The 57671-nt window shown below is 53.8% G+C and carries 47 protein-coding genes and 8 pseudogenes (2 of these 55 cut by a window edge); 23 read left to right on the forward strand and 32 right to left on the reverse strand.

The annotated features are described in order from the left end of the window. The 4 genes in view from HA45_RS13335 to HA45_RS13350 are tightly spaced (at most 1 nt apart) and all read left to right on the forward strand, a layout consistent with a single transcriptional unit that may run on beyond the window. Positions 1 to 1395: the 3' portion of an ABC transporter substrate-binding protein gene (locus HA45_RS13335; protein WP_100703183.1), read on the forward strand. Its footprint begins 195 nt before the window's first position; only the last 1395 of its 1590 coding nucleotides appear in the window; its start codon lies beyond the left edge, outside the window; the stop codon is at positions 1393 to 1395. 1 nt (position 1396) lies between these two features. Next, on the forward strand, positions 1397 to 2335 hold the full coding sequence (locus HA45_RS13340; RefSeq protein ID WP_100703182.1) for an ABC transporter permease: 939 nt from the start codon (positions 1397 to 1399) through the stop codon (positions 2333 to 2335). Next, complete coding sequence (locus HA45_RS13345; protein ID WP_100703181.1) at positions 2328 to 3197, forward strand: ABC transporter permease; 870 nt, start codon at positions 2328 to 2330, stop codon at positions 3195 to 3197. The genes HA45_RS13340 and HA45_RS13345 overlap by 8 nt, the downstream gene beginning before the upstream one ends. Continuing rightward, positions 3194 to 4834 (forward strand): dipeptide ABC transporter ATP-binding protein, encoded by a 1641-nt coding sequence (locus tag HA45_RS13350; protein WP_100703180.1) that lies wholly within the window; start codon positions 3194 to 3196, stop codon positions 4832 to 4834. Before HA45_RS13345 ends, HA45_RS13350 begins: the two co-directional genes overlap by 4 nt. 5 nt (positions 4835 to 4839) lie before the next feature. Here HA45_RS13350 and HA45_RS13355 read toward each other — a convergent pair whose 3' ends face one another. From HA45_RS13355 to HA45_RS13370, 4 genes are all read right to left on the reverse strand, one after another. Beyond that, entirely contained in the window at positions 4840 to 5247 is a 408-nt protein-coding gene (locus HA45_RS13355; protein WP_100703179.1) for a DUF2000 family protein, read from the reverse strand. 34 nt (positions 5248 to 5281) lie between these two features. Next, positions 5282 to 6139 (reverse strand): AraC family transcriptional regulator, encoded by an 858-nt coding sequence (locus tag HA45_RS13360; RefSeq protein ID WP_100703178.1) that lies wholly within the window; start codon positions 6137 to 6139, stop codon positions 5282 to 5284. A 35-nt stretch (positions 6140 to 6174) separates the two neighbouring features. Then, complete coding sequence (locus HA45_RS13365) at positions 6175 to 7461, reverse strand: SLC13 family permease (protein WP_167390584.1); 1287 nt, start codon at positions 7459 to 7461, stop codon at positions 6175 to 6177. A gap of 102 nt (positions 7462 to 7563) precedes the next feature. Beyond that, a complete protein-coding gene (locus tag HA45_RS13370; protein ID WP_100703176.1) occupies positions 7564 to 8463 on the reverse strand; it encodes a LysR substrate-binding domain-containing protein in 900 nt (299 codons plus the stop codon). Between the two features lie 97 nt (positions 8464 to 8560). Between HA45_RS13370 and HA45_RS13375 the strand changes: the two genes are divergently transcribed. Then, complete coding sequence (locus HA45_RS13375) at positions 8561 to 9331, forward strand: 2OG-Fe(II) oxygenase (RefSeq protein ID WP_100703175.1); 771 nt, start codon at positions 8561 to 8563, stop codon at positions 9329 to 9331. Here HA45_RS13375 and HA45_RS13380 read toward each other — a convergent pair. The 8 genes and pseudogenes from HA45_RS13380 to HA45_RS13415 all read right to left on the reverse strand — a co-directional run bounded on the left by HA45_RS13380 (position 9316) and on the right by HA45_RS13415 (position 17695). Beyond that, complete coding sequence (locus HA45_RS13380) at positions 9316 to 10404, reverse strand: DUF2817 domain-containing protein (protein ID WP_100703174.1); 1089 nt, start codon at positions 10402 to 10404, stop codon at positions 9316 to 9318. The two genes, HA45_RS13375 and HA45_RS13380, sit on opposite strands and share 16 nt — an antisense overlap. A gap of 23 nt (positions 10405 to 10427) precedes the next feature. Continuing rightward, positions 10428 to 11197 (reverse strand): annotated as a pseudogene (locus HA45_RS13385) (transporter substrate-binding domain-containing protein). Positions 11198 to 11378: 181 nt separating this feature from the next. Then, a complete protein-coding gene (locus tag HA45_RS13390; protein WP_100703172.1) occupies positions 11379 to 12242 on the reverse strand; it encodes a PfkB family carbohydrate kinase in 864 nt (287 codons plus the stop codon). Between the two features lie 2 nt (positions 12243 to 12244). Beyond that, positions 12245 to 13102 (reverse strand): MurR/RpiR family transcriptional regulator, encoded by an 858-nt coding sequence (locus HA45_RS13395; RefSeq protein ID WP_100703171.1) that lies wholly within the window; start codon positions 13100 to 13102, stop codon positions 12245 to 12247. Further along, positions 13102 to 14073 (reverse strand): ABC transporter permease, encoded by a 972-nt coding sequence (locus tag HA45_RS13400; RefSeq protein WP_100703170.1) that lies wholly within the window; start codon positions 14071 to 14073, stop codon positions 13102 to 13104. The genes HA45_RS13395 and HA45_RS13400 overlap by 1 nt, the downstream gene beginning before the upstream one ends. A 33-nt stretch (positions 14074 to 14106) precedes the next feature. After that, positions 14107 to 15607: pseudogene (locus HA45_RS13405) on the reverse strand (sugar ABC transporter ATP-binding protein). A 16-nt stretch (positions 15608 to 15623) separates the two neighbouring features. Then, positions 15624 to 16664, reverse strand: a complete 1041-nt coding sequence (locus HA45_RS13410) for a sugar ABC transporter substrate-binding protein (RefSeq protein WP_100703168.1) — start codon at positions 16662 to 16664, stop codon at positions 15624 to 15626. A 50-nt stretch (positions 16665 to 16714) separates the two neighbouring features. Beyond that, complete coding sequence (locus HA45_RS13415; protein ID WP_100703167.1) at positions 16715 to 17695, reverse strand: sugar phosphate isomerase/epimerase family protein; 981 nt, start codon at positions 17693 to 17695, stop codon at positions 16715 to 16717. A gap of 277 nt (positions 17696 to 17972) precedes the next feature. Between HA45_RS13415 and HA45_RS13420 the strand changes: the two genes are divergently transcribed. Genes HA45_RS13420 through HA45_RS13430 form a run of 4 tightly spaced genes read left to right on the forward strand, consistent with a single transcriptional unit; the run spans position 17973 to position 20809 of the window. Next, positions 17973 to 18734 carry an alpha/beta hydrolase gene (locus HA45_RS13420; protein ID WP_100703166.1) on the forward strand — a complete coding sequence of 254 codons (762 nt, stop codon included), beginning with the start codon at positions 17973 to 17975 and terminating at the stop codon, positions 18732 to 18734. A 25-nt stretch (positions 18735 to 18759) separates the two neighbouring features. Next, positions 18760 to 19434: a heavy metal response regulator transcription factor gene (locus HA45_RS13425; protein WP_100703165.1), complete on the forward strand. Its 675-nt coding sequence runs from the start codon at positions 18760 to 18762 to the stop codon at positions 19432 to 19434. Then, the gene (locus HA45_RS29065) at positions 19431 to 19709 is read left to right on the forward strand and encodes a hypothetical protein (RefSeq protein ID WP_366557341.1); all 279 of its coding nucleotides are present in this window, start codon (positions 19431 to 19433) and stop codon (positions 19707 to 19709) included. The genes HA45_RS13425 and HA45_RS29065 overlap by 4 nt, the downstream gene beginning before the upstream one ends. Further along, on the forward strand, positions 19652 to 20809 hold the full coding sequence (locus tag HA45_RS13430) for a heavy metal sensor histidine kinase (RefSeq protein WP_366557342.1): 1158 nt from the start codon (positions 19652 to 19654) through the stop codon (positions 20807 to 20809). Before HA45_RS29065 ends, HA45_RS13430 begins: the two co-directional genes overlap by 58 nt. Before the next feature lie 63 nt (positions 20810 to 20872). Here HA45_RS13430 and nfsB read toward each other — a convergent pair. Together nfsB and HA45_RS13440 are read right to left on the reverse strand one after the other, a co-directional pair. Then, positions 20873 to 21525: pseudogene (gene nfsB, locus HA45_RS13435) on the reverse strand (oxygen-insensitive NAD(P)H nitroreductase). Positions 21526 to 21612: 87 nt separating this feature from the next. Next, on the reverse strand, positions 21613 to 22614 hold the full coding sequence (locus HA45_RS13440) for a zinc-binding alcohol dehydrogenase family protein (protein WP_100703162.1): 1002 nt from the start codon (positions 22612 to 22614) through the stop codon (positions 21613 to 21615). 143 nt (positions 22615 to 22757) lie between these two features. Here HA45_RS13440 and HA45_RS13445 point away from each other — a divergent pair, with 143 nt between their 5' ends. The 4 genes and pseudogenes from HA45_RS13445 (at position 22758) to HA45_RS13460 (ending at position 24712) form a co-directional block, all read left to right on the forward strand. Beyond that, a complete protein-coding gene (locus HA45_RS13445) occupies positions 22758 to 23663 on the forward strand; it encodes a LysR family transcriptional regulator (protein WP_100703161.1) in 906 nt (301 codons plus the stop codon). Between the two features lie 140 nt (positions 23664 to 23803). Then, positions 23804 to 23991 (forward strand): annotated as a pseudogene (locus tag HA45_RS13450) (YjfB family protein). A gap of 90 nt (positions 23992 to 24081) precedes the next feature. Beyond that, entirely contained in the window at positions 24082 to 24357 is a 276-nt protein-coding gene (locus tag HA45_RS13455) for a hypothetical protein (protein ID WP_205960967.1), read from the forward strand. Beyond that, positions 24317 to 24712, forward strand: a complete 396-nt coding sequence (locus HA45_RS13460) for a cupin domain-containing protein (RefSeq protein ID WP_100703159.1) — start codon at positions 24317 to 24319, stop codon at positions 24710 to 24712. The genes HA45_RS13455 and HA45_RS13460 overlap by 41 nt, the downstream gene beginning before the upstream one ends. Here HA45_RS13460 and HA45_RS13465 read toward each other — a convergent pair. After that, on the reverse strand, positions 24609 to 25709 hold the full coding sequence (locus tag HA45_RS13465; RefSeq protein WP_100703158.1) for a mechanosensitive ion channel family protein: 1101 nt from the start codon (positions 25707 to 25709) through the stop codon (positions 24609 to 24611). The two genes, HA45_RS13460 and HA45_RS13465, sit on opposite strands and share 104 nt — an antisense overlap. Positions 25710 to 26077: 368 nt before the next feature. Here HA45_RS13465 and HA45_RS13470 point away from each other — a divergent pair, with 368 nt between their 5' ends. After that, positions 26078 to 26761: an ABC transporter substrate-binding protein gene (locus HA45_RS13470; RefSeq protein WP_244563453.1), complete on the forward strand. Its 684-nt coding sequence runs from the start codon at positions 26078 to 26080 to the stop codon at positions 26759 to 26761. 5 nt (positions 26762 to 26766) lie between these two features. Next, positions 26767 to 27033, forward strand: coding sequence for a type 2 periplasmic-binding domain-containing protein (locus HA45_RS28235; RefSeq protein WP_244563454.1), 267 nt, complete (start codon positions 26767 to 26769; stop codon positions 27031 to 27033). Between the two features lie 81 nt (positions 27034 to 27114). Here the strand turns inward: HA45_RS28235 and HA45_RS13475 are convergent, their stop codons facing one another. Genes HA45_RS13475 through HA45_RS13485 form a run of 3 tightly spaced genes read right to left on the reverse strand, consistent with a single transcriptional unit; the run spans position 27115 to position 29294 of the window. Beyond that, positions 27115 to 28098: a saccharopine dehydrogenase family protein gene (locus HA45_RS13475; RefSeq protein WP_100703156.1), complete on the reverse strand. Its 984-nt coding sequence runs from the start codon at positions 28096 to 28098 to the stop codon at positions 27115 to 27117. Positions 28099 to 28134: 36 nt separating this feature from the next. After that, the gene (locus HA45_RS13480; protein ID WP_100703155.1) at positions 28135 to 28536 is read right to left on the reverse strand and encodes a VOC family protein; all 402 of its coding nucleotides are present in this window, start codon (positions 28534 to 28536) and stop codon (positions 28135 to 28137) included. A gap of 14 nt (positions 28537 to 28550) precedes the next feature. After that, positions 28551 to 29294 carry an SDR family NAD(P)-dependent oxidoreductase gene (locus HA45_RS13485; protein WP_100703154.1) on the reverse strand — a complete coding sequence of 248 codons (744 nt, stop codon included), beginning with the start codon at positions 29292 to 29294 and terminating at the stop codon, positions 28551 to 28553. Between the two features lie 138 nt (positions 29295 to 29432). Between HA45_RS13485 and HA45_RS13490 the strand changes: the two genes are divergently transcribed. Further along, on the forward strand, positions 29433 to 30329 hold the full coding sequence (locus HA45_RS13490) for an AraC family transcriptional regulator (protein ID WP_100703153.1): 897 nt from the start codon (positions 29433 to 29435) through the stop codon (positions 30327 to 30329). 101 nt (positions 30330 to 30430) lie between these two features. Here HA45_RS13490 and cspE read toward each other — a convergent pair whose 3' ends face one another. The 8 genes and pseudogenes from cspE to HA45_RS13530 form a co-directional block, all read right to left on the reverse strand. Further along, the gene (gene cspE / locus HA45_RS13495) at positions 30431 to 30643 is read right to left on the reverse strand and encodes a transcription antiterminator/RNA stability regulator CspE (protein ID WP_100703152.1); all 213 of its coding nucleotides are present in this window, start codon (positions 30641 to 30643) and stop codon (positions 30431 to 30433) included. Positions 30644 to 31397: 754 nt separating this feature from the next. Continuing rightward, a complete protein-coding gene (locus HA45_RS13505; RefSeq protein ID WP_244563455.1) occupies positions 31398 to 32246 on the reverse strand; it encodes an ATP-grasp fold amidoligase family protein in 849 nt (282 codons plus the stop codon). A 26-nt stretch (positions 32247 to 32272) separates the two neighbouring features. Beyond that, complete coding sequence (locus HA45_RS13510; RefSeq protein ID WP_244563456.1) at positions 32273 to 33484, reverse strand: oligosaccharide flippase family protein; 1212 nt, start codon at positions 33482 to 33484, stop codon at positions 32273 to 32275. 590 nt (positions 33485 to 34074) lie between these two features. Next, complete coding sequence (locus HA45_RS13515; protein WP_100703149.1) at positions 34075 to 34374, reverse strand: helix-turn-helix domain-containing protein; 300 nt, start codon at positions 34372 to 34374, stop codon at positions 34075 to 34077. Between the two features lie 2 nt (positions 34375 to 34376). Further along, positions 34377 to 34730 carry a type II toxin-antitoxin system RelE/ParE family toxin gene (locus HA45_RS13520; protein WP_100703148.1) on the reverse strand — a complete coding sequence of 118 codons (354 nt, stop codon included), beginning with the start codon at positions 34728 to 34730 and terminating at the stop codon, positions 34377 to 34379. Positions 34731 to 34967: 237 nt separating this feature from the next. Further along, the gene (locus HA45_RS28680) at positions 34968 to 35456 is read right to left on the reverse strand and encodes an SGNH hydrolase domain-containing protein (protein ID WP_280174516.1); all 489 of its coding nucleotides are present in this window, start codon (positions 35454 to 35456) and stop codon (positions 34968 to 34970) included. A gap of 47 nt (positions 35457 to 35503) precedes the next feature. After that, positions 35504 to 36868, reverse strand: a complete 1365-nt coding sequence (locus HA45_RS13525; RefSeq protein ID WP_280174517.1) for an acyltransferase family protein — start codon at positions 36866 to 36868, stop codon at positions 35504 to 35506. A 292-nt stretch (positions 36869 to 37160) separates the two neighbouring features. Continuing rightward, positions 37161 to 38062, reverse strand: a pseudogene (locus tag HA45_RS13530) (lipid kinase). Positions 38063 to 38283: 221 nt separating this feature from the next. On the opposite strand from HA45_RS13530, the gene HA45_RS13535 reads away from it, so the two are divergent. Both HA45_RS13535 and HA45_RS13540 read left to right on the forward strand, forming a co-directional pair. Beyond that, positions 38284 to 39033 (forward strand): YoaK family protein, encoded by a 750-nt coding sequence (locus HA45_RS13535; RefSeq protein ID WP_100703145.1) that lies wholly within the window; start codon positions 38284 to 38286, stop codon positions 39031 to 39033. Between the two features lie 75 nt (positions 39034 to 39108). Next, on the forward strand, positions 39109 to 39738 hold the full coding sequence (locus HA45_RS13540) for a LysE family translocator (protein ID WP_100703144.1): 630 nt from the start codon (positions 39109 to 39111) through the stop codon (positions 39736 to 39738). Positions 39739 to 39780: 42 nt separating this feature from the next. Here the strand turns inward: HA45_RS13540 and HA45_RS13545 are convergent, their stop codons facing one another. After that, on the reverse strand, positions 39781 to 40239 hold the full coding sequence (locus HA45_RS13545; protein ID WP_100703143.1) for a hypothetical protein: 459 nt from the start codon (positions 40237 to 40239) through the stop codon (positions 39781 to 39783). A 191-nt stretch (positions 40240 to 40430) separates the two neighbouring features. Continuing rightward, a pseudogene (locus tag HA45_RS13550) lies at positions 40431 to 42615 on the reverse strand (TonB-dependent siderophore receptor). 276 nt (positions 42616 to 42891) lie between these two features. Between HA45_RS13550 and HA45_RS29070 the strand changes: the two are divergent. The 5 genes and pseudogenes from HA45_RS29070 to entS all read left to right on the forward strand — a co-directional run bounded on the left by HA45_RS29070 (position 42892) and on the right by entS (position 54226). Next, the gene (locus HA45_RS29070) at positions 42892 to 43125 is read left to right on the forward strand and encodes a hypothetical protein (RefSeq protein WP_366557343.1); all 234 of its coding nucleotides are present in this window, start codon (positions 42892 to 42894) and stop codon (positions 43123 to 43125) included. After that, positions 43122 to 44174: an enterochelin esterase gene (gene fes / locus HA45_RS13555; protein ID WP_366557344.1), complete on the forward strand. Its 1053-nt coding sequence runs from the start codon at positions 43122 to 43124 to the stop codon at positions 44172 to 44174. The genes HA45_RS29070 and fes overlap by 4 nt, the downstream gene beginning before the upstream one ends. Before the next feature lie 63 nt (positions 44175 to 44237). Then, the gene (locus HA45_RS13560; protein ID WP_100703140.1) at positions 44238 to 44459 is read left to right on the forward strand and encodes an MbtH family protein; all 222 of its coding nucleotides are present in this window, start codon (positions 44238 to 44240) and stop codon (positions 44457 to 44459) included. Positions 44460 to 44514: 55 nt separating this feature from the next. Then, positions 44515 to 52899, forward strand: a complete 8385-nt coding sequence (locus HA45_RS13565) for a non-ribosomal peptide synthetase (RefSeq protein ID WP_100703139.1) — start codon at positions 44515 to 44517, stop codon at positions 52897 to 52899. Positions 52900 to 52968: 69 nt separating this feature from the next. Then, positions 52969 to 54226: pseudogene (gene entS, locus HA45_RS13570) on the forward strand (enterobactin transporter EntS). Between the two features lie 43 nt (positions 54227 to 54269). On the opposite strand, the pseudogene fepB reads toward entS, so the two are convergent. The 4 genes and pseudogenes from fepB to HA45_RS13595 all read right to left on the reverse strand — a co-directional run. After that, a pseudogene (gene fepB, locus HA45_RS13575) lies at positions 54270 to 55228 on the reverse strand (Fe2+-enterobactin ABC transporter substrate-binding protein). A 313-nt stretch (positions 55229 to 55541) separates the two neighbouring features. Next, positions 55542 to 56477: an ABC transporter substrate-binding protein gene (locus HA45_RS13585; protein WP_100703135.1), complete on the reverse strand. Its 936-nt coding sequence runs from the start codon at positions 56475 to 56477 to the stop codon at positions 55542 to 55544. Beyond that, the gene (locus tag HA45_RS13590; RefSeq protein ID WP_128598957.1) at positions 56474 to 57220 is read right to left on the reverse strand and encodes an ABC transporter permease; all 747 of its coding nucleotides are present in this window, start codon (positions 57218 to 57220) and stop codon (positions 56474 to 56476) included. Before HA45_RS13590 ends, HA45_RS13585 begins: the two co-directional genes overlap by 4 nt. Further along, on the reverse strand, positions 57204 to 57671 hold the 3' portion of the coding sequence (locus tag HA45_RS13595; protein WP_100703133.1) for an ABC transporter ATP-binding protein. 246 nt of this gene lie beyond the right edge of the window; the window shows 468 of its 714 coding nt (coding positions 247-714); its start codon lies beyond the right edge, outside the window; it ends in the stop codon at positions 57204 to 57206. The genes HA45_RS13590 and HA45_RS13595 overlap by 17 nt, the downstream gene beginning before the upstream one ends.

Consider the following 57671-nt stretch of genomic DNA (forward strand, 5'->3'; position numbering starts at 1 on the left):
GATTCTCTGGTTGGGCAGGCTGAAGATAATCGTTTTACTCCCTGGCTGGCGACTGCCTGGGAAATCAATGACGATCATACGCAGTACACTTTCCATCTGCGCAAAGATGTGACGTTCAGCGATAAAACACCGCTGGATGCCGCCGCCGTAAAATATAATCTCGACCGTATTCTCGATCCGAAAACCACCTCCAGCTACAGCAAATCACTGCTGGGCCCGATTAGCGACATCACCACCCCTGATGCCTACACGGTGGTTATTCATTACAAAACACCGTTTGCCTCACTGTTGCAGGGACTCAGTTTGCCCTATTTAGGCATTCAGTCTCCCACCTATCTCAAAAACACGCCAAACACAAGCAACACCGTGGTGGGTTCCGGGCCGTTTATTCTGAAATCCTTTGTGAAGGGGAATGGCAGCCAGCTGACCCGACGCGATGATTACCATTGGCCAGCGGGTTATGCGAAACACACCGGTCCCGCGTGGCTGCAGGCGATAAACTTTAAATACCTGCCGGAATCGTCTGTGCGTTTAGGCGCGCTCACCAGCCATCAGGTGCAGGCTATTGATGCCGTGCCCCCGGCTAATGCACGTTCGCTAAAAAATAATCCACAAATCCAAATCCTCACCAAAGAAAATCCCGGCGTGAACCGTGTCCTGTATCTCAATCAGTCAACCGGTGTTTTCCAGGACGTGAAGGTGCGTCAGGCCTTTTTACACGCGGTTGATGCCGCATCCGCCGTCAAAGTGGCGTTCTTTGGCACCTTAAAACCCGCCAATACAATTCTGGGTCCCCAGACGCTGTATTACGACGCCACTGCAACCACGCGCTTCGATTTGGCGCTCAGCGAGAAATTGCTGGATCAGGCTGGCTGGAAGGTCGCTGAAAACGGGGTGCGCAATAAAGCGGGTAAACCCTTAACCGTTCGCTTCCTCTATGATCCCACCTCTGCCGAGAGCGCCGACCTCACGCTGTTCCAGGCCTTACAGTTTCAGGTTAAAAAAGCCGGTTTTGAACTCAAACTCGATCCCGTGGATACCGGCGTATTTACCGCTCGCAGTGCAGACAATGATTACGATATAGCCTCGAACTTTTACGTGCGCGCGGAACCGGATATCTTGCGCACCGTATTTCACTCCGCCTACATTCCGCCAAAAGGCGGGGATTATGCCCGTGTCACGCAGCTGGACGACAAGCTCACGCAGGCGATTGGTGTAGCGGATGCGCAGCGCAAGCAGCTTTATAGTGAAATCCAGCATCAGATCATCGATCAAGCCTATGCGGTGCCGATTTACGTTCCGGCGTATCAATTCGGCATCAGCAAGCAGTTGCACGGTGTCGGTTGGTCTACCAACGCTAAGCCCACCTTCTACGATGCCTGGCTGAGCCAATAATATGGCGACCGCAATCATCCGCCGCTTTTTCACCCTTATCGCCGTGCTTTGGGGGGCGGCGACCTTGACCTTCATTGCGCTTAAACTGATCCCGGGCGATCCCGTGTTGATCCTCAGCGGCGGTGATAGCGTGGTTGACGATGCCTACCGTGCGGTATTGACCGCTCAGTTTGGCCTGGACAAGCCCGTATGGCTGCAATATCTGCGCTATTGCGGACAGGCGTTAATCGGGCATTTCGGGGACAGCTATCAATACCGCGCGCCCGTCATCCAGGTGATCGGCGCCGCACTTGGCCAAACGTTGCAACTGGCGCTGTGTGCCCTGTTACTGGCGCTTTCACTGGCTATCCTCAATGCACTCGCTACTGCCGGTCGCTGGCATACGCTGCGAGCCTGCTTTGCCACGCTTGAACTCTGTTTACTCAGCACGCCGGTGTATTGGATCGGCATTATTTTGCTAAGCCTGTTCAGCTTTCATCTGCAATGGTTTCCCGTGATGGGCAATGACGGCTGGCAATCGCTGGTTTTGCCCGTTATTGCACTCAGCCTGCCGCTGACCGCCATCTTAAGCCAGGTCTTACGCGATGGGCTGGAGGAGGCGCTCACGCAGCCCTTTGCCCTCACCGTCCGCACACGTGGTGCCAGTGAAACCCTGCTGCGCCTGCGTCATGGGTTGCGCCATTCTGCCTTAGCGATTTCCACCCTAACCGGCACGCTGTTAGCCAACGTACTCAGCGGATCCATTCTGACGGAAACCGTGTTTGGCCGCGTCGGATTAGGGAAAATCACCTTAAACGCCATCGCCAGCCGCGATATGCCGCTGGTGCTGGGTTTAGTGATGCTCTCCGCCCTGTTATTTGTGGTGATTAACCTGCTGGTCGATGCGCTCTATCTGATCATTGATCCTCGCCTGCGCACCCGGAGTGTTCAAGATGAGTAATCCTCCCCTTCTGCTATCGCGCCGTCAGTTCAGATGGCGTTTCACGCACCCGCTACTGTCATTAAAAACGTTATTCCCCGCCGCCGTGATTGTTTTGCTGCTGCTGATCGTAATCGCGCCGCAGTGGTTTGCCCTGCAGGGCCCGGAAGAGATGGATATGGAGGCGGTGCTGCAACCGCCTTCATGGCAGCATTTTTTTGGCACCGACGCGTTAGGCCGTGATGTTTACAGTCGTGTCATTTATGGCTCAGCGCTGTCACTCAGTATTGGCGTGGGAGCAACGCTATTGGGATGTGCAGGCGGCATCGTATTGGGCGTGCTGGCTTCATTAGGGCCACGCAGTGTGCAAAAAGTGGTGGTTCGCGTGCTGGATATCCTGCTCGCGTTTCCCGAACTGTTGCTGGCACTGCTGGTGATTGCGGTGCTCGGTCGCGGCCCGGTGAATACGTTACTGGCGGTTGGGCTATCAAGCATTGCAGGATATGCCCGTTTGCTGCGGTCGCAGATTTTGCAGGTCAAATTGTCCGGTTACGTACAGCAAGCGGTGATCGTCGGAGAACGCCCTTTAACCATTGTGATCCGCCATATCATACCGAACACGCTGCGCCCTCTGTTGATTCTGGTCACGCTGGGTATCGGCCAGTCAGTGCTGCATGCCTCTTCGCTCAGTTTCCTCGGCATGGGCGTTATTCCGCCGATGGCTGAATGGGGCGCGATGCTGGCTGAAGGCAGAGATTATTTTGATATTGCGCCGTGGATGAGCCTGCTGCCGGCCACCGTTGTCGCGCTGTCCGTGATCGCACTGACGCTGTTTGGTCGCCGCTTGCAAGTTCTTTTACTACAGGGAAAATCCTCACGATGAGTTCACAGCCCTTGTTGCAGGTTGAAAAGTTACGCGTGCGTTTCCCCTCGGCTGAAGGAGTGATTGATGCAGTAAAATCCCTCTCTTTCCACGTCAATGCCGGCGAAATTTTGGCGCTGGTGGGTGAATCAGGATCGGGTAAGTCCGCCACTGCACGGGCGCTGGTCGGGCTGGCGGGTGAAAACGCTCAGGTTGATGCGGAGCGGCTGAATCTCACGCACGCCCGGCAGACTATCGATTTACTCACCCTGAACAGCGGTGCATGGCGTAGCGTGCGCGGTAAAGCCGTGGGCTTTGTGTTGCAAGATGCACTGACATCATTGGACCCCTTACGCACGGTCGGTCAGGAAGTGGCTGAAGCGCTGCGCATTCACCACAAGCTGCGCCGAAGCGAGGTGAATCAACGTGTTACCGCGTTATTAACCGACGTGGGTATGGATGATGCGGCAAACCGCATGTTGCAGTACCCGCATGAGCTGTCGGGTGGCTTGCGCCAGCGTGCGCTGATTGCCTCTGCGCTGGCCGCAGGCCCACAACTCCTGATTGCGGATGAACCCACCACCGCATTAGACGTCACCGTACAGCAGCGCATTTTGGCGCTGTTCAGACAACTGGCCGATCAAGGACATGGCATTTTGCTGATCACCCATGACCTCTCGGTGGTGGCTAAAATTGCCGACCGGGTCGTGGTGATGAAGGACGGTGAAAGTGTTGAAACCGGCACCACCTCCGCGTTAATGGCGCATCCACAGCATGTTTATACCCAACGCTTGCTGGCTGCGGTGCCCGGCTCCCATACGCGTGGACAGTGGCTCTCTTCTGCCAACACGTCTCTGGCGCCCAGCATGGCAGCGCAGCCCACCGCTGCGCCCACCCTATTGGAAGCCCGTAATCTCACGCTGGCTTTTCAACGGCCAGACGGTTCGCGCCATCAGGTCTTACGCGATGTCAGCCTAAAACTGCGCAAAGGGGAAACGCTGGGGCTGGTGGGTGAATCGGGCTGCGGTAAAACCACCCTGGGTAAAGTGCTGCTTGCCGTGCAAAAAGTACAACGCGGTGAGGTCAATCTGGCGGGACAAGCCTGGAGCATACTATCGGAGTCACAACGGCGCGGGCTGCGCGCGCGCATTCAAACCATCAGCCAGGATCCTCTCGGCTCCTTTGATCCGCAGTATCAGGTACAGCAGATTATTGAGCAGCCACTGAAGTTGAAATCCAATACGACACAGCACGCTATCCAGGCGCGAGTCAAAGAGCTGATGCGGCTGGTGGGCTTATCAGAAACGCTGTTGCAGCGCCGCCCCAGCGCCTTATCGGGAGGGCAGCGCCAGCGTGTGGCCATCGCTCAGGCTTTGGCCTCCGATCCCGAGATCTTAATCTGTGATGAACCGGTTTCGGCACTGGACGTGACGACGCAGGCACAAGTGTTGGATCTGCTGCGGCATCTACAGCAGCAGTTGGGGTTGTCGATGCTGTTTATTTCGCACGATCCTGGCGTCGTGCAGCATATGAGCCATCAGATTGCCGTGATGAAAGGCGGTGAAATTGTTGAGCTGGCCACCGCGGAGCAGCTGAAGTCTGCTCCGCAGCACCCTTATACGCGCCATTTGATGCTATCGACGGATTGGGGGCGATAAACGGCTTAGCTGTGTAAAGCCAGCCCCTTGATCGCCTTATCGACTGCTTTTTTGGGGCCACGGATCGCAATGCCCACCAGGTTCAGGTTATCGGCATCTTCCGCCCTGAACACTTCGCGATTGGCAGCATCGTGCCCGGTTGCGAACATCGCTTCCACGTAAGGGATAAGGGTTAATTCACGCTCCAGTCCCTGGCGGTGTGCGCGTTGCAATCCCGTGATGTCTCCGGCAAACACCAGCATCGGCTGGCCCGCCATGTTGCCATACTGACGCCCTTTGGCATCGATATACGCTTCACCCATCATTTCTGGCGCGGCGGAAGCGATGCCGGTGGCGAGGAAAGCCACCACATTCAGGCGCTGCCAGGTGGCTAAATCATCACGTACGATCAGGGCGATTTTGGTATCAAACATCTGTGACTGCTCTCCGGTGAGGTCGAAAACCTCATCATCTTAGAGCGGTGGGTGCGGGGTATAGAACGTTTGTGCACTGGCGTTGATAAGCAGCCGGTGTCATGCGATAGGCGCGCTGGAACCAGCGGCCAAGATGGCTTTGGTCGGCGAATCCCACCTGAGCCGCCACCTGCACCGGTTCAACGCCCTGGGCCAGCAATACGCGCGCCTGACGCAATCGCAGGCGCACCAGATAAGCATGCGGTGACTGACCGAACGCCTGTTTAAACTGACGCGTCAATTTGAAGCGATCGATGCCCGACAAACGTCCTAGCTCATCCAGACCAATATCCTGCGCCATGAAATCGTGCAGGTAATCGCGTATCAGCTGCATTTGTCTCATCGCTTCGCCCTGCTGGGCGCTGGGTTTGGTTTCAATATGGCGCGAGAGCATCGTCATCAGATGATCGAGGCTTTGATCGCGCGCCAGACGCCCTTCGCTGTGATGGACGCTGAACCAGGCTTGCTGGATGGCACTGGCCAGCAGTGCATCATCGTTCAGCGTATGGCGAAACGCGCCTTCAATGTTGGAGACATCGCCCAAACCGCGACGTTGCATCATCCTTGCCACCCAATGTTGCGGCAGATAGAGCATGGTGTAAGTGAAACCTTCTGCGTTAGGCGCGTGGCCATCATGCACCGCGCCCGGCTCAATCAAAATCGCGCGGCCCGGCGTGCTGGTATGCAATGCACGATGACAGTTAAAACGCTGTAAGCCCTGCTGCGTCACACCCACCAATAACTCATCGTGATCGTGCGGATCGTACGCGTGCCCGCGAAAGTGCGCGTTGACGCTTTCGATACCGGTTTCATCGTCGCGTCGAAAATCGACCCAATCGTTATTGGCGGTCATGGTGATGATCTCAGGGCTCGTGTTTTAGCGAAAAGTCAGGCGTAGCCTAGCAGGCTAAACCATGCATAATCCAGCGGCAACAGCAGCAGCACGCTGAAAACAAACACCAGCACGCACAGCTTTAAACCCGCTTTGGCAGGAACGTTGCCCAGCCCCATCGCCACGACGATCGGCGAAGCCTGATAAGGTAACAACGGAGTGGCATAGGCGAAGACTTGCAGCATCACCACACTGATCAAAGAGAACCCAGAGGCGCTTGCCAACTCTTGTGCCATCGGCGTGACCATCGCCGGTACGCCATTGGCGGTGAGCACAAAGTTGAGCAGCGAGACCAGCGCATTGAGCACCGCAAAATTTGCGAACGAAGCATGATCGTGCAACGGCAACACGCTGAGCAGCAAATTGGCGATCAGACGTCCGAGCCCGGACTCCACGACCACCGTGGCGACGCCAAGAATGCCGGCGATATAGATACAGGTGCGGAAATTGACGCCGCTGGCAAAGTCATCGCCCGTAAGAAAGCCGATGCGCGGAAGTAAGCACAGGCAGGCCGCCGCCAGTCCCACCCACGCAGCGGGCAAACCGTGCAAGCTGTCCGTCATCCACAGCAATAAGGTTATCGCGAGTAACCCAATCAGCCGCCATTCACTGCGGCTTAACGGCTCAAGTCGATCGCGATGGCGCACCGGCTGTGGCCTGGCGCGAAACAGCAACAAGATGCAGGCGGCGAGTAATATTCCTTTGCCTATCCCCACCACCGGCAGATGCAGCAGCCACCATGGCAGCCATTGCAGATGGATCTGATAAGCACTTTCGGCCGCACCGCTCAGCACCAGATTGGGCACGTTAGCGGGTAAAATGCTGGCGGAGAGTTGAAAGGTGCCAAAGCCCACCGCCAGGGCGAGGCCAATGCTGCCCTGACTACCGGCCTTAATTCCGGCACGTTCGCCGAGTGCCAGCACCACCGGCATCAGCAGCGCGATACGTCCCATATTTGAAGGCATCACCAGCGCAAGGAGATAGGTCAGCACCAGTGTGCCCGCGATCATCCGCGTCCAACTCTGGCTTAGCGGCACCACCAGCCAGTTTGCCCAGCGTTGCGCGAGACCCACTTTACGGATCGCCGCGCCAAGCACAAAACCACTCAACACCAGCCAGAATGCCGAGGAGGCAAATCCGCTGAAAATAGTGCTGGCGGGGGCGATATTCAACAGCGTGGCGGCGGCAAAAAACAGCAGCGCGGTCAGGTATTCCGGCAAGCGGCCAATGGCCCAGAGCAAAATGGTGATACCCACCACGCATGTGGTAAGCCAGAAATGCATTTCTGAAGTCACTGACTGAACTCCTTGTCTTCAATCCGTCGCGCAAAGCGGATAAGCATAGAGCAATCCCTGCGGCACAACGCTGCCTAAGTTAACATTTTGTTAACTTGCCAACTGTCCCAGCCAGTTAATTAACGCTTCGCTGCCCGGCTGGCTGCGTGAACGTTGTGGCCAGGCGAGGAAATAGGGTTTACTCAGCGGCAGGCTTAACCCATCAACCATAACCAAATCGCCTCGTGCCAGCTCAGCAGCAATCAGCGTTTTCTGCCCCAGCAGCAAGCCCGCGCCCGCCACCGCCGCATCGATGGCCAGCGAGGTGAGATTGAAGCTCAAGGCCGGTTGCGGTGCAGGTTCCGCTATGCCTTTGGCCTGAAACCAGCTGCGCCAGTCGGGTAGAAAGCGCCCTTCGTTGCCCCAGTCGAGATGAATCAGCGGGGCCTGTTGCAATACCGTTGCCATCGAATAGCGCTGCAGCAGCGCCGGGCTGGCGACAGGCACCACTTCATCCAGAAACAGACGCTGTTTATCCAGCTGTGGATAGCGATCTTCGCCGAAGCAGATGACAAAATCGGCGGGCGTGGCATTAAAATCCACCTGCGCGTGGGTGCCATGCAGCGACAGGTCAATATCAGGACAGTCCGCGCGCCATTGCGCAATGTTCGGCAGCAGCCACTTTGAAGCCAACGCAGGCAGTGAATAGAGGGTTAGTTTTGGCATCGACGCAACGTGACGCAGGTTCTGCTGACCCAGATGCAAGATATCAAAAGCTTCGGTGACATAACGCAGATACTCTTTGCCGGTGTCCGTTAACATCACGCCACTTTGCGTGCGCACAAACAGCGCGCTACCTAGCTGCTCCTCAAGCTGCCGGATTTGCTGACTGACCGCTGCGGGCGTTAAGGCCAGCTGCGCCGCCGCTTTTGCCAGACTGCCCAGCTCCGCCGCGACCTTGAATGACTGGATAACGCTGATTTTCGGTAAACGCGGTGATTGAGGGGGCATTAAGGTTTCCTTAGCAGGTCATTAAATTTTTATCGTTACGCACTAACATATCAGTCAGTTACTGTGATGACACACCTGTAAAATGAGAACTGTTGCTATGTCTGCATTGATTCGTTTCGATCTGCATCCGCTGGCCGACGCCGACTGGCGACGTGATTGCCGTGAACAGCTCAACCAGGACGGCGCGCTGGTGCTACGTCAATTTTTGCAACCGGCGGCATTGCAAAGCATCATTGCCGAAGGCGATGCGCAGCGCCATCTGGCCTATCACACGCTCAGCAAACATAATGTCTATCTGATGAAAAAAGATGAGGCCTTCAGCACTGACCATCCACGCAATCGCGATGTGATCAGCACCAAAGGCTGCATTACCGATGATGTGATTGCCGCTGAATCGCCGCTGCGTCAGCTTTATAACGATGAATTGTTCAAAAGCTTCCTGTGTGATGTGCTGGGTGAAACGGCACTTTATCCGTATGCCGATCCGCTCTCCTCCATCAACCTGCATTACGCGCCCGCAGGACAGGAACTCGGCTGGCACTTTGATAACTCCTCCTTCGCGATCACTCTGCTGTTACAGAAACCGCGTGCCGGTGCGGTATTCCAGTATGTGAAGGATTTGCGCGATGCGGATGCGGGAGAGATGAACTTCGATGGCGTTGCGGCGGTGCTGGATCAGCGCCAACCGGTGGACGCGTTGGCGATTGATGCAGGGGATCTGGTGCTGTTCCGTGGCCGCAACTCAATGCATCGCGTTACCCCGACCGAAGGCGACATCACCCGCATGCTGGCGGTGCTGGCCTACAATACACAACCGGGGATCGCGTTATCAGAAACGGCGCGCATGACGTTTTACGGTCGGTTGTGATTGATGTTCAGTAACCCATTCCATCCCCGCACAAAAATCTGCTGGGTACGAAATGCCACCAGATCGCGCCAGTCGCGATCTGCCGGCCAGAAGCCTTCGACCAGTTGCTGTTTGATGACGCGTCCCTCTTCACTGGACGGTTCGCCCTGCAGATGCAGCCAATGATCGTCCCGCACGCGTTGATGCATCTCTTCCCCGCGATAGGTGCCGCACTCCACCACCAGCGGCAATATCTGCGTATGCGGTAATGACGTTAGCAGGAACTGTGAAAGATACCCTGTTGCCGTGGCGGTCACGCCAGTTTCACTGTCTCGGCCTGCGCCCGTAAACAACAGCGTCAGCCATTCACCGTACAGCGTTTTCCCCCACTGATGCGCCTTAACCTGCTGCTCGGCAATCGACAGCAGCATGGGATGACCCCACGCGCCGGCACCGGTGTGCAAATCGAAACTCAGAATGGTTTCCGCCTGCGACAAATGGTTGGCGATGATGGTTTGCAGCGTGCGATACGACCAGCTGGGCTGGGCACCGCCATAAAAGAAGCCGTCTGGATAATCATACTGACCGGCCTCCACCACGCGTTTCATCGCCTGCCAGCCAGCACCCTTGAAGGTGTCTGAGAGCAGACCATCGGCGCTGGCACGCTCGCCATGGTAAATACCGTGCCACGCGCGGTATGCCGTGTTGGCTGGCACCGCCTGGGTGAAATCAATGAAGTTGCGGTTCAGGTCGATGTTGTCTTCATTGACGCGCCGCAAATGTGCTGCACCCCATGGATTGATCAGATGCAGCAAAACAATCGCGGTGTCTGCGGGCAAGGTTGACAGTGTGAATCGATTAAGCCAGTCAATCTGGCTATCCGAACCGTAATAACCTTCCACGCCATGCGTGCCAGAGATGATCATCATCAGCTTACTGGCGCTGGGATCGCCGATCACGGCGACATCGGTAAAGAGTTTCTCACCCAGCGGGCCCGGTAATGGATGTTCGTAAGCGGTGGCCACACCGTTTTGTCGCTCAACCGCCGCCAGAAAGCGCGCGCGTTGAGAAGGGTAATGCGGCAGTGCGGACATGGTGTTTCCCGTGATCATGGTGCTTAAGGATAGACTTTGAATTTAAAATATTTTTCGCCAGCTGGTCGTAGGTTCCGTTGCTATGCAACTCAGCCAGCGCATCATTGATCAGCTTCAGATGCACTTCATCGCCTTTGCGCAAGCCGATCCCTACGCCGTTGCCCAACAGTTCTTTATCCACCAGCGTGGCTTTAATCACGTAATCTTTGCCTTCAGGCGTGTTCAGGAAGCCCTGATCCGCTGACACCGCATTCGCCAGCGAGCCATCTAACCGCCCCGCAACCAAATCCGGATATATCTCCATTTGATTCGGATATGACACCACATTCACGCCCTGCGGCGCCCATTTGGCTTTGGCATAGGTTTCCTGAATGGTGCCTTGCGCGACGCCGATATTTTTACCGTGCAGCGTGCTGATATCTTCGGTCAGGCTGCTGTTTTTCGGCGTTAACAGCGCGCTGGGGGTGATGTACAGCATGTTGCTGAAATCCACTTGCTCGCGGCGCTTCTCTGTCATCGACATCGCCGAGAGGATGGCATCAAATTTTTTCGCCTGCAGCGCCGGAATGCTGCCATCAAACCCTATTTGTACCCACTGACACTTCACTTTCGCCTGGGCGCAAATGGCGTTGCCGAGGTCGATATCAAATCCTTTCAGCGAGCCATCGCTGGCTTTGGATTCGAACGGTGGGAAGGTAGGATCGACGCCAAAACGCAGCGTCTGTTCAGCAAAGGAGAGATGGCTAAAGGCGCCAAGCGAAAGTAATAAGGCGAAGGACAAACTCTTTTTCATTGTTATCTCCAGCAGGCAGGTTAATTCGCAACGGCATGCAGAGTTAATAACATGAGGGAAACATTACCACCACTAAAAAAATGGAATTGATGCAGAGGGAATTCTTATTAAACAGAAGGAGTTAAGCGATTTTATCCCCGGCAGTAAAAGAATCTTAATACCGGGGAAGATCCGCGCGCGTTTAAGCGGTGGCTGGACGAGAAACGTGCTCCGCCGCCGCCTGATTAGCTCTCCCTGCCGCCTCAGACAATGAGGCGCCAGAAACCAATACCTGACTCAAAACACCGACAAAACAGTCGCCTGCGCCATGGGTACTGATCAGTTTCACCGCAATGGCGGGCAAACTGTGCACCGGTTCATCCGCCTGACACACTGCCAGCCCGTGTTCGCCCGCCGTCACAATCACCTGCGCAAAATCTTGCGCCAGCTTTTGTGCCGCCAGACCCGCAGAGGCCAAATCAGTCACCTCGATGTGGCACATATCCCGCGCTTCAACCGCATTCACGATCAGCAAATCAATACAGGCGGCTAACGCCGGTTCAATTTCTCGCGCGGGTGCGGCATTAATACAGACCGCAATTCCCCTCTGCCTGGCCTGCTGCGCCAGTTGCAAATTCACCCTCGCCGGCACTTCATTTTGCAACACCAGCAAGCCCGCGCCATGCCACAGTTCTTCAGGTAATGCGGAGACATCTATATGCAAGTTGGCATTGGACACCACAACCGCACCATAATCGCCTTCCGCATCGCTGATCGCCACACTCATTCCCGAGGCGACATCCGGCAGAACCGCGACCGCATCGGTGTTCACGCCTGCCTTTCGCAGCGCATCAAGCAGGAATTCACCCTGCGCATCGGCGCCTACCGCGCCAATAAACCGCACCGTGGCACCTGCGCGCGCCGCCGCCACCGCCTGGTTGCCGCCTTTGCCGCCAAATTTATAACTACAGCCGTTCCCCATCACGGTTTCGCCCTTTTCCGGGCGATGATGGGCCGCCAGCATAATGTCGTAATGCAGGCTACCGGCGACGATAATATTGTTCATGACTAAAAGTCCCGCAGATCCTGAACCGCACGCTGGGTTTTCATCAAATTCTTTTCCGCCAGCTTTAAATCTTTTTTGGCAATAGCAACAAACAACGCATCGAGAATATTCAATTGCGCGATACGTGCCGCGGCATTCTCCCCAAGCAGATGCGATCCCTGAGAGGTTGATGTCAGTACCACATGCGCATTACGCGCAATAGGCGACTCGGCGTAATTGGTAATAGCAATAATCTTTGCACCATTGCGTGCAGCTAATTTAATTGGATCGTTTACCGCGCGTGTCGCACCAGAATGGCTGATGGCAATCACTACGTCATCATCAGATAACACTGCTGCTGACATCAGCATAATATGTGCATCATCATACGCCGTAGACTTAATACCGATCTTTAACAGCTTATGCGATAAGTCTCGCGCGACTGTCGCGGACCCTCCCACAGCATAAAGATCGATATGACGCGCTTTAAATAAAATATCAGCAGCACGATTAAATTCAGAAACATCCAGAATCGAAAGTGACTCTTCAATGGCCTGAATCGAGGTTCTGAATACTTTCGCCAGCAACTGTTCCGACGAATCATCTGGCTCAATTTCCGCATGTAACCCAGCCACTTCAGATTGATTGTAATAAATCAGTCCGGTTCGAAAATTACGGAAGCCGGTAAAATTGAGCTTCTTGGTGATTTTCACAATCATCGCCTGTGAGACATTATTTTCTTCAGCAATCTCTTGCAGTGAAGTTTGTTCATTAATGTCTGGCCTGGCAATAATGGCCTCGGCAACACGCCGCTCTAACGGTGTCAGTTGCGGTAATCGCATGCGAATTTGAGCGCCAATGGCTCGCGGATCTTGCTTCATTACCTGCCTCTTGTCGCCCGGTCAATCAACATCGCTATGATAATGATTAGCCCCGTGGCAAGCAATTGATAAAAGGCTTGAATATTCAGTAGAGTCAATCCATTACGCAACACGCCCAAGATGATCGCGCCGATAAGGGTGCCGACAATACTGCCTTTACCGCCCATCAGTGATGCGCCACCAATCGCCGCTGCAGCAATCGCATCTAACTCCCACAAATTACCGATGGTGGGCTCGGCAGCCCCTAAGCGTCCAATCAGAATTAATGATGCTAAAGAAGCCAGAGTGCCGGAAATAATAAACACGGTCATTTTCGTGCGTTTCACTGGCACACCGGCAACACGTGCGGCTTCTTCATTGCCGCCCACCGCCAAAATATATTCGCCCAGCGGGGTTTTATTCATTACCAGCCAAAGCACCAGCGCCACCACAGCAACAATGACGATAGGCGTGGGAATGCCGATAACCGTGCTGTTAATAATGCTGCGAAACTCCATGGGGATACCAAATACCGGATTGCCGCCGGTGTAAATCAGCGCAATGGCACGGAACAGAGACAGGCCACCCAGCGTCACAATGAACGGCTGCAGACCGGCATACGCCACTAATGCCCCGCTGAACACGCCACATAAAGCACCGATGCCTAAGGTCGCCAGAATCGCGACGGGGACCGGAACCCCCGCCACCATCATCGTTGCGCCTAGCACGGCAGAGAGTGCCGCCGTGGGTCCGACGGATAAATCAATGCCGCCCGAGACGATAACCAATGTCATCCCCAAGGCAATCAAGGCATTGATGGATGATTGTTGTAAAATATTAAGCAGATTCGGAACTGTGAAAAATACCGGTGACAAGAACGAGAATGTCACCACGATGATCAATAACCCGATTAACGTTCCTGCATCACGTAAATTTAATTTAAACTTTGCCGTCGGCGCTGCCGCAGGCTGTATATTTGTTTGCGTCATCATAGTTTTGCCTATATAAAAAGTGCTGATTGAGATCTAGACGGCTTCTTTAATGTCGTTAATGGCAAAGCGTGCAATGTTCTCTTCGGTAATGTCATCACCTTTTAACTCGCGGGTGATTTTTCCCTCACGCATCACTAATACTCTGTCGGACACGCGTAATATCTCCGTCATTTCCGACGAAACCACCACAATCGCTTTGCCTTGCTGGGCCAGCTTTTCGATTAAATTATAGATTTCTGATTTGGCCCCAATGTCAATTCCCCGGGTGGGCTCATCAAATAAAAACACCTCTGCATCCGCAGCAACCCAGCGACCGATAATGACTTTCTGCTGATTGCCGCCACTTAACGTGCCGATGGTTTTTTCAATATCTAACGGACGCAGTTTTAAATCTGACATGACCTCTTGCGCCACGGCATTCAGTTTTCCCTTACGAATAATGCCTGCCAGAGTGAAGTTACGCATTGAAGGCAATGCCATGTTCACTTTTACGGCACGGGCCTTAATGATGCCCTCTTTTTTACGATCTTCAGGGACCAAACCAATTCCGGCGCGGATCGCTGCGCTGACATTATGATTGCGCACCGCCTGGCCATTCACACGCACTTCCCCGGCGCTGCGTTTGTCGATTCCCGCAATCAGTTTAAGCAACTCAGTGCGTCCTGCACCCACCAGCCCGGCAATACCCAGTACTTCGCCGGCGCATACGCTGAAGCTTGCGGGTTTAATCTCGTGACCTCGCGCGACGTTTTTGACCTGTAATACTTCGCGATCGGTTGCCCACGACTGGTGCGCCAGTTTTTCAATTTTGCGCCCCACCATTTTCGCCACAATACTTTCTTCGGTTTCATCACAGATATTGACGACGTCCACCTGGCGCCCATCGCGCATGATGGTGGCGCGATCGCATACCTGGAAGATCTCATTCATTTTGTGCGACACGTAAATCAGTGAAACGCCAGTGGATTTCAAATCACTGATTAACTCAGCCAGCCGTTCAAACTCGCGCGGGGTAAGGCTTGATGTTGGCTCATCCATGGCGATGATTTTGGCCTCATCCAGCAAGGCACGAGCGATTTCCACGATCTGCTGCTGCGATACCATAAGATTCTTGATCGGTTCAGCGGGATCAATGCTGGGATCAAGCTGCTTGAGGATGTGGGTGGCCCGCGCCAGCTGTGCACGTTTATCTACAAACAGGCCGTTTAAGGTCGTCAGCGGGCGGCCCAAAACATGTTCTGGGCAACGGAGAGTTCAGGAACATGCTGCAACTCCTGGTGAATCATCGCGATGCCCGCATGTCGCGCGCTCAGCGGGTTTTCATCTGAACCCGATCGCCATTGACATGGATATCGCCACTGTCTGCCGGACGAACGCCGGACAGAATATTCAGCAACGTTGATTTGCCCGCGCCGTTTTCACCAATCAGCGCGTGCACTTCACCCGGCCGCACCATAAAGTCCACATCCTGCAGCGCTACCGCGCTGCCGTAGGTTTTATTGATGCCACGCATCATTAAGCGATACTGTTCCATACGCTCTCCGCCTGTTTTACTGCTGTGCCAGCAACTGGCGTAATTTGTCGTTGTCTTTGGTTGAAAACGCGTCGGCATTCTCTTTGGTGATCAGCGCTTGTGGCGTTGCGATAACGCGTGACAGTTTCTGTCCATTCACCAAACGCAGCATCACTTCCATTGCCACTTCACCCGTCAGCACCGGGAAGCTGTCCACCGTTCCGGTTAATTCACCTCGTTTAATAGAAGCATAGGCATCTGAGATGCCGTCGGTGCCAAACACAGCGGTCTGTTTATCTTTATTCTGGGAACGCACTGCCTCCACGACACCTAACGCCATCGTGTCGTTGTTGGCATAGAATCCAATCAGATCGGGATGTTGCTGGAGAATGGTGGATGCCGCGTTAAACGCCTGCTCGCGGCTCCAGTTAGCCGGCACGCTGGCTACGATGTTGAACTTGCCGTTGGCCTGCAACGTCTCTTTGAATCCGGCGGTACGCTGCCCGGCGGCATAAACCCCTGGCTGGCCCTCAATCACGGCCACTTTACCGCCTTGTGGATAGTGCTGAATAAACCACTTCGCCACGCGTGCACCGTTGTCTTTCTGCACGTTACCCACGTAATACTGCGCGCTTGGCACGACCGCATCGTTGACGTTGATGACCGGGATACCTTTGCTGCTGGCGCTCTCTAACGCCGGCTCAAGGTTGATATCGGTCTGAGGTGAAACCAGCAAACCATTAAAGCCTTGGGCAATTAAGGTTTCAGCAATCGACAACTGACCTAATTGGTCGTCTTCATTGGCTGCAGCCTGATAGGCCACGGTAAAACCGTATTTCTTCGCGACGTTTTGATAGCCTTCGCCCAGTGAACGCCAGTATTCATTGGTCAGAGTTTTCGATACGCCGCCGATCTTTAATTTACTGTCCACTTTCGGCAACGGACCGTATTTGCTTTCAAGCTGAGTCCAGTCAGTACGATCGGGTTCTGAATCGGATTTCAACGGGGATAACGTGGCGGCATGCACGCTGGAGCACAACAATGCTGAGGTCAGTACAGAGAGTAAGAGCTTTTTCATGTTGATAGCCTTTTTATCGTTTTAAATAATATGCAGGGTGACTGAATAACTTATTGGGCAAGTAAGATGTCGTTAACGATTTGCTGAGATGCCACCGCATCCTGACGACTGATTGCCTCTTCCAGAGCGGAATTATTATTGAGTTTTTCACTGAGCTTCAGCAGGCGCTTCACTGTCGCAATATTGATTTCGGCTTCGCGGATAGGATCTAAACCGCTCGCATCCGGGAAAGTATCGAAGTAATAAGCACCGTTGTAGCCATCACGTTGCATCTGCCACAGGAATTCCAGGGTTGCGCGCGGGTTAACTGAACCGACCATCAGGCCATCATCACGTTTGCCCCAGCCATCATTCAGGTCCAGCCCAAGCAGTCGGGAACGGCGTGCGACCATGGCAGCGGCAAATGCCGGGACTTCATTGGCAAACAGGACGTGGGCAAAATCCAGCGTGATGCCCAAATTCGCGCAGCCCGCTTCTTCCACCGCCAGCAGGCAAGTGGTGGCATTGGGGAAAATACTGTATGCGCGCGGTTCGTTGGGTTTGTATTCGATACTGACATCCACATCTGGTGCATATTCCGCCACTTCTCGTACCGCACTCACGGCATCTTCCCACATCTTTTTATAGTCGGCCTGGAAGCAATAATCGAAGCCGTCCTGCCCCATCCATAACGTCATCAGGCGTGAACCAAATTCACGACCCGCATCAATTCCGCGTTTGGTGAGTTCAATCGCTTCACGACGCACTTTGGCATCTGGATGAGTAAAAGCACCGATTTTGAACTGCGGGGCATCCCAACGCATCTGCATGCCGTTTACCGCCAGGCCTGCATCTGCAATGGTTTGACGCAGTGTATTGATGTCGCTGGTGATGTGCTGCGGATAATTCAGATCGAGATGAGTCAGCCCTTCAACCTTCCCAGCTCGGGCAATCATTTGTGCTACGGAAGGTTTTCCCTGGAGATCTGGCCAGTATAAATGCGCCCCGGAGGCAAAAGAGTTCAGGCGTGTCGCAAACTTTAATTCTGACATGAGGAAGGATCCTTCAAAGACGAGTTGTAATGTACTTTCCTTCTTCACGATTATTTGTGAAGTTATGGAATAGATTACACAAGCCCGAATGTTTAGCAATAAAGCGCGGACAGCATCTGTTCAATTTGCGAGGCCGTTCACGAATTCCTGCCTCAGATTTGCCGGGTCAACAGCAGCAACTGGCCCAATGTCATTCTTTTGTCATGACTCGCTCACCCTGCTGTCAGCGCCGTTTCCTTATCCTGTGCCCGAACCCTTCTTACTTTGGAGCACGAACATGAAACTGAAAAAACTGACCCTGGCAGCCAGCATGCTGATGACCCTCGCCGGTGGCGCAGCACAAGCTGAAGCGCAGCCGATTAAGAACATCGTATTAGTTCACGGCGCCTTTGTTGGCGGTGCGGGCTGGCGTCCGGTATACGACCGCCTGACGCACGATGGCTACAAAGTGACGCTGGTGCAGGAACCGTTGACCGGTTTCCCGGAAGATGTCACTGCGACGCGACGTATCATTGACCAGCAAAATGGCCCGGTGATTTTGGTCGGTCACAGCTATGGCGGCGCGATCATCAGCGAAGCGGGGAATGACGATAAAGTGGCCGGACTGGTCTATATCGCCGCGCACGCACTGGATAACGGCGAAACCGAAGCCAGCAACGGCAAAAAATTCCCAAATAGCGCACATCCGTTTGCCAAATCTGCTGATGGGTATCTCACCATCGCGCCTGAAAATTATCACAGTGATTTCGCCGCAGATTTGCCGGCCGCTCAGGCGGATTTTGAAGCGCACGCGCAGATGCCAACCAACGCCGCCGTGTTCACCGCCAACATCCCGGACCCGGCTTGGAAAACCAAGCCTAGCTGGTACATGGTGGCGAAAGCTGACAAAATCATTAACCCGGATTTAGAGCGCATGTACGCGAAACGCGCCCATAGTCATACGGTGGAAATCGCCGGTGCCAGCCATTCGGTGTACCAATCGCATCCGCGTGAGGTCACTAACCTGATTGAACAGGCCGCCCAGCACGCGCAGCCTTAACCCTCTGTCCCGCCCGGAGATTCGCATGAAAATTTTGGTGATTGAAGACGAAGCCAAAGCGCGCGACTACATGCGCAAAGGATTGACGGAAGCGGGATTTATCGTTGATGTGGCGGAAAATGGTCAGGATGGCGTGTTCTTTGCGCAAGAGCACCATTACGACCTGATTCTTCTCGACGTAATGATGCCCGGCATGAGCGGCTGGGAGGTGATGGCCGCGCTGGATAAACAGACTCACACGCCGGTGATCTTCCTGACCGCCAAAGGCACTCTGGAGGATCGCATCAAAGGGCTGGAGCTTGGCGCTGATGATTATCTGGTGAAGCCCTTTTCATTTGCAGAACTGTTGGCGCGCGTCCGCACACAATTGCGACGCGGCGGTCAGCAGAAGTTGCCTGATGTGTTGATGCTGGCCGATTTGCAACTTGATATCCTCAAACGTCGGGTTGAACGCGGCGGGCAGCGCATCGATCTCACGAATAAGGAGTTCAATCTGCTGCATCTTTTCCTGCTGCATCCCGGTGAAGTGCTGACGCGGACCGTTATTGCCTCTCGCGTGTGGGACATGAACTTCGACAGCGACACCAATGTGGTGGATGTGGCGGTGAAACGCCTGCGACTGAAAATCGATGGTCCGTTCGCACAACCGCTGATTCATACAGTGCACGGCGTGGGTTATCGCTGCGAAGCCGAAACATGAAGAAACGCGCGCTCGCTACCCGTTTGTCGCTACTGCTGAGTGCCACGGTGATTGTCATTTTTGCTCTCAGCGGCTTTGCGCTCTATCAATCGCTGGCAAAGCAGATTGGTCTGCGTGATGACGCGGCATTACTGACGCGTATCGATCAGATCCGTACTCTGCTGCGCGATGAAGACGCCATCACATTGATTCAGCAAAACCGCGCTTGTTCGCGAATATGCTGGGCAACACTGAATCCCTGCTGGTCCTGCGTTTTCCAGGCCAACCTCCGCTGATCGTGGTTAACCCGGGCGCGCGTTCCATGCCCGAGATCACCCCCATTCCGGCCGATAAGCCGTTGGCGCTCTCCTCGGTACATCATCAGTTAGCGACAGACGGCACGTCGTTTATTTCCGCGGCTGCCCTGGCGCCGACGCGCGATGGCAATGGCGAAATTGAGATCATCACCGGCCGCCTGATGAGCGACCGCACGCAAACGCTCAATAGCTATCGTGACCAGATCATCCTTTCGACCGCTCTCGCCGCGTTGCTGGTGGCGGCCATCAGTGCCTGGCTGGTGCGACGCGGTTTATCGCCTCTGCATCGTCTGGCAACGAAAACGGATGCCATCGATATACGGCATTTATCACAGCGCATTCAGCTTAACGATGCGCCTGCCGAACTGCTGCCGGTGGTTGCCGCCTTTAACCAGATGCTAAGCCGCCTGGAACAGGGATATCAGCAGCTAAGCCAGGTTTCAGCGGATATGGCGCACGACCTGCGCACGCCGATTGGCAACTTGATCGGTCAGACTGAAGTCGCACTTAGCCAACCCCGAAGCGTGGGGGAATATCAGGCGCTGCTGGGTTCCAACTATGAAGAGCTGGAACGGCTGGCAAAGATGATCGATAACATGCTGTTTCTGGCCAAAGCGGAAGATGCCAGCCAGGTGATGGATTGGCAGCTTATCGATTTGAAGCAGCTCGGCGTGAAGCTGCAGGATTACTTTGACGGCATGGCGGAAGAGCAAGCCATGCGCTTAGCCATGAATATGCAGGGAACGGTGCGGGCCGATCCGCTGCTGCTGCAACGCGCGCTGGCCAATTTAATCGCCAATGCGTTGCGCTATGGGGAGCGCGATTCAACCATTCGGGTATTCAGTGAAATACAGGAAGGCAGCACGGTGCTGATGGTTGAAAATCGCGGCGAGCCGTTAAGCGCAGCACATCAGGCACGCATTTTTGATCGCTTCTGGCGCGCCGAATCATCCCGCCATCAGGGCAGCAGCGGTTTAGGCCTTTCAATTGTGCGCAGTATTATGCGGCTGCATGGGGGGAGCTGTGAAGTGAGCAGCAGCAACGGCGCGAATCGGTTTAGTTTGCTGTTTCCGCATTAAGGGCGGCCTGATGGCCGCGCCTTACACTCAAGAGCGGGTGTAACACTCCCTGCTCTTTTGCTTTTAAATAAAGGTAAAGATCTCTTCACGTGGCAGACGTGATTTCGGTAACGCGGCGTTGAAATCCTCATCACTGCGGTAGCCCAGCGACACCAACACCACGCTGGTTAACCCTTTCTCACGCAGGCCCAATGCCTGATCCAGTGCGCGCGAATCAAATCCTTCCATTGGCGTGGCATCAATCCCTAACATCGCTGCACCCAACAACAGGCCACCGAGCGCCAGGTAAACCTGTTTCTCCATCCACTGTGGGATATCACGCTGTTCATAGCGGTGCATATCCACATAACCCCGGCGGCTCTTATCCTGCCCGGCTTTGCCTTCGGGTTTGGCGAAACGGCCATCCTGCTCTTCCTGCGCCAGCACGTTTTGCAGATGCGCGTCATCAAGATCGGTACGCATGCACAGGGCGATAACATGGGAAGCATTCAACACTTTAGGCCGTTATACACGAACGCGCCGGTGGTGGATTGAGCGATCTGCTCACGGCCTGCGGGGGTCGATGCCACCACGAAATGCCACGGCTGCGAGTTTACAGAAGACGGGCTATTACGCAGCACGTTCAGCAGCGTTTCGATCTCTTCCTGCGGCAAACTTTTACCGCTGGCGAAGGCTTTCACCGTGTGGCGGCGTGCCACTGCATCATTGAGTGTCATGGGGTTCTCATGAATTGATTAATGACGAATTGCCAATACCTTACCCGCCGTGCTGACGTCGCGGTTAACGAATTGTGTTTCAACACATTAAAAGCCGCTGAGCACGATCTTGCCGCGTGCGCGACCGCTCTCGATCAGCGCATGCGCTTTGCGCAGATTGGCCGCGTTGATGGTGCCATGATGTTCACCCGCGGTGGTTTGCAGGGTGTTGTCATCAATCAGTTGGCTCACGCGCTGCAAAATATCATGCTGCCGCTGCATATCGGCTGTCTGGAACAGGGAACGGGTAAACATCAGCTCCCAGTGCAGTGAAATGGCTTTGCGTTTTAACGGCACTACATCAAGGGATTCTGGATCATCAATCAGTGCCAGCTTGCCCTGCGGCGCCAGAACATCAATCAGTTGCGCGTAATAGCTGTCGGTGTGGGTTAATGAAGCGACATAGCGCACCTCTGGATGACCTATCGCCGCCAGCTGCTCTCCCAGAGGCTGGTGGTGATTCACCACATGATGCGCGCCGAGTGAACGCACCCAATCCGTGGTTTCCGGCCGCGATGCGGTGCCGATCACCGTGAGATGCGTCAGCTTGCGCGCCAGTTGGGTCAGTATCGATCCTACGCCGCCGCCTGCGCCGATAATCAGCAGCGCGGCATTGTCATCAGCCTGCACTTCGAGGCGATCAAACAACAGTTCCCACGCGGTGAGTGACGTCAGCGGTAATGCAGCCGCGTCGGCATTATTTAGCGTACGGGGTTTATGCCCGGCAATACGCTCATCCACCAGCCCATATTCGGCATAACTGCCAGCGCGCGTGATATCGCCGGCGTAAAATACCTCATCACCCGGCTGGAACAGCGTCACCTGATCGCCAATCGCTTCCACCACACCCACCGCATCCCAACCGAGAATGCGCGGCTTATCGGTTGGCGCGCCATTACGTACTTTGGTATCCACCGGATTCACCGCGATGGCGTGAATTTTTACCAGCAGGTCGCGCGCGCCCGGTTGCGGTTTGGCGACCTCCATCTCATACAGGGCATTTTCATCGGAAATCGGTAAACCGTTTTGGCTATAAACAATGGCTTTCATCCAGCAGTTCCTCACATCATCAGTGTGTTAAGTCGGTTAAACCCAGCATAGCGGTGAGTGCACTGTAGAAAAATGCCGATTGCACAGCAGCACTTTCACTCTTAGAGTGAAAATCCCTGGGTGCTTTGGCGATGAGAAAGAAAATGATCCGACTAGAAGATGTCACCCTGTTCGTGCGTTCTGCTGCGTTGGGCAGTTTTTCGCGTGCGGCACGTGAGGTGAATTTACTGCCAGGACAAGTGAGCGCCGCGATTCAACGTCTGGAGCGTGAGTTGGATCGCCGCCTGTTTGCACGATCCACGCGCAGCCTGCGCTTAACCGCAGAAGGAGAGCAATATCTCCCCTATGCGCAGGAGATGCTGGCCTTAATGCAAGCCGGTGCCGATAGCCTGCAAAGTCATGAAGATGCGTTAAGCGGTGAGCTTAAAATCGCCATGCCTTCTGACATTGGCCGCAATATTCTGCTGCCGCTGATCACCGATTTTTGTCATGAACATCCGGCCTTATCGGTGCGTTTATCGTTATCCGATCAAATCAGCGATGTGTTTCGTGACCCGGTGGATATCGCCATTCGCTACGGCAAACTGGAAGACAGCAGTTACGTGGCCTTGCCGCTGGCAGAAGATAACCGCCGCATCATGGTGGCTTCCCCAGCGTATCTTGACCAGAACGGACGCCCGCAAAAGCTGGAGGATGTCGCCCAACATCACTGTTTGCCGTTTGTAATGGGCGGCCACGTTTACGACAAATGGACATTTCCTCAGGAAGGCATGCGGCGACAGATCACCGTGAAAAGCCGGCTGCTGTGCGATGACGCGGAAGTTGCACGCCGCTGGGCGATAAAGGGCATGGGCATCGCGTATAAATCGTGGATTGATGTGTGTGAGGATATTCAACAACGTCGTCTGGAACGCGTGCTGCCTGATATTCCCGGCGAGAGCACGCCACTGCATTTAATCTGTCCGCATCGCAAACAGTTCTCGCCGGCGATTCGGGCGCTGCATGGCGTGCTGCGTGCGCATCTGCGGGCGATGACTGCGCAACTTTGACGCGCGGATTGACTGTCAGCACACAGCATGTGCTATTGCCTCTTCTGTGTTTCATTTAGGTTTTGCTGATCAGTGCCGATAGTCGTATTAGGCTTCTCAAGCCTGTTTCGCCCACTTGTCATATTCACAAGGAGAGCATAATGGATGTATCACAAATTACTTCACTGGCAACCGGCCTCGCTAATATGGATCTCAGCAGCAAGGTGAGCACGCTGGTACTGAAAAGACACTCGATAATCAGCAATCAATGGCAGCCGGCATTCTTGATTCCATCCCACAGTTGCCTGCTAACCCAGCAGTCGGTCGCAACATTAATACCACCGCGTAAACGTTGCACTCCCTGAACGCCATGGTTAGCATGTATTTTTAGCCACTCTCTTCGTTAGAGAGTGGTTGTCACGCTAAACAGGGACGGAATGTGACAATTTTCTTACCGCTCGTTTACCTCATGACCGGTTGGCTATTAGGCAAAACCGCATGGGATTTTAAATCGGCCGCATCATGGATTTTGACGCGCATCGCTATTCCCATCGTCATCATATTTAATCTCTCTACCCGCTTTGACAGCATGAGTACCATTATTGTCGCCACAGCGATCAGCATGATTGCGCTGCTGGTGGTCGGTCGATATGAACAGGTTAAGGAGTGTGGTGATGATTGCAAAAGAAAATGCCGAACATTATGTCTGGGGTGAAGCATGCGATGGTTGGTATTTGGTGAATCGCCATGACATGCTGGTTATTCATGAAAAAATGCCTCCTGGTACCGCCGAGACACGACATTTTCATTCCGTTTCAAGACAGTTTTTCTTTGTTCTCAAAGGTGTTCTTACTATGGAATTGGAAGGTGAAGTGAATCACCTTAGTGCGCATCAAGGGTTGGAGATTCCCCCTGGCTCTGCGCATCAAGCCAGAAATGATGGGGAATCTTCGGTTGAGTTTATTGTTATTTCTCACCCGACAACGCGAGGTGATCGTTCTGATCTTTCACACCCTCAGTCAGCGTTGCCCGCACATGAGGCAGGCTCTGCGGATAATTTTGCTGAATAAACTCAATCATTTTTTCCCGCACGTAGCAGCGTAAATCCCAGGCGGTGGGTGAATTCTGTGCGGTCATCAGCATGCGGATAGTCATGGTTTTGTCCGTCGCATCGGTGACCTGCAGTACTTGCGTCTGTTGATCCCAGAGCTTAGTTTCGCTAAGTACTTTTTCAAAATGCTGGCGCAGAGGTTCTAATGGCATCGAGTAATCCAGATAAAGAAATACTGAGCCTAGAATTTGTGCATTATTCCGCGTCCAGTTTTGGAAGGCATTTTCTGTAAAATAGGTAATAGGCAGAACCAACCGACGAAGATCCCAAATACGCACCACAACATAGGTCAGGTTTATCTCCTCAATCCATCCCCACTCATTTTCAACCACCACGGCATCATCAATTTTAATCGGTTGCGTGAACGCTATCTGAATGCCAGCAAACAGATTGACCAGCGACTTCTGAAGGGCAAAGCCAATGATAATACCGGCAACCCCGGCACCGGCCAGAATAGTCGTACCGAATTTCCTAACGCCGGGGAAGCTGAGCAATATCAGAGAAAGGCAGAATAAAACCAACAGAACAATAGCGACCTTCTTTACATAGATTATTTGCGTTCGAATCTTCCTTGCGCGAAGATTATTTGAAAGATTGATATCATAACGGATGAAAAGCATATCCTGCGCAACGTTAGTCAGCCTGATTAAAACAGAGCACAATGATAAAATAATAAATACATTAAGCGTGGTGGTGATAAAGGAGAGAGAGTCTGGATGAACATTGACGTAACCGGCCCCTACATTGATTAACAGCAAGGGGAAGAATAGAAATAATGATCCACGAAGATGCTTTTCGAGTGATTTGAAAAGCTTCCTGTCACGATTCTGCCAATAGCGGATGAATCTGAGAAGTAAAAAGCGCGCCAGAAAACCCGCTATTAATGACAGGGTAACAAGCAGCACGGCAGGCACCCATGATGGCGCATTAGATAACTCACTAAATATCAACGGCATTATTTCCCCTTTTACCCCGCCGACAAACCACAATCGTCAGGTGAATGAACAGCCCCAGTAACCGTTGTCTTCCCGATTATCTGGGTGATAAGCAACAACAACCCATAGTTAAATATCTAATTAATAATGTTTATTAGCACACGTGAAGTATAGACAACGTTTAACGGGTTCCGCCAATCAGTTTGGACACAGCTGCACCCGCCTGGTCGGCGATTTGGGCACGACCTGATGTATAAGAACGTCTTAACCTGCCGTTACCGTACCGTTTTGATAGACATAAATGCGCAAAGCTTATGCAATCTTGCGGTTTTGATTGCCTCGTCGTCGGCTTTATTCTGTTAAAATAATGACACCTTTAGGGATTTCATATGGGCAAAACCACCAAAACAATAATCGCTTCGCTGATATTAACCGCCCTTTTTTCCAGTGCCGCTAATGCCGAAGAGACACTTCGCATCGGCTACCAAAAATCCTCCACGTTGTTAACGCTGATTAAACAGCGTGGCGATCTGGACAAAGCCTTATCTGAGCAAGGTATTAAAGTTAGCTGGCATGAGTTCACCAGCGGTTTGCCGCTGTTAGAAGCGCTTAATTTAAACAACGTCGATCTTTCTGCCGATGTTGCCGACACCGTTCCGGTATTTGCTCAAGCCGCTGGGGCGGACCTTACCTATTACGCACGCGAGACGCCTTCGCCAGACGCACAGGCCATTCTGGTTCCCGCTAATTCCAGCATCAAAACGCTGCAGGATTTAAAAGGTAAAAAGATTGCCGTTACCAAAGCGGCGGGCAGCCATTACCTGCTTATCGCCGCATTGCAAAAAGCGGGACTGAAATTCAGTGATGTGACACCCGCCTGGCTGACGCCCGCCGATGGCCGTGCCGCGCTGGAACACGGCAGCGTCGATGCATGGGTTACCTGGGAACCCTTTGTTACCAGCTCGAAAGTTGAGCAGCACACCCGCGTGCTGACCAGCGGTAAAGGACTCGCCAGCTATCAGCGCTACTATCTGGTCTCGACGCCGTATGCGAAAAACATCCTGACGTTTTAGGCATTGTGTACAACACGCTGGATCAGGAAGCGAAGTGGCTGAAAGCACACCCAAATGATGCGGCTAAAATTCTCTCGCCGTTGTGGGGGAATTTGCCACTTTCAACCGTGGAACAAGCGAATCAGCAACGCAGCTACCAGATCGAGCCGGTGAAGAAAAGCGATCTGGCTGAACAACAGAAGATCGCTGATGCGTTTTATCAGGCAAAGTTGTTACCTAAAGCCATTGATGCGCAGGATGTCGGGACATGGCAGCCGGGAGTCAGGCAATAGAACTTCAGCTGTCAGGGGAGCACATAAACCGCTCACCAAATGTTTTGACCAGCCTGAGCCTTTACGGCTCAGGCCTGTTATTTAAACCTCTATAATCGTGGTATCCGCTATGGTTTCCGCGAATCCCTTACCCAATAATTCGGCAGGTGTCTGGAAACCTGGACGCGCAAGACCGTCCAGTACTCTTCGTGCGGCCTCAGCTGCTGCCAGAGCAGTGAAGCTGTATCCGTTGACGGTATCAAGCAGCATTCGCACCGTTTTGCCCTCCCTGCTCACCAATTCCACGGCAGCCTGATAACGATGCCTTTCACGCTCCTCTGTCGAAGGTCCATCGGGTAACGCAGATAAATCTCCCTGGGGGAAACCCACGCCACTCACATGTACAAACGTGGCAATATCTGGAATGCCGGTGGCTCTCCAAATGGTAATAAGGTCCGGCAGTGTGACCGGGAAACAGTCGCGTAGGCCTTCGCCAAAATTAAAGGTTCTCAATTCGTTGGGCTCCTGTTTTACCAATTGCCCATTGAGTCGTATTAGACATTCCAGCGAGAGATTCTGCGTCGCGCTCACCGCTGAGCCGCGTGACATCGATCCGGCTACGTTGAGAGCCAATGAAATGCTGCGCGGATCTTTTACTCGATCGCAGGCACGTAATGCGAGGCAGCCCAACATGGCTACCGTTCCACCGCATCCTGGAAGCAGCATAACACCGGCCGCCGTCGCTTCCTTTTCATAGATTTCAGCCAGCCTGTAGCTGTCATGTTCGGCGGCGACATCGAGGTAATGTAACTGATTGCGTATGGCTGCTTTTATCAAAGCGTCGGCCGTATGCATAAAAGGCCCCGCGCAGTTCAGCAACACCGCAACATCGGTCAACGCCTTATCAATAGTATGCGGATCATCCAGAGCGAAGGTACGGAAAGGTAAGTTCAGCGCATTGGCCATAGCGGTCAGTTTTTCTTCATTACGTCCGGCAATAATGAGCGGAACACCTGCATCTACTGCATGTTGAACAATCATGCGGCCGGTGTAACCCGTTGCGCCATAAATCATCACATATTTCATAGGGATCCAGCGTGTTCGTACGCACTCGTCTTAGCGTTAATCATTGTGTTGCCAGCTTTTATAAACAAATTCAAGGCGGTAACCGTCGGGGTCTTTGACCTGTGCGGCATAGTAGCGAGGGTCATAATGCAGTTGCGCACCGGGAGGCTGGATTTCGCTAGCCCCCGCAGCGAGGGCTTCAGCATAAGCCGCGTTGACCATGATTTCCGACTCCGCGCTGAAACCTACGTGAATAGCATCAGGGCAAACGGTCCCTTGTCTGAGCCAGAAAAATATCCGGCCATTTGCACCGAACCCTTTCAAGTCAGGGTGTCCGGATGGCCCCTGTTCACCGTCATAATCATGGCGATTAACAATGCCGAGAAGAGGCAAAACCCGCTCATAAAAGGCAATCGAGCGTTCAATATCACTGACAGAAACAAAGATATGGTCGAGCATGCTGTACTCCTCCGTTAAACGTTATAGCCGCCCGCAACCTCGATCGATTGCGCATTGATCCAGCCACCCTCATCCGTTAACAGGGAGGCAATCACGCGTGCCACTTCATGGGGCTCACCTACCCGTCCGAGTGCCGTTTGTGAAGCGAGCAGCGTTTCAAACTCATCATTGAGTCCCCCACCAAGTTGGGTGCGGATAGGTCCCGGTGAAACCGCATTCACCCTAATGCCGCGCTCGCCAAACTCCTTTGCCATATAACGAGTCAGGACTTCAAGACCGCCTTTGAACGCGGCGTAGGGTGCGACGCCGGCGGTAGCTACACGCGTGGTGGCGCTGGTTAAATTCACAATACTTGAGTCTCGGCGCAGCAAAGGCAGCAGCTTCTGAGTGAGAAAGAAGGGCCCCTTAAGATGCACGTTCATCAGGCTATCAAATTGTGCTTCCGTTACGGTTTCAAGCGGATTGAAAAGTCCGTAACCGGCATTATTAACGAGACCATCAAGCCCTGCCGCATTCCACTGCCTCTTCATTTCTTGTTCAAGCGCCAGTCTGAACCCCTCAAAACTACCGGCATCTCCTACATCCAGTTTCATTGCTATCGCTTTACCGCCCTCACCTTCGATGCAATCAACAATAGCCTGGGCTGATTCAGCCTGGCTGTGCCACGTTAAAATGACGCCGAACCCTCGTCGCGCACACTCCATTGCGGTACTGGCCCCTATTCCCCGACTGCCGCCGGTAATCAGAACGTGTTTCATCATGGCTCCTGTGAATGAAAGATTACCCTACACAGGCTACGCATCAAGATGAGTGCTGGCTTATGCGATCCTCTTTGATTGTTGCCCAATTCTGCTTTTATCTTGTTGTGAGTGATAGAGGCGTGTTATCAATCGCGGATGGAAAATACATTACGTGAACTTAGAGAGTTAGCTTCCGGCGCCGGAAATCAGCGAACAGAGACCGGGATCCCCCGAGTCGCCATGGTGCAGGGAGAAATCCCTGAACACAGGCTTTCCGCGGTATATGAGCCGATGATTAACCTCATCCTGACTGGCTCAAAAAGCATGACGGTAGGCGGCACGACCTGGCATTACAACCCTGCAACCTACTTTGTGATGTCAGTGGATTTGCCCGCAGTGGGTAATGTGTATCCCGATGAGGTCACACATGCCCCTTATCTTGCTGTTAGCCTTACACCGAAACCGGAAATTATTGCCGATCTGCTCGACAGTATGCCCAAAGCTGCCGCCGATTCTCTTTATCATTCAGGATTTTCAGTTGCACCAGTGACGCAGGAATTACTGGACGCATGGCTGAGGATGCTTAGCTTGATCAGAAAGCCGGATGAAATTGCCGCTCTGGCACCCGCCTATGAAAGGGAGATACTGTTTCGAGTATTGCAGGGACCGTTGGGTTGGATGTTGCGAGATATTGCAACGCCTGACACGCATCTGGCGCGGATCTATACGGTGGTTAACTGGATTAAGCAGAATTACATGCATCCGATACGCGTCGAAAAACTGGCCGAAATGGCTGCGCTGAGCGTATCTGCCTTTCATCGCCACTTCCGTGCCATCACGGCCTTAAGCCCCGTGCAGTATCAAAAACAAATTCGTTTGATGCAGGCGCGGCAAAAGCTCGTCACCTCGGGCGAAACCATTATGGCGATTGCGTTATCGGTGGGTTATCAGAGCCATACTCAGTTCAGCCGAGAGTACGCGAGACAGTTTGGAATACCACCGTCGGCGGATATCAAACATCTCGTTCGCCACAGTTCGACATTAAAGCAATAAAAAAACCCGCACTTGGCGGGTTTTAATTATTATCAGAAAGCTTAGCAGTTCAGACGCTTGTCTTCATCGCTATTGTTAGCATCAATGATAATGAGTGCAGCTTACAGCGGTGTAACGTTACCGGCTGCAGGGCCTTTAGCGCCATTTTCAATGGTGAAGGAAACTTGTTGGCCTTCATCAAGGGATTTGTAGCTGTCACTCTGAATAGCAGAAAAGTGGACAAACACATCTTTGCTGCCGTCGTTTGGCGTGATAAAGCCAAAACCTTTGTCAGAGTTAAACCATTTTACTAAACCAGTCATTTTGTTAGACATAGATATTTCCTTAATTGATGAGCCACTAATAGCGGCGAAGATGGCCTGTAATGAGAGAGTAACTTATTTGGCACTTAGGAGGAGGCTCATGAAGAAGGATATCTGTGGATAACACTTGAACTGAGGACTGCTTTACTAAAACTGCTTTCATAAGGTCTGTATTCCAAACCGATGGCGTCATTAAGACATAGCGGTATTTAATTAGCAATGCATTTATTTTATTTTTAATCATTTAAACATACAGTTGGCGTAGGACTGTCAGTTTACGATTAGCGAATTTCTGTTCAATGACTGTCAGAATCATAGGACTTCACTCCCATTAAGGTAGTTCCCTTATCCTTAGAGGGTAATCTGTTCAGGTCTCCTGGCTTTAAGCTCATTTTGAGCCAGCATCATGTCTGAGTGGTGCTCGAGGGTTCAGTTGGTGATCGCACTATCTGATGAAGAATCGTTATGATGTTGCGCTCTTGCAACGACAAGATGGCTGGTTAGTTAGTCGGGTAACCGTGGATAATGTATGGCGTACAGGCGACCCTTCCGTGCTCGCGGGCATCTAAGAGTGACCAGATTAGTGCCATTCCCCGGCCCTAAAACTGAGTCAATCCATTAGCATCTCAGTATAAATGGAAGGTGGCGAGTTTTTCATCTCGCCATCATTTATTGTGGCGCACTATCTCGCCCCATGCGGCCGGTGTTTTGTTGCAATTCAAACACCGGCCCTGTTGTGACGAGAAAAACATTCATCACCGTCAATTTATAATTTCAGCTGACTGCCTAAAACCACATCGGCTTCCTGCAAAGTGACATCCAGTCCCGCTGAAGGCGTAAAGGTCAATTCACCAAAAATGACGTTGCCATTCAGAAGATAGAAATCAGCACGGACAAACTTGAAGTCCGAGGCCAATTTAATCGCATATTCCTTCATTTTGATGAAACCATCAGGCATCTCTGGGTAATTATTCCCCTTGATCAGTTCAATGGTATCTTCGAAAGGAAGAGGCTTCCAGTTCATATCAAAATAATAGAACTTAGGCGTACCGCTTTCCCTGCCCAGACAAACCATGACCGCATAAGGCTTGCCATTGAAGCAGTAGAATTTGTAATCTTCAGGAAAACCACCCCGTTCATTCTCGATGTACTTTTCGCATAAAATCTTTCTTTCGATTTTCTTATACTGCGGTTCAATGAAATGGGAGGAAAAATCCTGTCTTAACCACTCGCTGAGCTGCTTGTTAGTTTTTTCAACGTTTAATGATGATTTATTATCGCATATGATGTTATAACCCGCACCATGATTGCATTTAAGCGCAAACTTCTCAGGCAAGGTTTTATAATCAATATCTTGTGGGTTGTCGTAAACACCATAGAGTTCGTTGAGGATCTCACTGCATCCTTTGGATATGACATACTCCCGGACCTTGTACTTATCAGCGCATAATGTGTAAATATCATCATTCAATACATTGAACTTAAGCCATTGTATTTTTTCATTAAAATTAGTCGGATTAGTTAAGTTTAACTTCTTCTTAAACTTAATATAATAGTGAGCTTTAGCACAAAAAACAGGGGAAATGCTCGCGCTCATTTTTAATGCAGATTTCACTGTGTGTTTTATCATTTTCATTAAAATTATCTCGGTTTGAAAATGTTAAGGTGCATTTTGATGATTGTTCTATTTCTGAAAAAGTAGTTAAGTAATGTACAAGACAAGACCTCTACGATCAGAAAACAATATGCAGCGCCATTGATCCCAAAGGCATGAATCATTACCCAGGATAATGGTATTGTTAATATGCAGCATAAGAACATCTTTTTAGCCAGATAATCGTATCCAGATTCTTTTATTATGTATCGGTAGCAAATTGTTCCCAGCAAGGAAAACATTGTACCGATGATGATTATGGGAATTAATTTAACTGCGTCCTTGTATTTTTCGCCATAAAGTAAATGTATAAACCAATCGCCGAAGAGATAAAACCCGCCTAAGGCTACCAGTGAAAAAAGGATGACTAGTCGATTAATTTTAATCAGCAGTTCATCAATGGTTAATTGGTTTTTTTCACTGTATATCTTAGAGAAGAAACTGGTTATCAATGCCAAAACAATGAATGACCAGGCTCCCCCTATGGTTAACGAAACGCTGTAAACGCCTAAGGTTGAGTAAGACAAAACTTTTGCCAAAAATATGCCAGATATCTGCGTATATATATCCGTTGATAAACTGGATAAAATCAAAGCCCCACCGGTATACAACATGTGCCGGTTGTATATGCCTCCTCCCTTACTGCCCATCTTTATTGTTGTGGTGTATTTAAAGTAAATGAGACGCATAAGGTAAGGCACGAGAGGGATTATAATAATGGGCAGCATAAAGTAGTACACTGGCATTTTAAAATATGAAATATAAAACCTAATCAGCAAAGCCAATGAAAGGCCAATGACATTGGTTATCGTGTTTATTTTAGACTTTAGCTGAGTGTTGTTGTAGATGGAAAAGAAGTCCATCACGATGTAATACGTAGCAATGCAGTTAGCCACGCCGAATAAAAATACAATGGGATCTGTGTACAAATACAAATAAATCAACACTGCACTGGATGACAACAGGAATAGTATCCGCCGTTGGTTTTGCGTATGCATTGCCAGTGCGATGCCGGATTTTGTGTTTTCGCTCATGCGTTTGAATAAAATATTTTGAGCGCCAAACCAGGATAACGTTTGTACAAATATAAATAACGAGGTCGAGATACTGATCTTCCCAAAGTTATCAGGCCCAATATACTTTGCCATCAGGGAATTAATATAGATCAACCCAATAATGTTGACTGCCTTTTCCAGCATAATCCATATTGCGTTTGAGTACATATCACATCTCACATATACAGAGTTTGTCGATATCGTTAAAATTGTTAATCAATCCATTTCATTAAGCCAAATGACGTCCTTATGCATGTCGCGTGTATATATTTGTAAGTTTATCATGAGGAGTGGCATCCCTTCAGATTCATTTATGAGCATAAGTATTAGTTATATTTGGTCGTTACTTTGACCGTTTGGATAAAAATAGTGAAGGGTTTTTTATTAATTCAGATTAATAGCAACATCCGTGGAATATTGATTCCACTTATTAATGACGTTTTAAAGCGTGGCGTGATGATATGATGGGAACTAAGGGCGTTAAATCTCAGTAAAGCTTTTAGGATAGGCAATATATTGCAGTAAAATTTGGCACTAAAAATCAGCACAGCTTTTTATATGGTTTTTGAGTATTAGATATAAGGAAAATGAAATATTAATGACATTTTCGATATTAGCGGCAGTGAAAGCGAAGCGTTAGAAATCTATTAGTTTGCTTAAGCCAACTGGGCAGCATTGGTGAATTCCTTTTACTACACTAACGAGGCCCAAACGCCCACATTCTGTTAAATACCTTAAAGTGTAAAATCAACATGTACGCCACCTGGCATATTGACGCCTATTGTCAACTGACCACCCAGCGCCTCTACATAACGCTTCAGCGTTGCAATTTTAAGGTCCTCGCCGCGCGCTTCAATAGCAGCAACTGAAGGCTGCGCGATCCCCATTGCTTCTGCTTGTTGTTTTTGGGTTTTAGCCAGTGATTCTCGCAACTTATACAGTTGTGAATCCAAACGCATCGCAGCAACTTTCTCATTTACCTGCTTCACTTCTTCCGGCGTTAAGCCCGACATCAAATCGTCTAACGTTTTCATATTTAGCCCTTTTTAAGCTGAGTTAAATGTTTCTGAAACTCTTTTTCAGCTTTACGGATCATCGTCTTGTAGAACTTTCTCTCATCCATCCCCTCTTTATTTCCAGCGCAAAGCACTATAGCTTTACGCTTTGGGTCAAAGACGAAGAATGATCTAATTGACCTGCCATTGCTTTGTGTCCTTAGCTCTTTCATATTCGTTATCCTTGAGCCGTAGACCGTGTCGACATAGGGCCGCCCCAGATGGGGGCCAGTTTGTTTAAGCAGATTTAAAGCAGCCAGAACATCAAGTTGCATCGCCCTATCTTGTTCATTAAGCCATGTGGCAAAAGAATCTGTAGTCTCAACATTCCACACAATACATCCCTATAGATTATAGTCTATACAAGGAGGTATATATTACAATCTATAATTATATCGTCATCACGCCTTAACTCTTAATGGTTAACTTCCTGAGCCTGCTCCAGAAAATCATCACCCGATTACGGCATGTTTCAACATGGTGAGAAGCTGCTCTCAATTCTCCCCTCAAAGTGTGGCTGGGGTATATCACCCCAATATCATGAATGCTAATAAGCCATATTTTAGCCAGTGCTAAATGCTATCAATCGTCTTCCACATACCCGCAAACACGTCGCTGAGGTTTTTATTTCCCACTTCAGAAAGATGATTATCGTCGCGATACAGCGGCACATTGTCTTTCGCGCCATAGCAGAAGTGGCTGTCACATAGCCCCTGTGCGGCATCGAGCAAAGTGACATTGGATGACATGGCGGCAATGCTGTTGAGCATCGTCAGCGTATCCTGATGACGAGCTTGATAGTCAGCGCGCGTTTGCTGGACGGCCAGCGCTTTGCCGCGCATGGCATCACGCGACATACGATAAATAACGTCGTAACCAAATTCCGGCACCGGCGTCATGATAAATACCCGGCGATGGCTGGCGAGCTGTTTGACTGCCGCGCCAAAATGCTGTTGATAGGCAGCGATTGAACTGCCGTCCTGCTTGAAACTGTAATTGGGCGTACTGCTACCGCTGCCGTAATCGCCGTGCAGATAGAATGACAAACGATTGATAATCAACACCGATGCTTGAGGGTATTTGCGTTCTATATCAGTTATCGCATTCTTCACAAAAGGCCGCAATCAGGACTGGCGCTGCGTTGGATATCCGGCACGGATGGACATCCTGACTGCGCGATAAACACCACGGAATCGCCCTGATTTGCACTCCCTAGAATGGAAGACAACATCGCGGCGGCGTGGCTATCGCCCAACACCACCAGATTGACTGGACTGGCGTGACCAAAAACGCACTGCGGTGAAGTCGTTCCACTGAACACGAAGCAGTTTTCACCGAGAACAAAGCGTTCCTGTGAATACTGTTTGATGGTGGCAACCACCTGCGGTGCGCGGGAGGGAAAACCCGCTTTGGTCACAATCAGCACACCCACCAGCAGCACCAGTGCCGATTGTCCCAGCGTCACATAGGTTTTCCCGCTCAGCCAGCCCTGCTTGTTTTCTACCAGAACATAGGACGCCCAACCCGCTGCGAGCGACAGCACAATCAGCGATAGCTGGCTAACGAGGGTAATCGGCCAATCGGCCAGATGCCAAAATACCCACAGCGGCCAGTGCCACAGGTAGATTGAATACGACGTTTTGCCGATGTGCTGCACCATTCGGTTAGCCATCCACGGGCTATCCTGCACGTCGGCATGGATGATCAGCGCTGTCAGCATCACGGGGATCAGCGTCATCATGCCCGGCCACGCGGTACTTTCATCGAACCACAGCGCACAGAGAATCAGCCCTAAGATGCCCAGCGGCGGAACCCAACGTTGGCCACTCATGGCTGTTTTAGGGGCCAAATACACCCACCCACCCGCCAGCATCTCCCAGGCACGTGTGGGTAACAGGTAATAAGTTGCCGTGAGATGAAAGTCGGTGGCCACCATCACCAACACCAACCCGAATGACAGCAGCGCAGCGATCCCCATCGCCCAGGCAAATTGCTGACGCAAGAAACGCGCCGTGAACATCAACGCCAGCGGTAACAGCAAATAGAATTGCCACTCGACGCTGAGAGACCAGGTATGCAGCAGCCATTTATAAACGGAACCCGTGTCAAAATAGCCACCCTGCTTAAAATAAACCACATTAGAAATAAAGCTGAGACTGGATATGGCATGCTCTGCCATTCTTTGATATTCATCCGGCGGCATCAGGAAATAACCGACCAGCATTAATATGGCACACAGCACCATTAATGGCGGAATAATCCGTCGGCACCGCGCTGCATAAAACGCCAGTAGCGAAAAATTACGCTTCTTGATACGCGAAAGAATAATGCCGGTCATCAGATATCCTGAGATGACAAAAAACACATCCACGCCAAGAAAGCCGCCGCTGACGCTGGAAAAACCGAAGTGGAACAGGATAACCAACATCACTGCATAGGCCCGGAGCCCATTAATGTCAGTGCGAAAATTCATGGTGAGCGTTCCACGTAAAGGAATATACGTGACAATGTAAAGATTGGAATAAGACCAATCAACATACGTAAATATTATAATGCTGTACTTAATTCATGCACTTTGGACCTGTCCACTGCGCTATTTATCCTGGTTTCTCTAAGAAGGCACGCGAGTTTTCATCGTGTTAACAACGGTTCATCGGCCGATAAAAGGGTAAATGCGGATTTCAAATATTTAAAGTCTGAATAAGAGATTCAGACTAATTGCAAGAGGCGGCTTAGCGCGGCTGATGTCTGTTTCGATGCGGTGCTCAATCGTTATGCGGTGCCAGGACCGTGATGGCTCCGTCAATTAAGCGATAGTGTGCTGGCGTACGACCAATGATTTCTCCATCGGCATTAATGTCATGCGGACGGCGTGTATGCAGGCTAAATTCAGTCCCGCTTAAGGTACGTACACTGCCCCAGCGCCCATGCGTACCGCGACGCAAGGAAGGAAACAGCGCCAGAATTTGCCACCAGTGGCGCACTTCAAGGCTGTAAGCATCCAACCGACCATCATCTGGCGCGGCATCTTTCTCGATGGTCATCCCGCCGCCATAAAAGCGCCCGTTGCCCACCGAAAACTGCACCGTTTTTATCGCTTCCTGTTGGCCATCATGATGCAGCATGGCACTGAACGGTCGACTTTGGCGCAGCAGGCGCAGTGCGGCGAGTGCATAACCCGCCGTACCCCACTTTTCTTTGCGGCAGCCGTGAGGTTTCGCGCCAGGCTGGCGGAGAAACCAACGCTAGAGACATTTAAAAACAGGTGGCCATTAACCTCACCCAAATCGATGCGACGCGTATGACCCGCCACAATGATGTTGATCGCAGCATCCAGATTGAAGGGAATCGCCAGCGTGCGGGCAAAATCATTGGCCGTGCCGAGTGGCAAGATGCCAAGCGGCAAATGGCACTGCATTAACCCCTGCGCGGCCGCATTCAGCGTGCCGTCACCACCGCCCACAATCACCATATCCACCTCATGCTGATGCGCCAGTATCAATTCACTGTAACTGCGAGCGTCATCGTCATGCGGGACGATGAGCGTAAAGCCCTCGGATGCCAGCTGTTGATAGGCCTGTTGCGCCCATTGTGCGCCACGTCGCGCACGACGATTGACCAGCAACAGCGCACGTCGCTGCCCTGGTTGAGCACCACGTAATGTCATGATGAGGTTTTCCCTGAAAGCTTAATGGCAACGGGAAAAAGTAAACAGAGAAAGTCTATCTGGCAATCTTCCTTAGATATCTTTACACCCATAATAAGATTCATCTATATCTGAAAGTTATTAAGATCCTCTTAAGATATTTGTGCTTCACTTAATGATTGGCGAACACCAGATTTGACGCATTGCGTTATCACAATACTCTCAATGAGCAAGGGTGAATTATGCTGATAAAACTGAAGCGAACCAGAACACACGTTGAAGATCGTAATCTCGCCCTGTGCCTGGCTACGTCGGCGGGCTTGTTAAACGCCATGGCCTTAGCCGCATTTGGCTTTTTTCCCTCTCACATGTCCGGCAACATTGCACAAATATCCAGTGATTTGAATGATCTGGACATCCGCAATCTTAAGATCTTTATTGCCATGATCGGGGCGTTTGTCACGGGTGCGGTAGTGGCGCGGATATCGGTCGTACTTGGCGTGATTAACGGACTGCGCACCATTTTCAGCTGCATTCTCCTGGCTGAAGGGGCACTGTTAATTTTGACCTCGTTGTTCGAAATCTATTATTTCTCCTCGAATAACAACGGTGAAATATTGTTATTGTTAGCCTTTTTAATGGGCGTGCATAACTCTACCTCGACGCAACTTTCCAACGGTCGCGTACGTTCAACCCATATTACCGGCACGCTAACAGATGCAGGAATCTCTATTGGTTCGGTGTTCGTCGCATTATTACGCCGCGATCCGTCGAAAAATATTCGTGCCTTTAAGCAACAGCTCAATACCCATCTGGTGACGATTTTCTCCTTCCTCACCGGCGGCATTGTTGGCTTGCTGATCTTTAACGCGCTGGGCTTTGGCTCGTTGATTGGTCCCGGATTAATTCTGGTGGTGATTGCCTCGCTTTCGATCATCTTCACCCTCTATAAAGTGAAGAGCCGCAGCTACGCCAAAGCGGTGCCCTCTTAATGCATTATTCTGCATGGAAATTCTGCGATGCGGGCGTTATAACAGGAGCAGGACAATCCCATCGCAGAGGACAACATGGCGCTTTCACACGAACTGATTCTGATCTACACCACCTATTTTGTTGCCACCGCCAGCCCAGGCCCAAGCAATATGGCGATTATGGGCACGGCGATGAAAAAGGGGCGCGGTGCTGCCCTGGCGCTAGCCAGTGGAGTGATTAGCGGTTCGATGATGTGGGCGTTTCTGGCCGCCTGCGGCGTGTTAACCGTACTGGCGACTTTTGCGCAACTGTTGATTGTGTTGAAAATTGGCGGCGGGTTGTATCTGTTGTGGCTGGCGTTCAAAGCGGGTAAATCCGCTTTACGCCGTCCGGATGCCAACGAATTCATGGCCAGCGGCGACAAGGTCGCATTTGCTAAGCTATTCCGTCAGGGCATTTTGATGCACGTTGGCAACCCTAAGGCGATCCTGACGTGGGTGGCGATCATGTCGGTGGCACTGAAACCGGATGCCGCAGCATCCACCTTGCCCATGATCATCGCCGGTTGTGCCACGATCTGCGTGCTGGTGTTTTGCGGCTACGCGGTGCTGTTCTCTACGGCGATGATGGCGGCATTTTATCGCCGCATTCGCCGCGGGCTGGATGCGCTGCTGGCCTGCTGTTTTGCTGTTGCGGGGTTGAAGCTGGTATTCAGTCGCCATTAACGATAAGCGGTGCTGGCCTGAAGTCAGCACCGCCTACAAGAATCAGGAGTTGTTAGGTGCAGCAGCCTGCGATTCACTGAAAGTAGGTTTCTGGCGCGTCACAGAATAGACCACATTTTTTGGGCCTTTAGTGTCGGTGGTGATATCAACTGATGCAATGGTCACCTTGCCAAAACCAAACAGCGTTTGCACGTAGCCGCCGATCTGGTGTTTCCCCTCAGCAACACGAATCTCTTTGTTCTCACCCTTCTGCAGCAGGCCCGCATCCTGGCCATCGACCGTCAGATAGACGGAAGAACCGTCGTCGGTGCGCGTGATCATATGTGAAACGTTGATCACTGTGGGGCCGCTCTCAAACTGGGAAGGGATGTTGTTATTCTCGATCGGGGCAGCGGCTGGCGCTTCAGCTTGCGCGGTAGCGCTGCTGTCTGCGGCATGGCGTGCGCAGCCGGTGAGCATTAATGCGGCCGTCAGAGCGGCTAGAGTGAAACGCGAAAACATCGTGACGAAAGACCTTTTTCTAAAAGTGATGACGTCATTTTAGCGTGCCTCGCGGAGTGATGACAGTCACAGAAATCCAGTATTTTCCGAAAACCTGCCGCGAAATGTTTCTTCTGATGAATTGCAGCACGGAATGCAAACGTGAAGATGCGCTAAAAGGGCGTCCTGAGAGACGCCCCGACTTTTTAGGGTTACCAGCTGTAGCTAACAGACGCCACAATCGAACGACCGCTGCCGTAGAAACAGGCGCTGGTGTTGCTGCACGAAGCAACGTAATGCTTGTCAGCCACGTTGTTCACGTTCAACTGCAGCGTGGTGCCGCGCAATGAATTCGCTGCTTCTCCGAGTTCATACTTCGCCATCACGTCATACAACGTGTAGTGCGGCACCTTATCCTGACCGATGGAGTCCGCCCATGCGGTGCCGGTGTAACGCACGCCGCTGCCGAGTGTCAGACCGCTCAATGCACCGTCGAGGAAGCTGTAGCTACCCCAAGCTGATGCGGCATGACGTGGAATGCTGGAAGGGGTTTTCCCCACCTGCGCAGCGGTGTTGCTCTCCTTGGTTTCAGCATCGGTAAAGGTATAAGCCGCCATCACTTTGATTTCCGGCGTGATCTGCGCATGCGCTTCGGTTTCGATGCCTTTGGACTTCACCTTACCGATCTGCTCGTTGTAGCCCAGCTCACTGTTGTAAGAGGTGATGTTTTCTGCGTGATATCAAACGCGGACACCGTGAACACCGCATCCCAACCTACAGGCTGATACTTAATACCGATTTCCGTCTGCTCGCCGGTGGTCGGCGCGAACGGATCGCTGCCAGGTGCGCCAGTGCTCAGGTTCGGCTCGAACGAGGTGCTGTAACTCACATACGGCGACAGCCATTATCGAAGGCGTACAACAGGCCCGCACGACCGGTGAATTTGCTGTCATTCTGCTGCGTGGTGGTGTTCTCAATGCGATCCTGCGTGCGCACTTCTGCCCAATCCTGACGCCCGGACAACAGCAGGTTCCACTTATTCCACTCCAGCTGATCCTGCAAATACACGCCAACCTGATCGAGCTTTTTGCGCGTGCTGGTGTTTAACGCCAGATCGCTCTCGTTGATCGAGATGCTGGTCGGGTTCGCCCAATCGAGAATGTACTGGTCACCACTGTCGCGCCACAGTTTGTTATCGACATCGCTCCATTTGTAATCCAGCCCACCCAACACGGTATGCTCAACGTTGCCCGTATCGAAAGTGGCTTTAACCTGGTTATCAATGCCCAGTTCTTTGGACTTGATTTTGTCATGCTGCGGACGACGATTGATCGAGTGATCGTTATCTGCATCAAAGGTGTACACCAGATATTTGTACGACTCATCCATGTTGCTGTAACGCATATTCTGCGTGAAGCTGATGTTGTCGTTGAAGTTGTGCTCGAAGATATAGCCAACTGAAGTCTGCTCACGCTTGGCTTCGTTAAAGCTCGGATCGCTGACGTTGAAATCGTAAGGAATATACCCCGCGCTGGTGTTAAACAGCGTGCCGTTGGCCGGCAGGAAGTTACGGTATCCGGCTTTTGGCTCGTTCTGATACATGGTCAGCAAGGTGAAGCTGGTGTCCGCGTTGGGCAGCCACGTCAGCGCTGGAGCAATCGCCATGCGCTGCTGTTTGTTATCTTTTACGAACTCATGTTTGGTGCTGGCTACGCCGTTCAGGCGATAAAACAGCGTGTTGTCATCATTCAGTTTGCCGCCGAAATCAAACGCCGCTTCGCCCAGGTGTTGATTACCGGTGCTGAGCTGCACTTTATTGATGCTCTGCGCCGTAGGACGTTTGCTGGTCATCGCGATTAATCCACCGGGGTTGACCTGCCCGTACAACACCGAAGCAGGACCGTGAATCATCTCCACGCGTTCCAGTAACCAGGGATCGATCTGCCCTGCCGCGCCCGCCTGGCCGGATAAGCCGTAGCTCAGTCCATCGAGGAATTTTGGCGCATAGCGGAATCCGCGCGCGATGATTTCATCGTTACGGTTCGAGTTGCCGCGATAGTTGGTCAATACACCGCTGGTGTAGCTCAGCGCATCGGCAACCGACGCCGCGGCCTGGTCGTCCATCTGTTGACGCGTAATCACCGAAATCGATTGCGGCGTTTTACGCAGTGGCGTTGACGTTTTGGTTCCAGCGGCGCTCTCTTTCGCCACATAGCCTTGCAGAGGCGATGTCACGCTTTCACGCGTATCCGCATTAACGGTAATGGTCTCTTCAGCCGCAACGCTGAAGGCGGCCGGTGCCACCAGCAGAATTGAGGCCAGTGACAAGTGAAGACGGGAGAATCTGAACGGAAGTGCCACAGCAGGTATTGCTGAATTTTTTGCTTTAACGGACATAGTTGCCATCTCTATTTCAAACTGCCTTGTCGATGAAATAATCCGTCCATCTCCCTTCACCCAGCGGCGAAAGCTGTAACGGATTGAAATATAACTTCCTCTCGCAAAACGCGGCCCTGAATTCCCCTTGAACACCACTCTCAGAATAATCATCTGAAAAATAGGGGATTTATCCGGCGCAAAAATAATATTGCAAATGTAAATCGTTATCAATAGCATTTGCATTACGTTTATTAATGTAAAGTCTTTGAAGAAAATGTGGAGAGAGATTGCAGAATGTTTCTCAGTGACGCAGAACAAATGACGCAAATCTGGTTGCCCTCTGGAACAGTTGCCCAGTGGTTGCAGCAGCACGATCTGGGCAGCCATCGCTGGTGGGAACAGCTTCATACCGCGGGTACACCGGTGATTGAGCATGAGGCGGAGGGTGAAACGCGCATGCATTTCTTCTGGCGCGACCCTGAGGGTCGTTCCGAGTTATCTGCTACTAAAAAGTCTATATCGATATAAATGGCGTCACCGACCATCACAGTCAGGCCCCTGAATCCCTCACACGCGTGGGCGACAGCGATGTCTGGCATTGGTCGACCTCGATTGAATCCGACTGGCGCGGCAGCTATAGCCTGATTCCGGTAACGGATGACCATTTACCGCCACTGTTCTGTGGCAGTGATGAGACCTGCCGGGTGCTGCAACGCAAATGGTGGATATCGCTGATGCCGCTGGCGATCCCCGACATGCTGAACCCGTCACCTCCGTTTCTGAGCAGCCGCCGCTTTGCGCTGAGCAATGCGCATATGCCCAACGCACCGGATCAATCCGCCTGGCAACAGCTGGATGCCGGTTTAGCCGACACCTGGCCGGATGGGCTGCAAACTTTGCAGTGGCACAGCGAACTGCTCAACGTCACGCGCAACGTCTGGCTTTACACCACCGGAAAAACCGCGCAGCCGGAGCAGCGTCCGCTGGCGATTCTGCTGGATGGGCAAAACTGGGTGTACGGACAACCTATTTTTAGCGCCCTCGATCAGAGCACCGCAGCAGGTGAACTGCCGCCCGCCTGCTGGTTATTTATCGACGTGATCGATAGCCAGCATCGTGAGGTTGAGCTGCCCTGCAACGAAACTTTCTGGCTGGCGGTGCAACAGGAATTGTTACCGCTGGTGCGTCAGCATGCGGTGTTTAGTCACGAGGGCAGCCGCACGTTGGTGGCCGGCCAAAGCTACGGTGGCCTCGCCGCGCTGTATGCCGGGCTGCACTGGCCACAGCGTTTTGGCCGCATCCTCACGCAATCCGGCTCGTTCTGGTGGCCGCACCTGCAATACATCCGCGATTACACCAACCGTGAACAGCACGCTCCGGGTCTGCTGTTGCAGCGTTTGCAGGACAACGCCCTGCCCGTCGGCAAGCTGAAGATTTTCCAGGAAGTCGGCGATCGCGAGCAGGACATGCTGTTCGTTAATCAACAAATACGTCCCGCGCTGCAAGCCGCCGGCCATGAACTGTTTTCCGCTGCTACGCCGGAGGGCATGACGCGCTGTGCTGGCGCGGCGGCTTGATCGACGGCTGCCGCTGGCTGCTGGCCGATTTTCTCTCTGACCCAACCTCAAAAGGTAACCACCATGTCTGAACAACAAAATCCGTTTGATAACGACGCGCTCGATTTTCTGGTGCTGATCAACACACGGCAGCAGTACAGCCTGTGGCCCGCATTTGCTCAGGTGCCTGCGGGCTGGCAAAACGTGGCGGGACCACTGCCGCGTGCCGCAGCGATTGAATACATCGAAACACACTGGCAGGACATGCGACCAGCGACGCAACAGACGTCGTCCAGCGCACATTAATTTTTCGCTTTTTTAACTTTTCCTTTTTTCGATTTTTTTAGACGGGAACATTCCTTTGGCATCGTTAATCACGCATTCACCTGCGTATCCTTTGGTGGCGGCTCAGCCCGGCATCTGGATCGCGGACGCTATTGCGCAGCAGCGCAATCAATTTACCGTGGCGCACTACAGCGTGCTGCACGGCGACATTAACCGCGCTGCGTTGGACAGCGCCATCCGCCAGACCATGGCAGAAGCCGATACGGTGCAGGCACGCTTTGGCCTTGATGATAACGGTGAACCCGCGCAGTGGTTTGGTACGCAGGCGCTGGTGCTGCCGGAGTGGCATGACTTCAGCCAGCGCGCAGACGCCAGCGGTCAGGCACACAAACTTATGCAGGCCGATCTGCGCGCTGAACTGGCCGCTGATGGCGACAAACCCTTGTATCGCCACGTGTTAATGCGCGTGAGTGATGGCAGCTGGTGGTGGTATCAGCGCTATCACCATCTGCTGGTCGATGGCTTTAGTTTCGAGGCGCTGGCACAGCGCGTGGCGGCAATCTATGCCGATCTGTGTCGTGGCGAGCAACCCTCACCTTCACCCTTCACGCCGTTTAGCGAAGTGATTGAGGAGTACCAGCAGTGGCATGCATCCCCGGCCTTTACCCGTTCCGCCAGCCACTGGCAGACCTATGCGGCTGAACTGCCTGAAACCTTATCGCTCTCCTGTGAAAGCGTACCGGATGCCGACGATCGCCCAATCAGCTGCCACGTAGCGCTCCCCGAGTTGGCGGCGTTGCGCCAGCACGCTGCATTCCATGATTGCAGCGAAGGCGATATCGTCAGTGCCCTGCTGCTGGCTTATCTGGCGCGTATGAGCGACAGCCCGCGCTTGTCGATTGGCTTCCCGTTTATGCGCCGCATGGGCTCGGCGGCGCTGACGGCGTTGGGGCCGGTGGTTAACGTGCTGCCGCTGATTTTTGACATCTCACAGCAGACCGATCTCGTCACGCTGGTGCAGCAGGTACAGGCGGAAATCCGTAAAGCCCGCCGTCATCAGCGCTACGAAGCCGAACAACTGCGTCGCGATCTGGGTTTGGTCGGCAGCAGCCAACAGCTCTACGGGCCCGTGATTAACGTCAAGGTCTACCATGATGATCTGCAATTCGATGGCATTCCGGCGGCAACCCACACCTTAGCCATGGGCCCGGTAGACGATATCGAGTTTGAAGTGGGCTTCCGCGATGGCGCATTGCAGTTAACACTGGTGGCTAACCCTGCGCGCCATGACGCACACATGTTACAGCGTCACGCCGATCGCATTCGTCACCTGCTCGCGCAGTTCACTGCACAACCCGAGGCTACTCTGGATACGCTGGCGATCATTGCTCCGGACGAGCAGGCGGATTTACAGCGCTGGTCAACTGGACCGGAATTCACCCCGCCAGCGGGCGCGACCACTATCGTGGATATGCTGCTGCAACGCACGGCACAAAGCGCAGACCTGACTGCGGTGGTCTGCGGCACACAGTCGCTGACCTATCGCCAACTGGCCGATCGCGCCATGCAACTGGCACATATGCTGATTGCGCGTGGCTTGCGAGCGGACGACGTGGTGGCGATTGGGATTCCGCGCTCGGTTGATTCGCTGGTCGCCATTTTTGGCGTGCTGGCCAGCGGCGCGGCCTATATGCCGCTGGATCTCGACTATCCGCGCGAACGTCTGGCACTGATGTGTGACGATGCGCAACCCGCGCTATTGCTGACTCATTCAACGACGCTGGCACAGATGCCAACACTGTCTGCGCTGTGTATCGATCAGTTGGAGAGCGAACTGGCGGCACAACCGGCCAGCGTACCGAACGCCTCACTGTGCGGCGACGATCTTGCCTACATGATTTACACCTCCGGCTCCACCGGCCGACCGAAAGGCGTGATGAGCACGCATCAGGGACTGCTGAATCTGTTCCTGTCTCATCGCGAGCATCTGTTTGGACCGGCGATTGACCGCTTCCACGCCAGCAGCCCGCGCCGCATGCGTGCCGGTCATACGGCGTCGTTCTCGTTCGACTCCTCCTGGGAACCGCTGTTCTGCATGCTGATGGGCTGCGAGCTGAATATCTTCGACGAAGAGCTGCGCCGAGATGCCTGGGGTTTGATTCAGCAGATGAACGCGGTGCCGGTCGATCTGCTGGACATCACGCCGTCATTTTTCTCTCAAATGATCGACAGCGGATTACTGGAGGCGGAAAACCATCGCCCTGCGTTTGTCATGATTGGCGGTGAAGCCGCCACGCCGACGCTGTGGAAACTGATGCAGCAACAGCAGCAGATGGAAATCCACAACTATTACGGCCCGTCTGAGTACACCATCGATACTCTTGGTGCCAGCGTGCTGGCTTCCCCACAGCCGGTGATTGGCCGTCCGGTGGGCAACAGCCAGGTTTATCTGCTCGACAGCCAACTGCGCCCGCTCCCAATTGGCTGCACCGGTGAACTCTATATTTCAGGAACAGGCATCGCGCGCGGCTATCTGCGCCGCCCGGATCTGACGGCCGCCCGCTTTGTCGCTAACCCCTTCCGCGATGGCGAGGTGATGTATCGCAGCGGCGATGTAATGCGCTGGCGTCAGGATGGTCAGCTGGCGTTTATCGGACGCGTTGATCACCAGATCAAAGTGCGCGGTTTCCGCGTCGAGCTGGGTGAAATTGAAAACGCGCTGGTGGCGCTGCCCGAAGTCAGTACCGCAGTGGTGATCGCCGAAGTGATGGGTGCCACTCACCGTCTGATTGGCTACTGCTCGGTACAGGATGATGCCCTGCGCGCCGATCCGCAGATCAGCGCCCGCTTACTGGCGCAGCTCGGCACACAGTTGCCCGACTACATGCTGCCCGCAGTGCTGATGGTGCTGGATGATCTGCCGCTGAATGTGAATGGCAAAATCGACCGCCAGGCGCTGCCGAAACCGCAGCAGGCTCAGCAAATGCAAAGCCGTGCTGCGCGCACCCCGCAGGAAACGTTGATTTGTCAGGCGATGGCGAGCCTGCTCGGACTGGAGAGCGTCGGCGCGGAGGATGACTTCTTCTCACTCGGTGGTGACAGCATCTCGGCGATGGGCCTCAGCACCGCCGCGCGTCGCGCCGGATATCTGCTGCGCCCGCGTGATATTTTCGCTGAACGCACCGCCGCGCGCATGGCGCAAGATCTCGCCCCGCTGGCACAACACAGCCCGCAATCTCGCGTGTCACAACAGGGCGCGATTGGCGGTCTGCCGATTCTGCACGGGTTCCATGCGCAGGCGGGCATCAACGCGCGCTTCGCTCACGGCGTGCTGCTGTCGGTGCCACCAGAGCTGCAACTTTCGCATCTGGAACAATTGGTTGAACAGCTCGCCAACGCGCATCCGGCGCTCGATGCCTTCACGCGTGATACGCAGTTAGTGGTGGGCGAAGCGCTGCCTGCACGTCCTGCGCGCTGCCGTGTTATTGAAGTGCAAGAGCGTGACCAGGCCGCCGAGTTGGCCTTCCGTGACGATGCAGCACGCCTCGATCCGGCAGCCGGATCGTTGCTACAGGCCACCCTGCTTCAGCAGCAGGGCGCGAGCTGCGGACTGGTCTTAACGCTGCACCATCTGGTGGTGGATGGCGTGTCATGGCGCGTGTTGCTGGATGAACTGCAACAGGCCGGTGATGCACTGCTAAGCGGTGCGCCCATCACCTTGCCCGCCGAAGAGACCTCGCTGCACGACTGGTCCGCTACGCTGCTGGCCAACCTGGCGTCACGCGCCAGCGAAATGCCGTTCTGGCAACGCATGCTGGAACAGCCGCTGCCTGCGCTGGGTGAACGTGCATTAACCGGCAGCGAGCGTGCCTTGCATCAGCGCACCGTGCTGGATGCAGCCACCAGCTCTGCCTTGCTGAACATTCTGCCACAGCAGTTCCGCGCTACCAGCGAAGAGTTACTGCTTACCCTGCTCTCGCTGGCACTGCGCAGCATGAACGGCAGCTTGCTACAACGCGTGACGCTGGAGTCCCATGGTCGTGCCGAATTGCACGATCATCAGGATCTGGCGCGCACCGTAGGCTGGCTGACGGCGGAGTTTCCTGTGCTGGTCACTTTGCCAGACACGGTAGGCCTGAATGACAGCGTGCGCGCGGTGAAATCCGCGCTGCGTGCCGTGCCGGATCGCGGTATCGGTTACGGCCAACTGCGCTGGCTGGATGCCCACCGCAGCATCACCCTGGCGAAACTGGCCGCCGACCATGCGCCACAGGTGCTGTTTAACTATCTTGGCCGCTTTACCCAATCCAACGGTCACTGGTCGCCCCAGCGCACGGCGCAGCAGTTCCGCGACACTTTTGCGGTGATTCAGGACGATGCCATGCCGTTACAGCATGCACTGGAACTCAACGTGTTTGTGGATGACCAGCAACTGGCGCTGAACTGGAGCTGGGCGGAGGGCGTTTTGCATGCCGATCAGATTCAGCAACTGCATCAGGCAATGGTTTTGGGTGCACAGCAACTTTGTCAGTTCGCGGAGCAGCAGCCACAGCAGGCCGCCAACACGCGGGTGGCAGCGGAGATCAATCTTGAAGGTGTTGATGATGCCGTGCTGCAACAGCTGCGCGCGCGCCACGGCGCCTTCAGCCATGTACTGCCGCTGCTGCCATTGCAGAAAGGATTACTGTTCCACGCACAGACCAGCGGCGCGCGGGGTAGCTATAACTCACTGACGCGTTTGACCCTGAGCGGTGATGTGTCGGCAGCATCGGTGCAGCAGGCGCTGAATCATGTGTTGCAGCGTCATCCGCAGCTGGCTGCGCGTTTTGACAGCGAACTCAGTCTGCAACCCTTGCAGTTGCTGCCGGAAGGCGATCTGCATTGGCCACTGCAGGTACTGGCAGTCGAGGATATGGAAGCCGCTGAACAACAGGCGCTGTCACAGGATCTGTTCCAGCAAACGGTGATGTTGCAGGCCACGCTGATCCCGCATCGCGATGAAGCGTACTGGACGCTGCTGCTCAATGCGCATCATCTGGTGGTGGATGGCTGGTCAACACCGGTGATTCTTAATGATTTGCTCGGCGCGCTGCGTCAGCAGCCATTGACCGCCCAGCGCACTCATTATGCCGACATCGTGCGCCAGCTCAGTCAGCGTGATGTGCATCAGGCACGCCAGCAGTGGCAGGAATGCCTGCGCGAGGTACGACCGACGCTGCTCTATCCCAACGCCGCCGACAGCACCGTTGAGGAAAAACGCATCACGCTGGATGCCGCACTGGAACGCGAACTGTATGCGCTGTGCCGCGCACGCGGTTTGACCCTCAACACCGTAATGCAAGGCCTGTGGGGCATGATGCTGTCGATTGCCAGCGGCCAGCAGGACGTGGTGTTTGGCGCACCGGTTTCCGGGCGTTTCGGTCAGATTGAGGGCATCGATCAACATGTCGGTCTGTTCAGTAATACGCTACCGGTGCGCGTGCGTTTTGACACTCAGCGCCCGTTGCTGGAACAGTTAGCAGAACATCAAAATCAGCAGATCCAGCTTATTGAACAGGATTGCCTCGGGCTGGCAGAAATCCAACAGCTGGCCGGAGCGGGCACCCTGTTCGATACCCTGCTGGTGGTGGAGAACTATCCTGACAATCAGACCTTACTCGACGCCAACGCGCAGGTGCGCTGCGAAGCGATCCACAACCGTGGCTATACCCATTATCCGTTGACGCTGCTGGTGCTGCCAGGTGAACAGTTGACGCTGTTAATGGAATACCGCGCCTGCGTCACCGATGCCGATCGTCTGGCTGAACGCCTATTGCTGCTGTTACAGCAACTGGTGACCACACCGGATCTGCCGTTAACGCAGTGGCGTTTACAAACTCTTGCCGAGCAATCGCTGCTGGAGTGGGTGAATAACACCGGTGTGCAGCTGGAGAATGAAACGCTGCAACAGGCCATCGCCCAGCAGGCCGCGCGCACACCGGATGCGCTTGCGCTGTGCGATATTGAGCATCAGCTTAGCTACCGCGAAATGCAGCACCAGGCTACGCTGCTGGCCGATCGACTGATTGAAGCGGGCGTGATGCCAGGCGATATCGTTGCCGTTGCCTTGCCGCGCTCAGTTCGTCTGAGCATTGCGCTCACCGCCATCTTGCAGGCGGGCGCGGCCTGGTTGCCGCTGGATATTGGCTATCCCGATGAGCGTCTGGCGTACATGGTCGATGATGCACGTCCGTGGGTAGTGATCACCGAGTCAACGCTGGAAAGCCGTTTTGCAAGCTTTGGCACCCTGATGATGTTCGATCGCCTTGCCAGTGAGCAGGCGGTGGCGCGTCATACCTTGCCCAAACCCGATCCACAGCGTCCGGCTTATGTGCTATACACCTCAGGATCGACCGGCAAGCCAAAAGGCGTGGTGGTCAATCAGCGCGCCATCGTTAACCGCTTACGCTGGATGCAGGCCAGCTATCCACTGCGCAGCGACGATGTGGTGTTGCAGAAAACGCCGTGCAGCTTTGATGTTTCGGTATGGGAGTTTTTCTGGCCATTGATGACCGGTGCACAGCTGATGATGGCGCCGCCGGATGCTCATCGCGATCCGCAGACGCTATGGCAGTTGATAGACGATTATCAGGTCACGACACTGCACTTCGTTCCGTCAATGCTGGCCGCCTTTGTCGGGCATATTAGTGCGCATACCGATCGCGCCTGTGCCACGCTGCGCCGTGTATTTTGCAGCGGTGAGGCGCTGGCCTGCGATCTGGCGCGCAGCTATCAGCAGGTGATCGCGGCACCGCTGCATAACCTGTACGGCCCGACCGAAGCAGCTGTGGATGTCACCTGGCAACCCGCCAGCGGCAACGCGCTCGACGGGTTGAATGGCCCTGGCGTGCCGATTGGCCGCCCGGTGTGGAATACCCAACTGCATATCCTCGATAACCTGCTGCGCCCGGTGCCGGTTGGCGTGCCGGGCGATCTCTATCTCAGCGGCATCCAGCTGGCGGATGGCTATCTGCATCGCGCCGATCTTACCGCGCAACGCTTTATTGCCGCCCCGTTTGCCGATGGCGAACGCATGTATCGTACCGGTGACATTGCCTGCTGGCGCGAGGATGGCGCCGTGGAGTATTTAGGCCGCAGCGACGATCAGCTGAAAATGCGCGGACAGCGTATTGAACCGGGTGAAATTGAGCAGGCGCTGGTGGCATTGCCGGGTGTGGCGCAGGCGGTCGTGGCCGCGCGCAACCTGACACAGCAGGCAACGGCGGGCGTCGATAACCGTCAGCTACTCGGCTGGCTGGTAGCACAACCGGGCGTGGTACTGGATATCGAGCAAATTAAACAGCAGTTGAGCACCCGCCTGCCAGCCCATATGCAACCGGTGAGCTATCTGCTGCTTGACGATTTGCCCCTCAGCGCCAACGGCAAACTGGATCGTAAAGCACTGCCGATGCCACAACGCAGCGCGCAGCCGGGCCGTATGCCGGAAACCCCTCATGAACGGGTGCTGGCAGAGCTGTTCCAGCAGTTGCTCGGTTGTGAACAGGTGTATGCCGACGATGATTTCTTTGCGCTGGGCGGTCATTCACTGCTGGCGATGCGACTGGCGGCAGAATTGCGCCGTCATGTGCCGCAGCCGGTAAGTGTCGGACAGATCATCGCCGCACGCAGTGTGGAGAAACTGGCGGCGCTGTTGTCAGGCGATGCCAGCGACAGCAGCGGCAACGGGGAACGGCTACCACTGCGTGCCGGTCAGGGCCCGACACTGTTCTGCATCCATCCGGCATCGGGTTTCGCCTGGCAGTACAGCGCACTGCTGCACTATCTCGACGGTGATTTCCCGATTATGGGGCTGCAATCGCCGCGTCCTGCGGGCGTCATCGCGACCTGTGCCAGTGTCGAAGCGATGTGCGATCGCCATCTGGCCGCGATTCGCGAGCAGCAGCCGCACGGGCCTTACTTCCTGCTGGGCTACTCGCTGGGCGGCACGCTGGCACAAGGCATTGCGGCACGTCTGCAGGCCAGTGGCGAAACCGTGGCTTTCCTTGGCCTGCTGGATACTTACCCAGCTGAAGGTCAGGACTGGCGCACGCCAGATGCTGAGGAAGCGGAACAGGAAGTGGCACGCGAACAGGCCGAGTTTATGGCCGCCACCGAAGATGAGCGCGATCCGCTATTGCGAGCAGAGAAAGCCGCGATGTTTAGCACCATCGTCGCCAATTACAAGGACGCCGTTGCCCGGCTGGCAGAAGCGCGCACGCCGCGCTATGCCGGTAAAGCCACGCTGTTTATGGCAGAGAAAACCCTGCCTGCTGGCATGGATGTGCCCGCCACCTGGAAACCGTTTGTCTCAGATCTGGAAATCTGGCCGCTGGATTGCGAACACGCTGACATTTTGTCTGCGACTTCGCTGAAAGCGCTGGGTCCGCTGATCAACCGGTTGCTGTCTGAGACTCGATCTTAACCCGGCCTTTGGCCACTTAATGTGGGCGCACTGATGTGCGCCCCTGCTCGTTTTTAACAATGGATATTTATGGCTAAGCCTTCAATTTTTCTTGATTTCAGCCTGCTGAAAAACAATGCCGCCTTTCGCGCTATCTTCTGCGCGCGCATGCTATCCGTATTTGCGCTGGGCATGCTGGCAGTGGGCGTGCCGATCCAGATTCAGGCTATGACCGGCTCGACCTTACAGGTCGGCGTGGCCGTGATGCTGGATGGTATCGGCATGTTTATCGGCCTGCTGCTCGGCGGGGTGCTGGCAGATCGCTACGATCGCCGCAAACTGATCCTGTTTGCGCGCGGCACCTGTGGTATCGGGTTTGTGCTGCTGAGCCTGAACGCATTCAGCCCAGCCCCCTCATTGTGGGCGCTCTATTTCCTCGCCTTCTGGGACGGATTTTTTGGTGCGCTGGGTATGACGGCACTGATGGCGGTGATTCCGTTAATTGTGGGACGCGAGCATCTGGCGGAAGCCGGCGCGCTGAGCATGTTAACCGTGCGACTGGGTGCGATCCTGTCACCCGCGCTGGGCGGTATGATCATCGTGGCGGCCGGTGTTGGCTGGGCCTTTGCCGTGGCCGCCATCGGTACGCTGGCAACGCTGATCCCCCTGGTGCGGCTGCCCGCGATGAAACCGGAACAGCAGGAGCCTGAACACCCACTGCGCGCGCTAGCCAGCGGCATTCAATTTGTCTGTCGGCACAACGTGGTGGGTGCCGCGGTGCTGGTCGGCTTGCTGCTGAGTATGGTGGGCGCGGTGCGCATCCTGTTCCCGGCGCTGGCACAAGCCTGGCAGGTTGATGCCTCGGCGCTCGGACTGATGTATTCCGCCGTACCGCTGGGTGCGATGATCGGGGCATTCACCAGCGGATGGGTGCGTCAGCTGTCACGGCCTGGTCTGGTGTTGTTGATTAGCGCACTGGCCGCCTTTGGCTGTATCGCTTCTTTAGGGCTGTATAGCCAACTGATTCCGGCGTTGCTGGCATTGGTGGCTTATGGCTACAGCAATGCCATCGCTTCTCTGCTGCAGTTCATTCTGATTCAGCACCATACGCCGGACGCTTTGCTGGGCCGAGTCAACAGTTTGGGAACTGCGCAGGACGTGACTGGCGATTCGCTGGGTGCGCTGGGGCTGGGTGCATTAGCACGCATGCTGACGGCGCTCAACAGTGTGCTGTGGTTTGGGGGGCGTGGCCGCGGGTTTAGTGCTGCTGGTCGCGCTGGCCGCACGCGGTTTGCGCACGGCACAGCTACATCATGAACCACCGGCCACTGAGCAAGCCGCTGCTTAGTGCACGAATTGCCGTTCGATACTGCCGAGTATATTGCTGCCGATTAGTGCACGAACTGCCGTTCAATACTGCTGAGCATATTGCTGGCGCTATAGTAATCGAGGCGGAAAGTATCGTTACCCATGGCAAAAATGTCCTGATGCTGCACAGCGGGTAAATGTGCGAGGAAGGGATTCTTCGCCACCTGCGGCACCGTTTTATCATCGGCGGCGAACAGTAACAGCGTATTGCCGGTGACGCCATCGGCCATCGTCTCGCCGTTGAGTTGGATGATGTCGTTGCGTTTGCCCATGCTGGTACTGCCCTGCAGGCTGGCAGGCGGCATCGCCAGCGTAAAGCCCAACGCTTTCAGTAACTCTCCCTGCGCCGAAGCTGGTGTCCACACATTCATGCCGCGCCCATCTTCGTAATAGACAATCGCCGAGGTGGGCTGCGGCGGCAGTGTAATCCTGCTGCGCAGTGTCTCGACGCGTTGGTCAAACTGCGCGATCGCCTGCTTTGCCTCCGTTTCGTGCCCAGTAATATTCCCCAGTTGCAAGGCCAGCGCCTGCCAGCTCTTATCGCCGTAATCAACTACCAGCACGGGCGCGATAGTTTTCAGCTGATCGTAGAGTTTCAGCGCGGAATCGCCTCCGGTGGCGGCGATGACAATCAGATCTGGCGATTCGGCCGCGATGGCTTCGGCGTTGGGCTGACTTACATACAGCGGCTTAACGTGACGGGCTTTGGCGATCTCCCCCCACTGGGTAAAGAAGCCTGGGCATCGGACACGCTGCTGTTGCGACTGGTGGCGCCAGAACCAATCAGCGGCGCGTTAATCGCTAATAAGGTGCCGCTCAACGTCACGCTGGTGGAGACAATGCGCTGCGGTGGCTGCTGTAAGGTGAACGGCCCTTGCGGAGTGGATATCGTGCGTGGCCAGCTGGCAGAGGTTTCAGCGGCGGTCGCCAGGTTGAACGCGGAAATGAAGCAAAAGAGTAAAGCCAGAACGGGCAAACGCATCAGGTTATCCATCACTTGATAATTGAGAATGGATATCATTATCAAAATAAGGATGGGGTGCAAGTGGATTTGCTGGCGAGGGGCTGATGACGGGTGGCGATGAATGATTGGTGGTTGGTGGTTGGTGGTTGGTGGTTGGTGGTTGGTGGTTGGTGGTTGGTGAAATTTGATGCTGAAGTGCGGATGAAGATTGAGTAGTCATGCCGAATGGGCTAGTGGTTGTGTTCTGCGTTCTGCGTCTGCGTTCTGCAGGTTAGCGCATAAAGGATGAAAGTGTGTTGCGGGCCAGCTCGTTAACCAGCCCGCATACAGATTACTGCTCCAGCGAGTAGCGCGTCATCGGCGCCACATCCTTGATCAGCCCGTTGGCTTTCATGTATTCACCAAACGCCTGATAGCGTGCTTTATCAAAGGTTGCGCTGTGCCCATCAAACAGCGGCAGCGTCGCTTGCCATGCCTGATGATTAAGTTTGGTGTTCAGCTCGGGATATTGCTTGATAAACGCTTTCCAGGCTTCTTCCGGATGCGCACGTAACCACACTACGCCAGCATCCAGACCACGTAGAAATGCTGGAATACGTTTGTCCTGTGCGGCCGACTTATTGTTCGCCAGAATGATCAGCTCATCATAAGCCGGTACGCCATAGTCTTCGGGTTTAAACACCACTGGTTTCGCGCCCCTATCCTGCAAATCGATCAGTTCGTAGTTGCGGAAAATAGTCATCGCGCCATCAATTTTATGCGTCAGCAGCGCTGAAGTGGAATCCATATTCAGGCTGATCAATTTCACCGAATTGATATCCACGCCCTGCGATTTCAGCATATTGCGGATTGCCACATCTTCCGATCCCGGCACCGCGTAACCCAGCGTTTTACCCGCTAAATCCTTGAGCGAATGGATATCGCTGGACACGGTGGTCAGCGTATTCAGTGGCTGACCAATCAGCGTGCCAACGCGGATCACCGGAACGTCCTTCTCCACCAGCGTGTAAAGCTGCGGCTGATAGCTGATCGCCAGATCGGCCTTGCCCGCCGCCAGCAGCAGCGGCACCGACGCCGAATCGGCCGGGGCGATCATCTCGACATCCAGCCCTTCCTTCTTGAAAGCGCCGCTGTACTGCGCGGCAAAAACGGCCGCATGATTGGGGTTCACAAACCAGTCGAGCAGCAGGCGAACCTTCTGTTCGGCGTGTACGCTGGTGGTTGCCAGCAGCAGCAAAGCGGTAATCGCGGTACGTAGGGTGTTCAAGGGACGTCCTTATGTTGAGTGCCAGAGGAATTTTTACGCAGCAACGCGACGCCGCCGGAGAGCAGCAGCGCCAGCATCAATAACAGCAATAAAGCAGCAAAGCTGGTGGCAGTTTCCAGCCGGGCGTTGGATTGCATCATCAGATAGCCCAGCCCTTCGCTGGCGCCCACCCATTCGCCAATCACCACCCCGATTGGAGCCAGCACCACCGCCATCTGCAAGCCGGAAAAGAATTGCGGCAGCGCTGCGGGCCAGCGCACGTGCCAGAAGACCCGCGCGCGCGAAGGGTTCAGCGTGCCCGCCAGTTCCAGCCAGCCGGAAGGCGTGCGGCACAGGCCATCGAACAGCGACAGGCACAGCGGGAAAAAGACAATCAACGCTGCGACCACCACTTTGGAAGCGATGCCAAAACCCAGCCACAGCACCAGCAGCGGCGCTAGCGCAAACACTGGAATCGCCTGGCTGGCGGTCACCAGCGGAAACAGCACGCGGCGCAGAGTCTGGCTGCCCGCCATCAGTACCGCCAGCAGCACGCCCGTCCCGACGCCCAACAGCAGTGCCAGCACAATCTCTGCCAGCGTATACAATGCGTGATGCGCCAGCAGCTGGCGATGCAGCCACAGCGCTTCCAGCACCGCCAGCGGCGAAGGCAATAAAAAGTCCGGCACGCCGTGGTGCCGCGCCAGCAGCCAACCGCACAGCAGCACCGCGATCAGATAGATCGCGCTAAACAGTTTTTTCATCTTGATTCAGTCGTGAGAAGAGTTCGCCCTGCGCCTGTAGCAGGCCAGGATCGTCAAGGGATCGAGGGACGTCACCGGCAGGTGCTGGCCAGGTTTCAACCGATAACGGCTGACCGTGCAACAACACGATGTCATCGGCCATACGGCAGGCTTCCAGCGGATCGTGGGTGACCAGCAACACCGTTTTGCCCTTGAGAAGCGTGGCGGTCAGGGTTTGCAGGCTGAGTTTGGTCATCACATCCAGCGTGGCAAACGGCTCATCCATCAGCACCACTTCGCGTTGGGCATACAGCGTGCGTGCTAGTGCCACACGCTGACGCATCCCGCCCGAAAGCTTATCCGGCGAGGCGTGCGCAACTTCACTCAGCTTTACCTGCTCCAGTAGCGACATTGCGCGCGCGCGGTCCGGTTTTTCACCGTTGAGCCGCGCCGCAAGCATCACGTTTTCCAG

The sequence above is a fragment of the Pantoea rodasii genome (genome assembly GCF_002095465.1).
In the GTDB taxonomy this organism is placed as follows: Bacteria; Pseudomonadota; Gammaproteobacteria; order Enterobacterales; family Enterobacteriaceae; genus Pantoea; species Pantoea rodasii.

Bases quoted from the DNA above. Each gene is read 5' to 3' on its own strand.
- HA45_RS13340 (WP_100703182.1), top strand. From the start codon at position 1,397: ATGGCGACCGCAATCATCCGCCGCTTTTTCACCCTTATCGCCGTGCTT.
- HA45_RS13345 (WP_100703181.1), top strand. From the start codon at position 2,328: ATGAGTAATCCTCCCCTTCTGCTATCGCGCCGTCAGTTCAGATGGCGT.
- HA45_RS13350 (WP_100703180.1), top strand. From the start codon at position 3,194: ATGAGTTCACAGCCCTTGTTGCAGGTTGAAAAGTTACGCGTGCGTTTC.
- HA45_RS13355 (WP_100703179.1), bottom strand. From the start codon at position 5,247: ATGTTTGATACCAAAATCGCCCTGATCGTACGTGATGATTTAGCCACC.
- HA45_RS13360 (WP_100703178.1), bottom strand. From the start codon at position 6,139: ATGACCGCCAATAACGATTGGGTCGATTTTCGACGCGACGATGAAACC.
- HA45_RS13365 (WP_167390584.1), bottom strand. From the start codon at position 7,461: ATGCATTTCTGGCTTACCACATGCGTGGTGGGTATCACCATTTTGCTC.
- HA45_RS13370 (WP_100703176.1), bottom strand. From the start codon at position 8,463: ATGCCCCCTCAATCACCGCGTTTACCGAAAATCAGCGTTATCCAGTCA.
- HA45_RS13375 (WP_100703175.1), top strand. From the start codon at position 8,561: ATGTCTGCATTGATTCGTTTCGATCTGCATCCGCTGGCCGACGCCGAC.
- HA45_RS13380 (WP_100703174.1), bottom strand. From the start codon at position 10,404: ATGTCCGCACTGCCGCATTACCCTTCTCAACGCGCGCGCTTTCTGGCG.
- HA45_RS13390 (WP_100703172.1), bottom strand. From the start codon at position 12,242: ATGAACAATATTATCGTCGCCGGTAGCCTGCATTACGACATTATGCTG.
- HA45_RS13395 (WP_100703171.1), bottom strand. From the start codon at position 13,102: ATGAAGCAAGATCCGCGAGCCATTGGCGCTCAAATTCGCATGCGATTA.
- HA45_RS13400 (WP_100703170.1), bottom strand. From the start codon at position 14,073: ATGATGACGCAAACAAATATACAGCCTGCGGCAGCGCCGACGGCAAAG.
- HA45_RS13410 (WP_100703168.1), bottom strand. From the start codon at position 16,664: ATGAAAAAGCTCTTACTCTCTGTACTGACCTCAGCATTGTTGTGCTCC.
- HA45_RS13415 (WP_100703167.1), bottom strand. From the start codon at position 17,695: ATGTCAGAATTAAAGTTTGCGACACGCCTGAACTCTTTTGCCTCCGGG.
- HA45_RS13420 (WP_100703166.1), top strand. From the start codon at position 17,973: ATGAAACTGAAAAAACTGACCCTGGCAGCCAGCATGCTGATGACCCTC.
- HA45_RS13425 (WP_100703165.1), top strand. From the start codon at position 18,760: ATGAAAATTTTGGTGATTGAAGACGAAGCCAAAGCGCGCGACTACATG.
- HA45_RS29065 (WP_366557341.1), top strand. From the start codon at position 19,431: ATGAAGAAACGCGCGCTCGCTACCCGTTTGTCGCTACTGCTGAGTGCC.
- HA45_RS13430 (WP_366557342.1), top strand. From the start codon at position 19,652: ATGCTGGGCAACACTGAATCCCTGCTGGTCCTGCGTTTTCCAGGCCAA.
- HA45_RS13440 (WP_100703162.1), bottom strand. From the start codon at position 22,614: ATGAAAGCCATTGTTTATAGCCAAAACGGTTTACCGATTTCCGATGAA.
- HA45_RS13445 (WP_100703161.1), top strand. From the start codon at position 22,758: ATGATCCGACTAGAAGATGTCACCCTGTTCGTGCGTTCTGCTGCGTTG.
- HA45_RS13460 (WP_100703159.1), top strand. From the start codon at position 24,317: ATGATTGCAAAAGAAAATGCCGAACATTATGTCTGGGGTGAAGCATGC.
- HA45_RS13465 (WP_100703158.1), bottom strand. From the start codon at position 25,709: ATGCCGTTGATATTTAGTGAGTTATCTAATGCGCCATCATGGGTGCCT.
- HA45_RS13470 (WP_244563453.1), top strand. From the start codon at position 26,078: ATGGGCAAAACCACCAAAACAATAATCGCTTCGCTGATATTAACCGCC.
- HA45_RS13475 (WP_100703156.1), bottom strand. From the start codon at position 28,098: ATGAAATATGTGATGATTTATGGCGCAACGGGTTACACCGGCCGCATG.
- HA45_RS13480 (WP_100703155.1), bottom strand. From the start codon at position 28,536: ATGCTCGACCATATCTTTGTTTCTGTCAGTGATATTGAACGCTCGATT.
- HA45_RS13485 (WP_100703154.1), bottom strand. From the start codon at position 29,294: ATGAAACACGTTCTGATTACCGGCGGCAGTCGGGGAATAGGGGCCAGT.
- HA45_RS13490 (WP_100703153.1), top strand. From the start codon at position 29,433: ATGGAAAATACATTACGTGAACTTAGAGAGTTAGCTTCCGGCGCCGGA.
- cspE (WP_100703152.1), bottom strand. From the start codon at position 30,643: ATGTCTAACAAAATGACTGGTTTAGTAAAATGGTTTAACTCTGACAAA.
- HA45_RS13510 (WP_244563456.1), bottom strand. From the start codon at position 33,484: ATGCTGGAAAAGGCAGTCAACATTATTGGGTTGATCTATATTAATTCC.
- HA45_RS13515 (WP_100703149.1), bottom strand. From the start codon at position 34,374: ATGAAAACGTTAGACGATTTGATGTCGGGCTTAACGCCGGAAGAAGTG.
- HA45_RS13525 (WP_280174517.1), bottom strand. From the start codon at position 36,868: ATGAATTTTCGCACTGACATTAATGGGCTCCGGGCCTATGCAGTGATG.
- HA45_RS13535 (WP_100703145.1), top strand. From the start codon at position 38,284: ATGCTGATAAAACTGAAGCGAACCAGAACACACGTTGAAGATCGTAAT.
- HA45_RS13540 (WP_100703144.1), top strand. From the start codon at position 39,109: ATGGCGCTTTCACACGAACTGATTCTGATCTACACCACCTATTTTGTT.
- HA45_RS13545 (WP_100703143.1), bottom strand. From the start codon at position 40,239: ATGTTTTCGCGTTTCACTCTAGCCGCTCTGACGGCCGCATTAATGCTC.
- HA45_RS29070 (WP_366557343.1), top strand. From the start codon at position 42,892: ATGTTTCTCAGTGACGCAGAACAAATGACGCAAATCTGGTTGCCCTCT.
- HA45_RS13560 (WP_100703140.1), top strand. From the start codon at position 44,238: ATGTCTGAACAACAAAATCCGTTTGATAACGACGCGCTCGATTTTCTG.
- HA45_RS13590 (WP_128598957.1), bottom strand. From the start codon at position 57,220: ATGAAAAAACTGTTTAGCGCGATCTATCTGATCGCGGTGCTGCTGTGC.